The sequence below is a fragment of the Sphingomonas sp. PP-CE-3A-406 genome (assembly GCF_003688625.1).
Lineage (GTDB): Bacteria > Pseudomonadota > Alphaproteobacteria > Sphingomonadales > Sphingomonadaceae > Sphingomonas.
On sequence record NZ_RCWY01000003.1, the window covers coordinates 274,995 to 332,665 of the forward strand.

Annotated in this window: 50 protein-coding genes, 1 tRNA gene and 1 riboswitch (2 of these 52 cut by a window edge); of the genes, 15 read left to right on the forward strand and 36 right to left on the reverse strand. The window is 65.5% G+C overall.

What is annotated here, in order from left to right; genetic code table 11:
* Positions 1-84, forward strand: partial view of an HAD family phosphatase gene (locus tag C8J44_RS13300; RefSeq protein WP_121904916.1) — the end only. It extends 591 nt beyond the left edge of the window; only the last 84 of its 675 coding nucleotides appear in the window; its start codon lies off the left edge, out of view; it ends in the stop codon at positions 82-84.
* A gap of 210 nt (positions 85-294) precedes the next feature.
* On the opposite strand, the gene C8J44_RS13305 is transcribed toward C8J44_RS13300, so the two are convergent.
* The 6 genes from C8J44_RS13305 to C8J44_RS13330 form a co-directional block, all read right to left on the reverse strand.
* On the reverse strand, positions 295-774 hold the full coding sequence (locus C8J44_RS13305; RefSeq protein WP_259466921.1) for a YdcF family protein: 480 nt from the start codon (positions 772-774) through the stop codon (positions 295-297).
* Between the two features lie 29 nt (positions 775-803).
* Positions 804-1,850 (reverse strand): GTP cyclohydrolase II, encoded by a 1,047-nt coding sequence (ribA, locus tag C8J44_RS13310; protein WP_121904918.1) that lies wholly within the window; start codon positions 1,848-1,850, stop codon positions 804-806.
* Positions 1,847-2,629 carry an exodeoxyribonuclease III gene (locus C8J44_RS13315; protein ID WP_121904919.1) on the reverse strand — a complete coding sequence of 261 codons (783 nt, stop codon included), beginning with the start codon at positions 2,627-2,629 and terminating at the stop codon, positions 1,847-1,849. The genes ribA and C8J44_RS13315 overlap by 4 nt, the downstream gene beginning before the upstream one ends.
* 337 nt (positions 2,630-2,966) lie before the next feature.
* The gene (locus C8J44_RS13320) at positions 2,967-3,596 is read right to left on the reverse strand and encodes an outer membrane lipoprotein carrier protein LolA (protein WP_056053857.1); all 630 of its coding nucleotides are present in this window, start codon (positions 3,594-3,596) and stop codon (positions 2,967-2,969) included.
* A 219-nt stretch (positions 3,597-3,815) separates the two neighbouring features.
* Positions 3,816-5,201 (reverse strand): carbohydrate porin, encoded by a 1,386-nt coding sequence (locus C8J44_RS13325; RefSeq protein WP_121904920.1) that lies wholly within the window; start codon positions 5,199-5,201, stop codon positions 3,816-3,818.
* Positions 5,202-5,413: 212 nt separating this feature from the next.
* A complete protein-coding gene (locus tag C8J44_RS13330; protein WP_121904921.1) occupies positions 5,414-7,726 on the reverse strand; it encodes a DNA translocase FtsK in 2,313 nt (770 codons plus the stop codon).
* 143 nt (positions 7,727-7,869) lie between these two features.
* Here C8J44_RS13330 and C8J44_RS13335 point away from each other — a divergent pair, with 143 nt between their 5' ends.
* Positions 7,870-9,084: a UbiH/UbiF/VisC/COQ6 family ubiquinone biosynthesis hydroxylase gene (locus tag C8J44_RS13335; protein ID WP_121904922.1), complete on the forward strand. Its 1,215-nt coding sequence runs from the start codon at positions 7,870-7,872 to the stop codon at positions 9,082-9,084.
* On the opposite strand, the gene C8J44_RS13340 is transcribed toward C8J44_RS13335, so the two are convergent.
* From C8J44_RS13340 to C8J44_RS13370, 7 genes are all read right to left on the reverse strand, one after another.
* Positions 9,074-9,688 (reverse strand): DUF2238 domain-containing protein, encoded by a 615-nt coding sequence (locus C8J44_RS13340; RefSeq protein WP_056053866.1) that lies wholly within the window; start codon positions 9,686-9,688, stop codon positions 9,074-9,076. The two genes, C8J44_RS13335 and C8J44_RS13340, sit on opposite strands and share 11 nt — an antisense overlap.
* Positions 9,685-9,876 (reverse strand): Trm112 family protein, encoded by a 192-nt coding sequence (locus tag C8J44_RS13345; protein WP_121904923.1) that lies wholly within the window; start codon positions 9,874-9,876, stop codon positions 9,685-9,687. The genes C8J44_RS13340 and C8J44_RS13345 overlap by 4 nt, the downstream gene beginning before the upstream one ends.
* Positions 9,873-10,514, reverse strand: a complete 642-nt coding sequence (locus tag C8J44_RS13350; RefSeq protein ID WP_056064511.1) for an LON peptidase substrate-binding domain-containing protein — start codon at positions 10,512-10,514, stop codon at positions 9,873-9,875. The genes C8J44_RS13345 and C8J44_RS13350 overlap by 4 nt, the downstream gene beginning before the upstream one ends.
* A complete protein-coding gene (locus C8J44_RS13355) occupies positions 10,511-11,407 on the reverse strand; it encodes a tetratricopeptide repeat protein (protein ID WP_121904924.1) in 897 nt (298 codons plus the stop codon). Before C8J44_RS13355 ends, C8J44_RS13350 begins: the two co-directional genes overlap by 4 nt.
* A 324-nt stretch (positions 11,408-11,731) precedes the next feature.
* Positions 11,732-15,256, reverse strand: a complete 3,525-nt coding sequence (locus C8J44_RS13360; protein WP_121904925.1) for an error-prone DNA polymerase — start codon at positions 15,254-15,256, stop codon at positions 11,732-11,734.
* Between the two features lie 7 nt (positions 15,257-15,263).
* On the reverse strand, positions 15,264-16,733 hold the full coding sequence (locus C8J44_RS13365; RefSeq protein WP_259466922.1) for a DNA polymerase Y family protein: 1,470 nt from the start codon (positions 16,731-16,733) through the stop codon (positions 15,264-15,266).
* Complete coding sequence (locus tag C8J44_RS13370; RefSeq protein ID WP_121904926.1) at positions 16,702-17,499, reverse strand: ImuA family protein; 798 nt, start codon at positions 17,497-17,499, stop codon at positions 16,702-16,704. The genes C8J44_RS13365 and C8J44_RS13370 overlap by 32 nt, the downstream gene beginning before the upstream one ends.
* 358 nt (positions 17,500-17,857) lie before the next feature.
* On the opposite strand from C8J44_RS13370, the gene C8J44_RS13375 reads away from it, so the two are divergent.
* From C8J44_RS13375 to C8J44_RS13385, 3 genes are all read left to right on the forward strand, one after another.
* Positions 17,858-20,824, forward strand: coding sequence for a TonB-dependent siderophore receptor (locus C8J44_RS13375; protein WP_121904927.1), 2,967 nt, complete (start codon positions 17,858-17,860; stop codon positions 20,822-20,824).
* 202 nt (positions 20,825-21,026) lie between these two features.
* Positions 21,027-21,101 (forward strand) — tRNA-Gly (locus tag C8J44_RS13380).
* A 121-nt stretch (positions 21,102-21,222) separates the two neighbouring features.
* On the forward strand, positions 21,223-22,017 hold the full coding sequence (locus C8J44_RS13385; protein ID WP_121904928.1) for a DUF72 domain-containing protein: 795 nt from the start codon (positions 21,223-21,225) through the stop codon (positions 22,015-22,017).
* A gap of 91 nt (positions 22,018-22,108) precedes the next feature.
* Here the strand turns inward: C8J44_RS13385 and C8J44_RS13390 are convergent, their stop codons facing one another.
* Both C8J44_RS13390 and C8J44_RS13395 read right to left on the reverse strand, forming a co-directional pair.
* Complete coding sequence (locus C8J44_RS13390) at positions 22,109-22,399, reverse strand: hypothetical protein (protein ID WP_060526145.1); 291 nt, start codon at positions 22,397-22,399, stop codon at positions 22,109-22,111.
* A 169-nt stretch (positions 22,400-22,568) separates the two neighbouring features.
* Positions 22,569-24,842 carry a CDC48 family AAA ATPase gene (locus C8J44_RS13395; RefSeq protein WP_060526146.1) on the reverse strand — a complete coding sequence of 758 codons (2,274 nt, stop codon included), beginning with the start codon at positions 24,840-24,842 and terminating at the stop codon, positions 22,569-22,571.
* A gap of 280 nt (positions 24,843-25,122) precedes the next feature.
* Here C8J44_RS13395 and C8J44_RS13400 point away from each other — a divergent pair, with 280 nt between their 5' ends.
* Entirely contained in the window at positions 25,123-26,007 is an 885-nt protein-coding gene (locus C8J44_RS13400) for a LysR substrate-binding domain-containing protein (protein WP_121904929.1), read from the forward strand.
* A 315-nt stretch (positions 26,008-26,322) separates the two neighbouring features.
* Here C8J44_RS13400 and C8J44_RS13405 read toward each other — a convergent pair whose 3' ends face one another.
* Positions 26,323-26,781, reverse strand: coding sequence for a peptidylprolyl isomerase (locus C8J44_RS13405; RefSeq protein WP_060526148.1), 459 nt, complete (start codon positions 26,779-26,781; stop codon positions 26,323-26,325).
* A gap of 108 nt (positions 26,782-26,889) precedes the next feature.
* On the opposite strand from C8J44_RS13405, the gene mgtE reads away from it, so the two are divergent.
* Both mgtE and C8J44_RS13415 read left to right on the forward strand, forming a co-directional pair.
* Positions 26,890-28,299, forward strand: a complete 1,410-nt coding sequence (mgtE, locus tag C8J44_RS13410) for a magnesium transporter (RefSeq protein ID WP_121904930.1) — start codon at positions 26,890-26,892, stop codon at positions 28,297-28,299.
* A 31-nt stretch (positions 28,300-28,330) separates the two neighbouring features.
* Positions 28,331-28,735, forward strand: a complete 405-nt coding sequence (locus tag C8J44_RS13415) for a DUF1489 family protein (RefSeq protein WP_056053914.1) — start codon at positions 28,331-28,333, stop codon at positions 28,733-28,735.
* Between the two features lie 264 nt (positions 28,736-28,999).
* Here C8J44_RS13415 and C8J44_RS13420 read toward each other — a convergent pair whose 3' ends face one another.
* The 6 genes from C8J44_RS13420 to C8J44_RS13445 form a co-directional block, all read right to left on the reverse strand.
* A complete protein-coding gene (locus C8J44_RS13420) occupies positions 29,000-29,725 on the reverse strand; it encodes a GIN domain-containing protein (RefSeq protein WP_183128781.1) in 726 nt (241 codons plus the stop codon).
* Between the two features lie 37 nt (positions 29,726-29,762).
* Complete coding sequence (locus tag C8J44_RS13425) at positions 29,763-30,494, reverse strand: head GIN domain-containing protein (RefSeq protein WP_121904932.1); 732 nt, start codon at positions 30,492-30,494, stop codon at positions 29,763-29,765.
* A 175-nt stretch (positions 30,495-30,669) separates the two neighbouring features.
* Entirely contained in the window at positions 30,670-31,203 is a 534-nt protein-coding gene (locus tag C8J44_RS13430; RefSeq protein WP_121904933.1) for a CarD family transcriptional regulator, read from the reverse strand.
* Positions 31,204-31,405: 202 nt separating this feature from the next.
* Positions 31,406-31,747 carry a ferredoxin FdxA gene (fdxA, locus tag C8J44_RS13435; protein WP_031393648.1) on the reverse strand — a complete coding sequence of 114 codons (342 nt, stop codon included), beginning with the start codon at positions 31,745-31,747 and terminating at the stop codon, positions 31,406-31,408.
* 253 nt (positions 31,748-32,000) lie between these two features.
* On the reverse strand, positions 32,001-32,309 hold the full coding sequence (locus C8J44_RS13440; RefSeq protein ID WP_259466862.1) for an RNA-binding S4 domain-containing protein: 309 nt from the start codon (positions 32,307-32,309) through the stop codon (positions 32,001-32,003).
* A complete protein-coding gene (locus tag C8J44_RS13445) occupies positions 32,302-34,794 on the reverse strand; it encodes a helicase-related protein (protein ID WP_121904934.1) in 2,493 nt (830 codons plus the stop codon). Before C8J44_RS13445 ends, C8J44_RS13440 begins: the two co-directional genes overlap by 8 nt.
* Positions 34,795-34,992: 198 nt before the next feature.
* Here C8J44_RS13445 and C8J44_RS13450 point away from each other — a divergent pair, with 198 nt between their 5' ends.
* Positions 34,993-36,498 (forward strand): M23 family metallopeptidase, encoded by a 1,506-nt coding sequence (locus tag C8J44_RS13450; RefSeq protein WP_259466863.1) that lies wholly within the window; start codon positions 34,993-34,995, stop codon positions 36,496-36,498.
* A gap of 523 nt (positions 36,499-37,021) precedes the next feature.
* On the opposite strand, the gene C8J44_RS13455 is transcribed toward C8J44_RS13450, so the two are convergent.
* The 5 genes from C8J44_RS13455 to C8J44_RS13475 form a co-directional block, all read right to left on the reverse strand.
* Positions 37,022-38,716, reverse strand: a complete 1,695-nt coding sequence (locus tag C8J44_RS13455; RefSeq protein ID WP_121904936.1) for an ATP-binding protein — start codon at positions 38,714-38,716, stop codon at positions 37,022-37,024.
* A 76-nt stretch (positions 38,717-38,792) separates the two neighbouring features.
* The gene (locus tag C8J44_RS13460) at positions 38,793-39,512 is read right to left on the reverse strand and encodes a TIGR02186 family protein (RefSeq protein ID WP_056054789.1); all 720 of its coding nucleotides are present in this window, start codon (positions 39,510-39,512) and stop codon (positions 38,793-38,795) included.
* Between the two features lie 56 nt (positions 39,513-39,568).
* Positions 39,569-40,483: a sulfite exporter TauE/SafE family protein gene (locus C8J44_RS13465; RefSeq protein WP_056053938.1), complete on the reverse strand. Its 915-nt coding sequence runs from the start codon at positions 40,481-40,483 to the stop codon at positions 39,569-39,571.
* A 43-nt stretch (positions 40,484-40,526) separates the two neighbouring features.
* Positions 40,527-41,384 (reverse strand): hypothetical protein, encoded by an 858-nt coding sequence (locus C8J44_RS13470; RefSeq protein ID WP_121904937.1) that lies wholly within the window; start codon positions 41,382-41,384, stop codon positions 40,527-40,529.
* 653 nt (positions 41,385-42,037) lie between these two features.
* Complete coding sequence (locus C8J44_RS13475; RefSeq protein WP_121904938.1) at positions 42,038-43,084, reverse strand: LysR family transcriptional regulator; 1,047 nt, start codon at positions 43,082-43,084, stop codon at positions 42,038-42,040.
* 155 nt (positions 43,085-43,239) lie between these two features.
* On the opposite strand from C8J44_RS13475, the gene C8J44_RS13480 reads away from it, so the two are divergent.
* Both C8J44_RS13480 and C8J44_RS13485 read left to right on the forward strand, forming a co-directional pair.
* On the forward strand, positions 43,240-44,298 hold the full coding sequence (locus C8J44_RS13480; RefSeq protein WP_259466864.1) for a sulfite oxidase: 1,059 nt from the start codon (positions 43,240-43,242) through the stop codon (positions 44,296-44,298).
* Positions 44,295-44,807, forward strand: a complete 513-nt coding sequence (locus tag C8J44_RS13485; protein ID WP_055998757.1) for an MgtC/SapB family protein — start codon at positions 44,295-44,297, stop codon at positions 44,805-44,807. The genes C8J44_RS13480 and C8J44_RS13485 overlap by 4 nt, the downstream gene beginning before the upstream one ends.
* Before the next feature lie 51 nt (positions 44,808-44,858).
* Here the strand turns inward: C8J44_RS13485 and C8J44_RS13490 are convergent, their stop codons facing one another.
* From C8J44_RS13490 to C8J44_RS13505, 4 genes are read right to left on the reverse strand one after another with little or no spacing between them, the layout of a single operon-like run.
* Entirely contained in the window at positions 44,859-45,629 is a 771-nt protein-coding gene (locus C8J44_RS13490; RefSeq protein WP_055998755.1) for an anti-sigma factor, read from the reverse strand.
* On the reverse strand, positions 45,626-46,135 hold the full coding sequence (locus tag C8J44_RS13495) for an RNA polymerase sigma factor (protein WP_055998753.1): 510 nt from the start codon (positions 46,133-46,135) through the stop codon (positions 45,626-45,628). Before C8J44_RS13495 ends, C8J44_RS13490 begins: the two co-directional genes overlap by 4 nt.
* Position 46,136: 1 nt before the next feature.
* Positions 46,137-47,576 (reverse strand): beta-propeller fold lactonase family protein, encoded by a 1,440-nt coding sequence (locus C8J44_RS13500; protein WP_056399353.1) that lies wholly within the window; start codon positions 47,574-47,576, stop codon positions 46,137-46,139.
* A gap of 1 nt (position 47,577) precedes the next feature.
* Positions 47,578-47,943, reverse strand: a complete 366-nt coding sequence (locus C8J44_RS13505) for a DUF305 domain-containing protein (RefSeq protein ID WP_200909505.1) — start codon at positions 47,941-47,943, stop codon at positions 47,578-47,580.
* A gap of 164 nt (positions 47,944-48,107) precedes the next feature.
* A riboswitch (Fluoride riboswitch) is annotated at positions 48,108-48,184 on the forward strand.
* A 23-nt stretch (positions 48,185-48,207) separates the two neighbouring features.
* Between C8J44_RS13505 and C8J44_RS13510 the strand changes: the two genes are divergently transcribed.
* The 3 genes from C8J44_RS13510 to C8J44_RS18300 are packed head-to-tail and all read left to right on the forward strand — an operon-like array spanning position 48,208 to position 50,120.
* Complete coding sequence (locus tag C8J44_RS13510) at positions 48,208-49,566, forward strand: voltage-gated chloride channel family protein (protein ID WP_055998749.1); 1,359 nt, start codon at positions 48,208-48,210, stop codon at positions 49,564-49,566.
* Between the two features lie 26 nt (positions 49,567-49,592).
* Complete coding sequence (locus tag C8J44_RS13515; protein ID WP_235512280.1) at positions 49,593-49,823, forward strand: DUF190 domain-containing protein; 231 nt, start codon at positions 49,593-49,595, stop codon at positions 49,821-49,823.
* 18 nt (positions 49,824-49,841) lie between these two features.
* Positions 49,842-50,120 (forward strand): hypothetical protein, encoded by a 279-nt coding sequence (locus C8J44_RS18300; RefSeq protein WP_147453200.1) that lies wholly within the window; start codon positions 49,842-49,844, stop codon positions 50,118-50,120.
* A gap of 163 nt (positions 50,121-50,283) precedes the next feature.
* Here C8J44_RS18300 and C8J44_RS13520 read toward each other — a convergent pair whose 3' ends face one another.
* From C8J44_RS13520 to C8J44_RS13540, 5 genes are all read right to left on the reverse strand, one after another.
* Positions 50,284-52,698 carry an AAA family ATPase gene (locus C8J44_RS13520; RefSeq protein ID WP_055998747.1) on the reverse strand — a complete coding sequence of 805 codons (2,415 nt, stop codon included), beginning with the start codon at positions 52,696-52,698 and terminating at the stop codon, positions 50,284-50,286.
* Positions 52,695-53,282, reverse strand: a complete 588-nt coding sequence (locus tag C8J44_RS13525) for a hypothetical protein (RefSeq protein WP_055998745.1) — start codon at positions 53,280-53,282, stop codon at positions 52,695-52,697. Before C8J44_RS13525 ends, C8J44_RS13520 begins: the two co-directional genes overlap by 4 nt.
* 11 nt (positions 53,283-53,293) lie before the next feature.
* Complete coding sequence (locus C8J44_RS13530; protein ID WP_055998743.1) at positions 53,294-55,027, reverse strand: hypothetical protein; 1,734 nt, start codon at positions 55,025-55,027, stop codon at positions 53,294-53,296.
* A 224-nt stretch (positions 55,028-55,251) separates the two neighbouring features.
* The gene (locus C8J44_RS13535) at positions 55,252-56,613 is read right to left on the reverse strand and encodes a hypothetical protein (RefSeq protein WP_055998741.1); all 1,362 of its coding nucleotides are present in this window, start codon (positions 56,611-56,613) and stop codon (positions 55,252-55,254) included.
* Between the two features lie 673 nt (positions 56,614-57,286).
* Positions 57,287-57,520, reverse strand: a complete 234-nt coding sequence (locus C8J44_RS13540) for a hypothetical protein (RefSeq protein ID WP_183128840.1) — start codon at positions 57,518-57,520, stop codon at positions 57,287-57,289.
* A 109-nt stretch (positions 57,521-57,629) separates the two neighbouring features.
* Here C8J44_RS13540 and C8J44_RS13545 point away from each other — a divergent pair, with 109 nt between their 5' ends.
* Positions 57,630-57,671, forward strand: partial view of a hypothetical protein gene (locus C8J44_RS13545; RefSeq protein WP_056054658.1) — the 5' end (the start) only. It continues 231 nt past the right edge of the window; 42 of the gene's 273 nt are visible here — the first part of the coding sequence; the start codon lies at positions 57,630-57,632; its stop codon lies beyond the right edge, outside the window.

Sequence of the window (57,671 nt, forward strand, 5' to 3'; positions counted from 1 at the left end):
GCCGAGCATGGCGCGCGGCTGAAGGCGATCGGTGTGGACGCGCTGGCGGAGAGTTTCGACGACGTGGCGCGGTTGATCGGGTAAGCTAGACCCCGGTTCTGAAAGTCAGGGACAAGCCAGCCAGTATTCCGCTCCGATAGCCACACCCCCCCGGCGAAGGCCGGGGTCCAGTTGGGGAACGGCAATGACGGCGGACGGACCTTCGTTACATCGTCCTTCCCGACTGGACCCCGGCCTTCGCCGGGGGGGGCCTCGTTCGAGGAATGCGCAAACTCAACGCGTCCACGGCGACCGCTACCCCCGCTTCCGTCGCCAGACCGCGCCGATCCCCGCGACCAGATCATACGGGATCGCCGCCACCTCCCGCGTGCGCATCTTGAGCTGATACCGCCGGCTCCCGCCATGCGGCACGTGGATAGCGCTCGCGGGCATGCCGAGCATCGCGAACAACATGCGGATACGCGGCTGGTGATAGCCGTCGGTGCAGATCATGCACTGCGCATACTGGCCCGCGCGCGCGAACGCGGTCGCCGCAACGACGCTTTGCAGCGTATCGATGCTCGTCTCGTCGAGGTGGATCCGCGACCGGTCGACTGTCTCGGCCAGCACATCGGCCATCACCGACGCTTCCGAAGGCCCATGCGTGCCCTGCGCGCCGGAGCAGAACAGGTCCGCATCGACGTAGCGCGCCGCCGCCGCCGCCGCGAACGCGATGCGACGGGAGAGGGTAGGACTCGGGCTGCCATCGGGACGAACAGCCGCGCCGAACACCACGATCAAGCGTCTTGAGGGTGGGATATCGGTCAGAACTGATGGCCCGTGCGGTCACGCTTGGTCGCAAGATACTGCGCGTTGTGCGGATTCGACGGCAGGAAATGCGGTACGCGCTCGATCACCGTCACGCCCGCGGCCTCGAGCCCGGCGACCTTGGCGGGGTTGTTGGTCAGCAACCGCACTTCGCGCTGGCCGAGCAGCGTCAGCATCCGCGCCGCCACCCCGAAATCGCGCGCATCGACCGCAAAGCCAAGCCGCGTGTTCGCGTCGACCGTATCGAAGCCCTGGTCCTGCAACGCGTAGGCACGCAGCTTGTTGACCAGGCCGATTCCGCGGCCTTCCTGGCGCAAATAGAGCAGGATACCCCAGCCGCCATGCTGGATTGCGTGGATCGCGGCGTGCAACTGTGGCCCGCAGTCGCATTTGAGGCTGCCCAGCACGTCGCCCGTCAGGCACTCGCTGTGGAGGCGGACCAGCGGCGGCTGGCCGTTGGGCTGGCCGATCAGCAGCGCGATGTGCTCGTCTGCGCTTTCGGGGCTACGGAACGCGACGATCTCCGCATCCTCCGCGCCCTCGACCGGAAGCCGCGCGCGTGCCGCGAGCGTCAGGCGGTTCGCGTCTTCGTGTGAGTCGATGTCCGCGGTGGTTATGCGGACTTCGGGTTCGCCGGTGCCAAGGAAGAAGGCGGGGAGCAGTCCGGCGATCCTCGCGAGACGTAACGCCGCGGCGGCTGCTTCGGGGTCGGTCACCGGGAGCGTGCGGAACGGACCCTTCAACGGAGTCGCCAGGTCGAACTGCGGATCGGCCAGCGCGGTCGCGGCGGCGAAGTCGATCCAGGGTGCGCGATCGACGAGCACGGGTTCGGTCGGGTCCGCCGCGGCGAGCTGGTTCGCGAGCTTCAGCGTTGCCGCGCGGCCCGACGAGATCAGGACGCCACCATTCGCTTCGGGATCGAACGCGGCCAACCGCTCTGCATCCGCCGTCTCCACCGCGAGCAGCACCAGCCCGTCGATCGCGATCGGCCAGCCACGTCGCAACGCGTCGACCGCGCGGGCGGCGGCACGGGGATTACTCAAAACGCGAACTCGGTCATGATCGGGACGTGGTCGGACGGCTTGAGCCAGCTTCGGCACCGTTCGTAGACGTGGTGCGACACCGCCGCTTCGGCCGCGGCACCGGTCGCCCACATGTGATCGAGCCGGCGGCCACGATCCGCCGCCGCCCAATCCTTGGCGCGGTAGCTCCACCAGGTGAACAGGCGCGCGGGAGCGGGGTGGAAGCGGCGGCCGAGATCGACCCAGTCGCCCGCCGCCTGCAACTTGCCGAGCGCCTCGACCTCGATGGGAGTGTGGCTGACGACATCGAGCAACTGCTTATGGCTCCATACGTCGGATTCGAGCGGGGCGATGTTGAAGTCGCCGACCAAGATGGTGGGGCCTGGCAGCGTTTCGGACCAGGTCGTCATACGTTCGATGAAGTCGAGCTTCTGACCGAATTTGGGGTTCACATCGCGGTTCGGGAGGTCGCCGCCGGCGGGGACGTAGACGTTCTCGAGCCGGACGCCGTTCTCAAGCCGGACGCCGATGTGACGCGCTTCGCTGTTCGCCTGCCAGTCGAAGCGGTCGTCCTCGACGATCGGTATGCGGCTGAGGATTGCGACGCCGTGGTGCATGCGCTGGCCGTGCAGGACGATGTGCTCGTAGCCGAGCGCGCGGAACGCCTCCAGCGGGAAGTCGCCGTCGACGACCTTCGTCTCCTGCAGGCACAGGATGTCGGGCTGCTCGTCGCGCAGAAACTGTTCGACGATGGCGATCCGGAAACGGACCGAGTTGATGTTCCAGGAGACGATCTTCACGAGCGCGATGTAGCGTTGCGGGGGAGTGGGGACAAGGAAGCGGTGCGGGCTTCAAAAGAAGGGAGAAGGCGCCATCGGCAAAGCCGCTGTCGTCGACCGAGCTATCGCTCGTCGGCCGCGCTTGAGCAAGTCATGAAGACGCGGTCTTCCTGCCGCTCTACGCGAAAGACCCCCGCTCCGGGGGCATGGAGCGAGGGCCAACTCAGCGTTCGTCACGCAGGCAAGAAATGGGGAAACCATCCGGGCAACAGGGGGAAAAATCCCGAATGCCCCACATCCGCAGGCCACTCTCTAGGAGGCCGAACCTGTCGCTTGCATGAATGACACCGATTTTATGCTACTTTCTTACACCCGTGCGGCGCGGATCGTTCCAGCGGAAGGTATTGTCGCTGACCGGAACGCCGAATTTCTGGTTGGTCAGCCTGACGGTCGTGCGGTTGTTCTGGCTGTCGAGCGCAACCCAACCCTGCAACATCAGTCCACCGGGGGCGCTCGCGCTCCGCACGAATACCAGTGTGATCTTGCCGGTCTCGGGATGCTTGGGATCGTTCACCTCGACCGATATGATCCGTGGATCATAGCCGGGTACGAGCTTGGCATAACGCGTGATATCGCGCGACGGATCGAGGAATACGACCAGCGGCGAGTTCTTGATCGGCCAACGTTGCACCTGCTTCACCGAGTAATCGATGAAGGTCAGCGCGCCGCCCTCCGCGACGATCAGGATCGGTACGCCTTTCTGGTACTGAAAACGGATCTTGCCGGGCTTCTTCAGCGTCAGCACGCCGGTCAGCACCTTGCCGTTGCGATCCGCCTGCGAGAAATCGGCAGTCATCGTCTCCATTGCCTGGAGGGATTTCTGCACGGCGGCCAGATCACCGGTCGCCTGCGCGGCGATCGGCGAGGGCACGGCGGCGACGGACAAAGCGGCGATCGTCGCGATTACCGCGGGGCGGGTATTGAACATCGAATTCTCCTTGGCGCGGACCGTTGCCCGCGCGCGCTTGAACCGCCACTGAATTCGTCGAGCGCTCCGCATCGAACCCTGTCCGTCATCTCTACCCTCCGTCCGTCATCCTGACGAAAGTCAGGATCCAGGGTGGTGAGGGATCGTCCTGCTTTGCTCTGGATCCTGACTTTTGTCAGGATGACGGGGCTGGGACCGGCAACACAGAGTGTCAGCGCTTTACAGCGTAATAGCGGCCTTCATACCCAACACGCCGACGTCGTTCGCGTCATGCACGCCACCGGGATTGTGGATGAACTGCACATTGGGCCGCAATTCGAGCCACCGGGTCGGATGCACGCTGTAATAGATCTCCGACGCATATTCCGCATCCTGCACCGCAGGCCGCGTCGGATCGAGCGCCTCGCCCTTCGCGACGCGCCCGTTCACGTTGGTCCGCGCCACGCCGAAGCCGAGGATGTCGCCCGGCCGCCACGGCACCAGCCCCTTGTAGAACAGCCCGGCGGCGATCTGGTTATCGGTGGTCGAGGTCGCGCGGTCGGCCTGCGTCGCGTTGAGGAAGACGCTGAGCCCGGTGACCGACTTGCCGTCCTTCGACGTGCCGGTGACCTGTTGCTGGAGATTCAAATACACCCCGTAGCGCGCGCTGCGGCGAAGGGGTTCGAGCCCGGTGATCGCGATCGGCTGGCGGTTCACATCGTAGAACACGTCGTCGCCGTTGGACGTGTTGACCCAGCCGCCGAGCTTGTATGCGCCGACCCGGCCATCGTTATCGCCGCGATGCCATTCCGCCTCGACCGGGATCAGCGCGCCGGTCGCGCCGTGGAACCGGCCGATCACGAAGGCCTTTTCGAGATTGCGCGGGTTCACCTCGTAGGCGGCGGTCTTCAGCGTCAGATGATCGTTGACGTCGTAGCGCAGGCGCGCGCCCCATTGCCCGACCGGCCAGTTCTGCCAGTAATCGCCGACCAGATTACCAGGCTGCGCGCCGCAGAAGCTGAGGTTCTGGAAATAGCAGGAGAAGACCGCGAAATCCTCGCCAGGGTTGGTCCGGCCCGCCTTGATCTCGAATTTCTCACCGATCTTCTGCTCGTACCAGAATTGCGTGAGGCGGACGGTCTGGCCGCGGCCGTATACTTCCTGGACCTGCTGCAGCACGCCGAGATTGGCGTCCGCGCCGAGATCGCGGCCACGGCGATAGGTGACGGTCGCCTGGAACGCACCGCCCTTGAGGCCCACGACCTTGTCGAGATCGAGCAGTACGCCGACATCGAACTGGCCTGTCTCGCGCAACAGCTTCCGGTCGCCGCCCGAGAAATTATAACCGCTTTCCGAGGCATAGCGAGCGCTGACACCGACACCGCGATCCGCGAGGCGCTTGCGGATGTCGAACCAGTCTGCGAACAAACCGGGGGGCGGGGTGCGCCGCGTATCGGCGGTCAGCGCTGACGGGGAGAGATCGCTGTCGCGGCGGACGCCGGCGCGCGGGCGATGCTGCGTGTCGGTGGCGGTGCTGCCGGGGGTCTGCTTGGCGATGTCCTGCGCGGAGACCTGACCGGGTAGGGCGAGCGCCACCGCTGCCGCAAACAACCGCCGATACTGCATTACGCCCACCTGTTTTTTGTAACTTGTATCAACCCCGTATACCGGGCGTCGGCTGATCGAAACCCCGGTCTGCGCGCGTCACTTGGTGAAGGGCGCCCCTCCCAGTTCTCCCGCGAAGGCAGGACCCCAGGGTTCCAGGCGATATCGTTCTTGGTTCCTGGACCCCCGCGTTCGCGAGTGAACAGCGAGAGCGAACGACTGCGCGGGCAGCGCTAGATCGCATGCCCCTCGGTATCGCGTAGCACTTCGCGGCGGCCGACATGATCCGGCCGACCGACGATGCCGTCCTTCTCCATCCGCTCGATCAACCGCGCGGCGGAATTATACCCGATCCGCAACTGGCGCTGGAGCCACGAGGTCGAGGCCTTCTGCGACTCGCAGACCAGCTGGATCGCCTGGCGATACTGCTGGTCCTCGGCCGAATCCTCACCGGTCGGCGATCCTTCCAGCGCGAAGCTCTCCTCGGGCTCTTCGGTGACGGAGGAGATATAATCCGGCAGCCCCTGCGAGCGCCAGTGATCCGCCACCAGCCGCACTTCGTCGTCGGTCACGAACGGCCCGTGGACACGAACGATGCCCTTGCCGCCGGGCATGTAGAGCATGTCGCCCTTGCCCAACAGCTGCTCTGCGCCCTGCTCGCCGAGAATGGTGCGCGAATCGATCTTCGACGTCACATGGAAGCTGATCCGAGTCGGCAGATTGGCCTTGATGACGCCGGTGATGACGTCGACCGACGGCCGCTGCGTCGCCATGATCAGATGGATGCCCGCCGCGCGCGCCTTCTGCGCGAGCCGCTGGATGAGGAACTCGACCTCCTTGCCCGCAGTCATCATCAGATCGGCGAGCTCGTCGACGATCACCACGATCTGCGGCAACACGTCGTATTCGAGCTTCTCCTCCTCGTACATCGGCGCGCCGGTATCCGGGTGATACCCCGTCTGCACCTTCCGCCCGAGCGGCTGCCCCTTGGCCTTCGCGCCGCGCACCTTGTCGTTGAAGCCGGCGAGGCTGCGCACGCCGACGGAGGACATCTGTCGATAGCGATCCTCCATCGTCTCGACCGCCCATTTCAGCGCGCGCACTGCCTTGGCAGGGTCGGTTACGACCGGCGACAACAGGTGCGGGATGTCGTCGTACATGCTCAGTTCGAGCATCTTCGGATCGATCATGATCATCCGGCACTGGTTCGGCGTCAGCTTGTAGAGCAGCGACAGGATCATGCTGTTCAGGCCGACCGACTTGCCCGAGCCGGTCGTGCCCGCGACCAGCAGATGCGGCATCGGCGCGAGATCGGCGATCACCGAATCGCCCGCGATGTTCTTGCCGAGGATGATCGGCAACTGCGCCGACTGGTCCTCGAACGTCTGGCTGCCGACGAGTTCGTGCAGGCTCACCGCCTCGCGCCGCGCATTCGGCAGCTCGATACCGATCACGTTGCGCCCTGGGATCACTGCGACGCGCGCCGAGATCGCCGACATGTTGCGCGCGATATCGTCGGCGAGCGCGATCACGCGGCTAGCCTTGATGCCGGGCGCGGGCTCCAACTCGTACATCGTCACGACCGGACCTGGCCGGACCTCGATGATCGATCCCTTCACGTGGAAGTCGTCGAGCACGTTCTCGAGCAAACGCGCGTTGCGCTCCAGCCCGGCCTTGTCGATCACATTGCCCTGGCTCGGCGGCGACGGCGTCAGCAGGTCGAGGCTCGGCAGCGTGAAATTATCGCGCAGGTCGAGCGACGATTGGCGCTCCTTGGGTTTCGCCTGCGACGGCGCGTTCTGGCGGTCCGCGATGACGGGAGCGGGGCGCGGGTCCGGCTCAGCCACTGCACGCGGCTCGACCGGTTTGCGAGTCAAAGTCAGCGGTTCGTCGTCGTCCTCGTCGATCTCCGCAAAGCCGTCATAGCCGAGCGCCTCGGTGCGATTGCGGCGGGGAAGGCGCCATTTGCGCTCGCCGAGATCGATCTCGATGCTCTTGCCCCAGACGATCGCGCCCGCAATCGCGGCGACCAGCCCAATCGCGCGGGCGATCCAGAGTTCCGCAACCGGCTGACCGACGAAGCTCAGTCCCCAATGCACGGCGCTCGCGACGGACAAGCCAATGATCCCACCCCATCCGGCAGGCAGTGCCAATACCGAGGTGCCCGACACGAACGCCAGCGCGCTTGCCATCAGCGCGACGCCGATCGCCGCGCCGCGCACCATTCGCAGCCAGTGGCCGAGCGGCAGATCGCGCCACAGCCGCATGCCGAGGATCGGTCCGATCGGCAGCAACAGCGCGACCGCCGGCCCGAACAGGGTGAGCGCGATATCGGCGAACCACGCGCCCGGCGGGCCGACCAGATTGTCCGGATAGGCGCCCGACGCAGTGTTGAGCGCCGCGTCGCTCGGGTGATAGCTCGCCAGCGCCAGCGCCATCAGCAGCGTCCCGACGAACAACGCGATCGCCGCGATCAGCGCGCCGCTGCGGACGGCGCCCGCCTTCACCGTCTCACGCCACAAGGCTGGCTGCGCGCGGCTGGCCATGACCCGTATTCTCCAGTTGCAGTGTAATGCGGAAATGCATCGCGCCGGGCGGCCTCAACGTCAAGGTAACCACGCGACAACACGGGTTAAGCTGCGCCCGGATCGTCGTTGGCAGCGACCGGCTACCGGGATAAAGCGCGACCATGGACACAGATGTAATCATCCTCGGTGGCGGGCTGGTCGGCGCGACGCTCGCCGTGGCGCTCGACGTGCACGGCATCTCGACGATCGTGATCGACCCCGCCGACCCCGCGGTAACGTTGGCGCCCGGCTTCGACGGCCGCGCGTCCGCGGTCGCGAGCGCAAGCCACCGCATGCTCGACGCGATCGGCATCGGTGCGACACTGGCGGGGCAGGGCTGTGCGATCCGCCAGATCCGGGTCAGCGACGGGCTGGAGCCGGGCGCGCTCGATTTTGTCCCCGCCGCAGACGATGGCGCGCTCGGCACGATGTACGAGAACAAGCTGCTCCGCCGCACGCTGTTCGACGCCGCGACCGCCGCGCCGCATGTCGACCTCCGCATGCAGACGCGCGCGACTTCGGTCGACCGTGTCGAATCGGGCGTCACCGCCACGCTGGACTCGGGCGACGTCATTCGCGCGCCGCTGTTGATCGCCGCGGAGGGCCGCAACTCGCCGACGCGCGAGGCCGCGGGGATCACGATCGCGCGCTGGTCGTACGAGCACACCGCGATCATCGCCGCGTTCCACCACGAACGCTCGCACGAGGATGTCGCGTACGAGATCTTCTACGCGAGCGGCCCGTTCGCGCTGCTTCCGCTGCCGGATGATGCCGATGGCCATCGCTCGGCGATCGTCTGGACGGTCGACGCGAAGAACGCGCCCGGCATGCTGAAGCTCGGCGACCGCGCGTTCCTGGCGGAAGTGGAGAAGAGCATGGGCGGTTTTCTCGGCGCGCTGTCGATGGCGACGCCGCGCGCGTCCTATCCGCTCGGTTTCCACCACGCCGCGCGTATCACCGACACGCGGCTCGCGCTGGTCGGCGACGCCGGTCACGGCATCCATCCGATCGCCGGGCAGGGCCTCAACCTGGGCTTCCGCGATGTCGCGACGCTCGCCGAGGTACTGGTCGAGGGCAAGCGCCTCGGCCTCGACCTCGGCGATGCGGCGCTGCTCGCGCGCTACCAGCGCTGGCGCGGGCTCGACACGTTCATGACCGCGGCGGCCACCGACACGCTCACTCGCCTGTTCGGCCTCCCCGGCAAGACCGCCAGCGCGGTCCGCCGCTTCGGCATCAGCGCGGTCAACGTGATCCCGCCGCTGAAGGACCGCTTCATGGCCGAAGCACGCGGTGAAAGCGGCGATCTGCCCAAGCTGTTACAGGGCCTCAAGGTCTGAGGCGGGCGATCTGCCTGTCGTGAACGCGCGATAGCAGGACCAACGCGAATATAGCGCCGATTAGGCACATCAGCATGTCCCACTGCGTATCCCACGGATCGCCCTGCGTCCCAAGAAACGCGTCCGCGCCTTGGCCGAGCGCGACGGCGGCGCCGAACTCGATCAGTTCATACAAGGCGCTGACCGACAGGCAGTAGGCGAGGACGGTGACCGTCAGCAGTCGGCGCGACGCGATACTGCCGGTCCGGATGAGGATCTCGCGCAGGACGATCGCGGGCACGAACCCCTGCATCAGGTGCCCGAACCGATCATAGGGATTGCGCGCGAGATGCAACCAGTCCCGCACCGCGAAACCGATCGGGACGCGGGCGTAGGTGTAGGCACCGCCGAGCATCAGCACCAAGCCGTGCAGCATGATCAACGCCAGCGCGAGATGTGAGAAGCGAAACCGGTGGCGCAGGACGACCAGTACGGGAAATGCAAGCAGGACGGGCGCGACCTCCATCCACCATGTTGCGCGGTCCGCCGGCGACCAACCCGAGGCCAATAGCCCTACCGCCCAGACCGCGCCCAGTATTGGAAGGCGGCGGTCGGTCGACGTCATACGTTGGGCGCGGTTGCGTCGATTCGTCTGGCCGCCTCGACCAGCATGACCGGCACGCCCTCGCGGATCGGATACGCCAAGCCGGCCGCGTCGGAGATCAGTTCTCCTGCTGCTTGGTCATAGCGGAGCGGCGTTCGCGTCATCGGGCATACGAGGCGTTCGAGCAGCCAAGGATCGAGCGCGCTCATTGCAACGTCACCGATTCGTCGCCGTCATGCCGGCCGAAGAACTGCATCAGCTGGATGATCAGCTCGGCGCGCTGCTCGATGTCCGGCGCCTCGAGCAACGCCTGTTTCGCGGCTGCGTCGAACGGTGCGATCTGGGCGATGCCGTTGACCAGGCTCTCGTCGTCGAGCCGGCCGACCGCATCCCAGTCGACCGCATAGCCCTGCATGTCCGCGAACCGCCGCGACTCCAGTTCCAGCGACGAGCGCCGGCCGAGCGACAGCGCGTCGTCCTCGATCAACGGCAGCAATTCCGCCTCGACCTGGCGGAATGCGGTCGTCACGTCGAGCTCGCGGACGATACGGAACAGCGCAATGCCTTCCAGCACGACGTTGTAGCGGCCGTCATCCAGAGCCTCGACCTCAGCGATCTTGCCGACGCAGCCGATGTCGTACAGCGCATCCGCGTCGTCATGCGGTCCGCCCCGCGGCTGGATCATCCCGATCCGCCGGTCGCGCGCCATCGCATCGCTGATCATCGCCCGATAGCGCGGCTCGAACATGTGCAGCGGCAGGTGCATGCCGGGGAACAGCAGCGCGCCCGGCAGAGGGAAGATCGACAGCCGCGTGGTGGCGCGAGGAGGGGCGGACTCGGTGGTCATCCGAACAGGATCGCAGACAGGCGGCGTCGCTGTCCAGACACCCACGGGTCTTCGAGCCCGACGACCTCGAACAATTTCAGCAACTGCGTCCGCGCCGCGCCCTCGTTCCAGTCGCGCTCGGTGGCGATGATGCCGAGGAACGTGTCGGTTGCCGCATCGCGGTCGTTCGCGGCCATCTGGCCATTGGCGAGCGCGAACCGGGCCTGCAGATCGTCGGGGTTCGCCTCGACCGCGGCCAGCAGCGGCGACAGGTCCGCGACCGGGGGGGCCGACTGCGCGAGTGCAAGCGCCGCCTGCGCGCGGGTAATCGCCGGGTCCTTGGCGATCGCCGGATCGAGATTCGCCAACCAGTCCGTCGCCTCGTCGAGCTGCCCGGTCGCGACCAGCGCGCGAACGAAGCCGGCATGCACCTGCGGATGCTCGGGCGCGATCTCGGCGATCTCGCGGAAAATCCCTAGCGCGCGCTCGCCGTCATTGGCCGCGAGCGCCTCTTCGCCGATCGCGATCAACGGCTCGACGTCGGGCGCCGCGTCGGTTGCGCTGGCTTCGATCGGCAGCTGCTTGAGCAACTGGTCGAGGATCACGCGCAACTGCGATTCGGTGCGCGCGCTGGTCATGTCGGCGACCAGCTGGCCCTGGAACATAGCATAGACGGTGGGGATCGACTTGATCTGGAATTGCGCCGCGATGAACTGGTTCTTGTCGGTATCGACCTTCGCCAGCACGACGCCCTTGTCGGCGTAATCGGCGGCGACCTTCTCCAGCGTCGGCGTCAGCGCCTTGCACGGCCCGCACCATTCGGCCCAGAAATCGATGATCACGAGGCTGGTCATCGACGGTTCGACGACGTCGCGACGGAACGCCTCGACGGCGTCCTTCTCCGCGGGGGACATTCCAAGCGTGGCCAAGTTCAACTCCCGTGTAATTCTCGCGTGCTATCTGGGGCGCCCCCGCGGCGAATGCCACCTCTAGGATGGATCAGTATTCACGACAAACGTGCGCTTTCCCCTACATCGCTCGCAGCCTTGAGCTCGACCCGGAATTTCAGCGTCGGATCAAGGCGTCCAATTCTATCCGTCATGCCGGACTGGTTCCGGCATCCACGGTTCCGCGAGATCGATAGAACTGGATGTGCGGAACGGTGGACCCCGGAACCAGCCCCGGGTGACGGAGCTTTTGGCGATATGTCTAATCAGGCCATAGAGCCCGGGTCTGCGTCAATGGAAGTCGCGCGATTTGGGCAGGACGCGGACGTCCCGGGGATGCTGGGCACGCGGATGCTGGGCACGGGGTGTCCGTCCGTCAGGGCCGCGTGGGAGGATGGGACGGATCACCTCGTCGACGCGCGCGAGCGGCGGCTCCAGCGCTTGATCTTCCGACAACAGCCGCAGCATGTCGCTGCGATCCTGCACGCGCGACGTCATCAGGTGCGTGACGCCTTCCTCGCTGCGCTGGATCACGCCCTCCAGCACCATCAGCCGCGAGGCCATCACCGCGCGGCGGTTCGCCTCGAAGTCGCGCGCCCACATCAGCCCGTTGGTGATCCCGGTCTCGTCCTCGATCGTCACGAAGATCGCATTGCCCTTGCCGGGGCGCTGGCGGACTAGGACGACACCCGCCACCTTCGCGCTGCGCCCGTCCTTGGTCGCGTTGGCCTGTGCACTCGACAGGATACCCTCGGCGGCAAAGCGTTCGCGGAGGAACGACATCGGATGCGCCTTCAACGACAGCCGCGTCGTCTGGTAATCCGCCGCCACCTGTTCCGACAGCGGCATCGCCGGCAGGTGCGCGTCGGGCTCCGCACCAAGCTCGGGCACCTCTGCTGCGGCGAACAGCGCAAGCTGCTTGGGCGGCGTCCGGCGCACATCCCACAAAGCCTCGCGCCGTTCCTTCGCCACCGATCGAAACGCATCCGCATCGGCCAGCAGATTCATCGCCCGCTGCGGCAGGTTCGCGCGCCGCGCGAGGTCCTCGATGCTAGCGAACGGCGTGGTCCGAACGCGAACGATCTCGTCGGCCCAATCCTTCCGAAACCCGTCCACCTGCCGAAATCCGAGGCGCAAATCCTCCCCGGAACGGGGAGGGGAACCATCCGCAGGATGGTGGAGGGGGGCCGCCGCAGACGTCCCGCTTGGAAGAGTCGCAGCCTCATCCGCGCCGCCAGCAACAAGGGCATCCGCCAGCGATACGTCCGCGGAAGCCCCCCTCCACCCCGCTTCGCGCGGTCCCCCTCCCCGTGCCGGGGAGGATAGGCTGTTATCCCACCCGCTCGCATTCACGTCGACCGGCAGCACGGTCACCCCGTGCTCGACCGCATCGCGCACCAACTGCGCCGGCGCATAAAACCCCATCGGCTGCGAATTGAGCAGCGCGCAACAGAACACCGCCGGGTGAAAGCATTTGATCCACGACGACACATACACCAGTCGCGCAAACGACAGCGCATGGCTCTCCGGAAATCCGTACGATCCAAACCCCTCGATCTGCTTGAAACAGCGCTCCGCGAACTCTGCCTCATACCCCCGCGCGACCATCCCACCGATCAGCTTGGCCTGGAAATTGTTCATTCCTCCGACCTTGCGAAACGTCGCCATCGATTTCCGTAGTTCGTTCGCCTCGTCGGGTGTGAACTTTGCCGCGACGATCGCCAGCTTCATCGCCTGTTCCTGGAACAACGGCACGCCGTATGTCTCGCCAAGCAGCACTTCGAGTTCGTCGCTTCGGCCATGCTCGGGCGATGGCGAAGGATAGACCACCACCTCCTTCTTCGCCCGTCGCCGCAAATATGGATGCACCATGTCACCTTCGATCGGCCCGGGCCGAACGATCGCCACCTGAACCACCAGATCGTACAGTTTCCGCGGTCTCAGACGGGGCAGCATGTTGATCTGCGCCCGACTCTCGACTTGGAAAACGCCGATGCTGTCACCCTTGCACAGCATATTATAGACGTCCGGATTCTCGTCGTTGGCGATCGTCTTCAGTTCATGATCGCCGAGCCCGTGCTGTCGCATCAGGTCGAAGCTCTTGCGGATGCAGGTCAGCATGCCGAGCGCGAGAATGTCCACCTTCATCAGGCCGAGGCAATCGATATCGTCCTTGTCCCATTCGATGAACGTACGGTCCTCCATCGCGCCGTTGTGAATCGGCACGATCTCGTCGAGCCGTCCCTGAGTCAGCACGAAGCCGCCGACGTGCTGCGACAGATGACGTGGAAATTCGAGCAGCCGTTCGACCATGTCCCGCAACCGGGCGATTTCCGGATTGGCGACATCGAACCCCGTTTCGGCAAAGCGACGTTCCGGGAAACGGTTCGAAAAGCTGCCCCAAACCGTGCTGGTCAGGCGTTGCGTAACGTCTTCGGTAAAGCCGAGCGCCTTGCCGACCTCGCGCACGGTGCTGCGCGATCGGAAATGGATGACCGTCGCGGCGATCGCCGCGCGCTCCCGACCGTAGCGCGCATAGATATATTGCATCACCTCTTCACGCCGCTCATGCTCGAAATCGACGTCGATATCGGGCGGCTCGCTACGTTCGGCCGAGACGAAGCGCGAAAACAGCAGATCGTGCTTCATCGGATCCACCGACGTGACGCCGAGCACGTAGCAGACCACCGAGTTGGCGGCCGATCCGCGTCCCTGGCATAGAATTGGCGGATCGGCGCTGCGCGCGAACCGGACGACGTCGTGGACGGTCAGGAAGTAATAGGCATAGTTCTGGTGCCGGATCAGCGCAAACTCGTCGCGTAACGACGCCACCAGCTTGTCCGGCACATAGCCTTCATAATGGTCGATCGCCGATTGCCAGGCGAGATGCTCCAGCCAGTCCTGCGGATCCCAGCCTGCCGGGACGGGCTCATGCGGATACTCGTATTTGAGCTCGTCGAGCGTGAAGTCGATCCGCGCGAGCAGCTTTGCCGTCTCGACGATCGCGTGCGGCCGGTCGCGATACAAATGCGCGATATCGTCCGCATCCTTGAGATGGCGTTCGCCATTGGCACCGAGCCGTTTGCCGGCGCGCTGGATCGTCGTGCCCTCACGGATGCAGGTGACGATGTCGTGAAGCGAGCGATCGTCCGCCACCGCATAACGCACGTCGTTGGTCGCCAGGATCGGCACGCGCGCCTTGGCGGCAATCCTGGCAAGCCGGGTTTGGCGTCGCCGATCGCGACCGCCATGCGGCATGGTCACCCCAAGCCACATCGATCGCCGCGCCAGCGGACGAAGCGCAGTGAGCGTGGTTTCAAGACTGGCATCGTTACGCTTGGGAAGTACGAAATCCTCATGTGCGACCACCGGCCGCGCGGTGCACTCCGGCATGACGATCAACAGGATTTCACCCAGATGCGCGACCAGATCCTCGAAACCAAGGATGCAGCCGCCTTTCTCTGCCCGCCGGTTGCCCAGCGTCAGCAACCGCGTCAGCCGTCCCCATCCGGCCCGGGTTGCGGGATAGGCGATGATGTCCGGCGTACCGTCGGCGAATACGAGACGCGCGCCGACCACCAGCTTGAAATCGAACGGCGGCAGCTTCGCACCGAGCTGGCCTCGTTTTGCGCGTTCCAGGGCATCATAGGCGCGGACCACGCCGGCAACCGTATTGCGATCGGCGATGCCGATACCGGCCAGCTTCAATTCGATCGCGCGGCCGACGATGTCGCTGGGGTGGCTCGCGCCATCGAGGAACGAGTAGTTGGTCGCGGCGACCAGTTCCGCGAACGCTAACGCGGCCCGCCCGTTCATGCGTTCCTCACGCGAAGACGCCGTGGAGGTACCAGCGAGGCGTCTCCATCTCGGAATACAGGCCGTGCCGGAAGATCCAGAAGCGGCGGCCGCGGCGGTCTTCGATGCGGTAGTAATCGCGCGTCGGAATGTCCTGGCGTCGCCACCATTCGCCGGCGATCCGTTCCGGGCCTTCGCTATGCGCCACGTCGTGGACGGTACGGCGCCAGCGGAACCGGTGCGGCGGGCCGTCGGGGACCTCCGCCATCATCGATTCGATCGGTTGTGGCGGGTCGAACAGGTAGATTGGGCGCAGCGGTGGCTCGCCGGTGTCGGGCGCGACCCACGGTGTCGGGGCAAGGGCCTCGGCGGCGGGCAGCATCAGCTCGGCCTGTTCGGGAATATGATTGTCGCGTGCGGAGAACCGGCGGACGCGCGTCCGGCCCAGTCGCGTACCGAGCTGGTCGACGAGCTGCGCGACCTCCCCCTTCTGCGCCTCGCCGCCCTCCAGCTTCAACTGCGACGCGTCGAGCTTCTCCGCGAGCGCCACGTCGAGCCGGACCAGATCATAGCCGAACCCCGGATCGAGCGGATCGGCGAGGCTGTCGATCCGCTCGCGGAAGAGGCGCATCAGCAGTGTCACGTCACGTGTCGGCTGACCGGTCTCTATTCGCAGCCGCTGGACGAGGCCGTCGGCGCGGAACAGGCGCGCTTCCCAGCGGCGGCCGCCTTCGTGACGGTCGGCAAGCTGAGCCGCGGCTTCGGTGGCGAGTTCGGCGAGCATTTCCAGCGCGTATTCGGTGCGCGCGATGGGTTCGGCGAAGCGGCGCTCGACGCCGATCTTCGGCACCGTCCGCCGCGCGACGATCGGCCCCTTTATCGATCCGTCGAGCCGACGGATCATCATCGCCGCCTGCTCGCCGAACCGTGCCGCGATCGTCGCGAGCGGTCGTGCCATCACGTCGCCGACCGTCTTCAGCCCCGCGCGCGACAGTGCCGTCGTCGCATCCTCGTCGAGACCTAACGCGGCCACCGGCAACCGCTTGACCGCGCGCTTTTCATCCGGCGCCGGCGCCCCCGCATACCGCGCCAGCGCGCGAGCCGTGTCGGGCGTGTCGCCGAACGCATGGCGCACCAGCAGCCCGCGCCGCGCGAGGCGTTCTTCCAGATCGGCAGCCAGACGCCGTTCGCCCTCGAACTCGTGCACGCACCCGGCGATGTCGAGGATCAGGCCATCGGGCTCGTCGAGCGCGACCGAGGGCGTGTAGCGCTGACACCCGTCCGCAAGCCGCTCGAGCCATTCGTGATCGGCATGCGCGTCATGCTCGTAGACCTCGAGTTCCGGTACTTGCGCCCGCGCATCCGCCAACGTCAGGCCGGGCCGGAGACCCGCTCGCATGGCTTCACGGTCGAGCGCCTTGAGCCGGATCCCGCCCGACACCGTCTCGACGAACGCGATCGGTGTCTCAGCCCGTCCGACGAACAGATGCGGCCGCATCGTCTGCAGTCGCTCGATCGGCAGCCACGGAAACACCAGCGCTAGGTAGCGTCGCGGAATCACCAGAGGCGAAGGCGATCTGGTCGAAGGCGGTATTGTCGAAAATGTACGCGTCACGGTCCCACTCCACACGCCAGCGAAGCCCGGCCTGGCCTCCGCGTCGACGCAGCAATTCGATGTCGAAGGCAGGTTTGCCCGGTGCGTCGGCCTCCAGCGGCCGCGATCGACACGCGGCGACCTGCCAGCGCGATGCAGCCGCGCTCGGCACCGGTTCGGCGCCGATACGCAGGCTGAGAATGGTGACGCCCGACGCCTCGGCCGCCAGCATCAGCCGCCGCGTCGCGGTCAGGTCGAGTCCTGGCGCGCGTCCCCAGGATTCGATCAGCAACGTGCCGAGCCCATGGCACCGCGCGGCATCGGCGGCGGCGCGCAACAAGTCCGCCTCGTCCTCGACCAGCCCCAGCACCAGCGACGTCACGTCGAGCCCCATCTCGACCAGCCCGGTCGCATGCAGTCGCCCGCCCTGCCGCTCGCTCGCCTCGGTGCGCAACCACATCACCGGCGCCGCACGCGCTGCCAGAACCGAGGCGACCGCGAACCCCGCGCCGCTCGCCGAATCGTCGATGGCGGTGAAAATCTCGTGCAGTTGCGCCCTGGCCATGCCCTGCGTCAGCCACGCATCATCCGCGCGGCCATCCCCCTGGGTCGGCATCCCGGTCGTGGCGATCCGCTTCAGGCGGGCAATCAGGGCGGACGACTCGTTCACAACTGTTCTTGTAATGTTCCGGAGGGTGAGTCGCCAAGCGGAATCTTTTTTCGAGCGCGTCCAGATGCCGGAAACTGCGTCTTTCAGTCTTAATGACACGCTCATTCACTTGCTCGCGGGGCGGGCACGCTTCGTCGCTCGGCCACGCTCCCACATGAAAAATGCGTCAGGAACAGTGTCTATTTCGTGACAGCGCCGTACCGAAGATTCCCCCGATCTTCGCGGTTATTTACAGTTTTACGACAGCGTTGCAGCCTTGCGCCGTGCCGTATTCCTCCCCGGATAACGCGGCCGTTCCGGAACGCGCTCGCTGTCCTCCCAAGGGGGAGGGAGGAGCCTTGCAAGAGATCGCTTCATCATGACCAAAATCGCTTTCCGGCCGACTTTGCTGCGGAGCTCTGCGCTTTCGGCGCTCGCCCTGGTCGGGCTGATCGGCACCGCGCCGGCGTTCGCGCAGGATGCGCAGGTCCAGCCGGGCACGTCGGTATCGACCCCGCCGCAGGGTGACGTCTCGCCCGCACCGGCAGCGCAGGCCACTGCCGCCCAGTCCAGCACCGCCCAGCCCGGCACCGATGCCGGCCAGCCGCAGGACATCGTCGTCACCGGCACGCTGTTCCGTCGCACCGATACCGAGACGCCGTCGCCGGTCACCGTGCTGACCTCGGATTCGCTCGCCAAGGCCGGCATCAACAACGTGTCGGACGCGGTGCGGTCGATCTCCGCTGACAGCAGCGGTTCGGTCCCGACCGCGTTTACCGGCGGCTTCGGCGCGGGCTCGTCGGGGGTGTCGTTGCGCGGTCTATCGGTGAACTCGACGCTGACGCTGATCGACGGTGTCCGCACCGCCAACTATCCGCTTTCGGATGACGGCCAGCGCTCGTTCGTCGATCTGAACACCATCCCGAACGCGATCGTCGACCGCGTCGAAGTGCTCAAGGACGGCGCCTCGTCGAGCTATGGCGCGGACGCGATCGGCGGCGTCGTCAACATCATCATGAAGAAGGAGATCGTCGGCGCGTACGGCACGGTCGAGGGCGGCGTGTCCCAGCGCGGCGACGGCGGCGAACAGCGCGCGACGCTGACGCTCGGCACCGGTCGTCTGAAGGAGAAGGGCTTCAACTTTTACGTCAGCGGCGAATACCAGCATGACGACCCGATCTACAATCGCGACCGCGGCTTCCCGTACAACACGAAGGATCTGACCTCGATCGGTGGCGACAACAATAACGCCGGCTCGGTCGCGCCGAGCAGCACGACCAGCGCAGTCGTCGCCCCCACCACACAGACCATTCCGGGTAACATCCTGTCGGGCACCGGGCTCGCCACCGGTCCGTTCCAAGTGCTCAACCCCAATGGCTGCGCGGCCGGCCAGACGCTCGTTACCACGCCACGATCGGGCACCGCGTTCATCGACCAGGGCTGCGAACAAAATGCCACCTCTCAATATGGCCAGATCCAGCCCGAACAGACGCGATTCGGCGTCACTGTCCACGGCACCGTACAGGTCAACGACAAGACTCAAGCCTATCTGATCGCGTCGTATTTCCAGAACGACGTGAAGTCGCAGGGCTCGCCGACGGTTAACGCGCAAATTCGTTCGGCAAACCCGATCAACACGCAGAACATCGTCCTGCCCGCGCAGCTGGCGGACGGTACGGACAATCCGAACAACCCGTTCACAACGCCGGCGGCGATCCGCTACGCGTTCGGCGACATCCCCGCCTCGTCCGAGTACAAGAACCACGTGATCCGCGCTGCCGCGGGCATCGACGGTCAGTTCGGCGAGGGCTGGGGCTATTCGGCCTCGATCACCGCGGCGCATTCGTGGCTCGACATCACGCAGAACGGCTATCTCAACCTCGCCGGATTGCAGACCGCGATCACCACCGGCAGTTATAACTTCGTCAATCCCGATCAGAACACCGCCGCCGTCCGCGCCGCGATCTCGCCGATGGTTCGTTCGCAGGCGACCAGCGACCTCGACATGATCCAGGGCGTCATCACCAAGGACCTGTTCCAGCTTCCTGGCGGTCCGCTCCAGGTCGGCGTCGGCGGCTCGGTCCGCTACGAGGCGCAGAACGATCCGAGCCAGAACCCGGACTTCACCACGATCGGCCTCAACCAGTTCTCGGCGGTCGGCAACCGCACCGTTGAGTCGGCCTATTTCGAAGTCAACGCACCGATCCTGACCAGCCTGGAGATCGACGGCTCGGGTCGCTTCGATCATTATTCGGAAGGGTTCAGCCACTTCTCGCCGAAGATCGGGGTGAAGTTCACGCCGATCCGCCAGATCGCCCTGCGCGGTACCTTCTCGAAGGGGTTCCGTGCGCCAAGTTTTGCCGAGACGTCGGGCTCGGTGGTCGGCTTCACTGCAGCCACGCCACCATGCTCGCTCCAAGCCCAGCATGGCGCCACGATCACCGGCACGACCTGCTCGGGTGGCAGTGCGTACAACCAGTCCTATTCGATCGGCTTCAACACCGCCGGCAACCCGGACATCAAGCCCGAACTGTCGCGCAGCTTCACCGGCGGCGTGGTCGTCCAGCCGACCACCTGGCTGAGCTTCACCGCGGATTACTACAACATCAAGAAGACCCGCGTGATTACGGGTGGCCCGCTCTCGAACCAGGCGCTCGCCGCCTATTACGCGGGCACCGCGCTGCCGACCGGCTACAGCGTGACGCCCGACGCGATCGATCCGTCGTTCCCGAACGCACCGGCGCGCGCGCTGTTCGTCAACTCGCCCTATGCCAATGCGGCGGCGCTGAAGACCTCGGGGCTCGATTTCTCGGCGCTGGTCCAACTCAAGCCGAGCGACGACTTCCACTTCACCAGCCGGGCAGAGGCGACCTACATCCTCCATTACGACTTCAAGCAGAGCGATGCCGATCCGTTCGTCGATTTCGTCGGTACGCAGGCGCCCTACATCACCTCGTCGGGCGCGGGCACGCCGGCATGGCGCGGCAACTGGCAGAACAGCGTCGATTACAAGGCGTACACGCTGACCGCGACTGCGTATTACACGTCGGGCTACAAGGCGGTCGCCTATGACCAGTTCGGCACCACCGACTGCAACGGCGGCAGCACGTACGGCGGTACGGATCCCGAGTTCAATTGCCACGTGAAGCACTTCGTCGATGTCGACCTGACCGGCAGCGTGAAGGTGAACGACAAGTTCAAGCTGTACTTCAATGTCGTCAACCTGCTCGACCAGAAGGCGCCGTTGAACGCGGGCAACTATGCCGCGGTCAACTACAACCCGACCTACACGCAGATCGGTGCGGTCGGCCGGACGATGCGCGTGGGGGCGAACTTCCAGTTCTGATCGCCACGTCCCTCAGGATAGAGGCACGCGCGGAGGAGGGGCGGACGGCAACGTCCGCCCCTTTTTTGTGCGCTGCACACAGCCGTTCGACGAAATATCACGACGATAGTGCGAAAGGCGCTTGCCGTTCCGCAAACACCGGGCTAACAGCGCGCCTCACCCAGTCACCGTGTCGCTTCAGACCGGAGACTACGGCGCCAGAGCGGGCGTAGCTCAGGGGTAGAGCACAACCTTGCCAAGGTTGGGGTCGAGGGTTCGAATCCCTTCGCCCGCTCCAGTCGCTGCCATGACGGCAGCGACTTTGCCGATGCGGTCTGCACAGTCCCTTCGCCATCTCGCGATATATCCGTCCGAATGGCCCATCGCCAAAACGGCTTCGCGCGCGCTACACTTCGGCGATGAGCGATATGAGAATCGGTATTGGCGGCTGGACCTACGAGCCGTGGCGCGGGACGTTCTATCCTGAGAAATGGCCGCAGAAGCGCGAGCTCGACTATGCGGCCGCGCACGTCACCGCGATCGAGATCAACGGCACCTATTATGGCAGCCAGAAGCCCGCCACCTTCGCATCCTGGGCCAAGGCGGTCCCCGACGGCTTCGTGTTCAGCCTGAAGGCGTCGCGCTACTGCACCAACCGCAAGGTCCTGGCCGAGGCAGGGGAGTCGATCGCCAAGTTCACCGGGCAGGGCATCGTCGAGCTCGGCGACCGGCTCGGGCCGATCCTGTGGCAGTTCATGGCGACCAAGCAGTTCGACGCGGACGATTTCGCCGCGTTCCTGAAGCTGTTGCCCGCGAAGCAGGATGGCGTCGCGCTCCGTCACGCGGTCCAGGTCCGGCACGCAAGCTTCGCGGTGCCCGGGTTCGTCGCGATGTGCCGTACGGCGGGGGTGGCGATCGTCTATGCGCAATCCGCCGAATATCCTGCGATCGCCGACCTGACCGGCGACTTCGTCTACGTGCGGCTGGAGGATGCCGAGGAGCGCTTCGTCGCTGGCTATGCGCCGGCCGCGCTAAACGACTGGGCGGACAAGGCGAGGCTCTGGGCGGCGGGTGGTCGACCCGAGGGGCTTCCCTATGTCGAAGAGGCACTACCGCCCAAGCATGCGCGCGAGACGTTCGTATTCTTCATTAACGGCGCCAAGGTCAGGGCGCCCCACGCAGCGATGGCGCTGATCGAACGGGTATCGGGGTAGCAATCGTCCGTCTGCCGGCGGCCAAGCCCGAGCCTGCGTCCGCTTCTGCTTGCCGGGCACTGGCGCGATCGGCGCCAGTGCCCATGTCCGATCAATGCGAGGTCTTGACCTTCACGCTGCGGTCGCCGTCCGAGCTCACCGAACTTTCGCGTACCGTCTTGTGCTCGACGGTCTTGTGACCGACCTTCACGCCGAGGATCTTCTTCGGCCGGTGCGTCTTGCGCTTGCTGGTCGTGGTGACTTTCGTCGTGGCGGTGGCGACGCCGTCATGGACTTTGGTGTCGTGATCCACCTTGGTTTCCCGCGTCGTCTGGGCGAGCGCCGGCGTGCCGCACATCATCGTCAGAGCGGCCGCGATAGCCGTAGCATGCTGAATCTTCATGATATGTCCTTCTTCGTGGTCCGTTCGCCAAACGCCCGTCGCGACGAAGGGTTCACTTTCGGTCGTGCCGAGGCGGCCACTGCGAGGCGGAGCAAGCGCCCAACCACCCCGGAGCCTCTCCCGTCTCACGATAGGGGCAGGCCCGGGGTGGCGATGGGTGACGCCCGATTCAGTCGTCTTTTCTCGGCGGGAAGGCGAAGCCCAACGGTTGGATCGCCGTCGCATCCTGCTTGAGGCGCGCGGCCATCTGTTCGTACTCGCGCTCGGTTTCCGGGGTGATGCTGGCGCGCGACTCCTTCAGGGCGCCTTCGAAGTCGGCCATCGTCACGTCGGTCGAGTCGATCGAGCGGCGCAACGCCACCAGGCCGGCGCGGCGGACGACGTCCTCGAGATCCGCACCCGAGAAACGGTCGGTGCGGTCGGCGAGACGATCAAGGTCGACGTCGGACGCCAGCGGCATCTTCTCGGTCTGGATACCGAGGATGCGGCGGCGGCCGGCCTTGTCGGGGACGCCGACGTAGACGAGTTCGTCGAACCGGCCGGGGCGCAGCAACGCTGGGTCGATCAGGTTGGGGCGGTTGGTCGCGCCGATCACGACGACCGACTGCAACTCCTCCAGCCCGTCCATCTCGGCGAGGATTGTGTTGACGACGCGTTCGGTCACCTGCGGCTCGCCCGCGCCTGAACCGCGTGCAGGCACCAGCGAGTCGAGTTCGTCGATGAAGATCACGCACGGCGCGACCTGGCGTGCGCGCTGGAACAGGCGGGCGATCTGCTGTTCGCTTTCGCCGTACCATTTGCTCAGCAGGTCGGACGATTTGGTGGCGATGAAGTTCGCCTCCGCCTCGCGCGCGACCGCCTTCGCCAGCAACGTCTTGCCGGTGCCGGGTGGGCCGTAGAGCAGGAAGCCCTTGGCCGGGCGGATACCGAGGCGGCGGAACGCGTCGGGGTTCTTGAGCGGGAGTTCGACGCCCTCCTTCAGCCGCATCTGCGCATCGTCGAGACCGCCGACATCCGCCCAGCGCACGGTCGGCGCCTGCACCATGACTTCGCGCATCGCCGAGGGCTGGACGCGCTTGAGCGCCCCCAGGAAATCCTCGCGCGTGACCGACAGTTCGTCGAGCACTTCGGGCGGGATCGTCCGCTCCTCCAGGTTGAGCTTGGGCATGATCCGGCGGACCGCCTCGATCGCTGCCTCGCGGGTCAGCGCGGCAAGATCGGCACCGACGAAGCCGTAGGTGGTGCGCGATAGTTCATCGAGGTCGACACGGTCGCCGAGTGGCATGCCGCGCGTGTGGATGCCGAGGATCTCGCGACGGCCACGCTCGTCCGGCACGCCGACCACGATCTCGCGGTCGAACCGGCCCGGACGGCGAAGCGCTTCGTCGATCGCCTCGGGGCGATTGGTGGCGGCAATCACGACAAGGTTCGCACGCGATTCGATGCCGTCCATCAACGTCAGCAACTGCGCGACAAGACGCTTTTCCGCCTCGCCCGACACCTGGCCACGCTTGGGCGCGATCGAATCGATCTCGTCGATGAACACGATAGACGGCGCTGCCTTAGCCGCTTCCTCGAACACTTCGCGGAGGCGTGACTCGGACTCACCATAGGCGGAGCCCATGATCTCCGGACCGTTGATCAGGAAGAACTGCGCATCCGATTCGTTGGCGACGGCGCGCGCGAGCCGCGTCTTGCCGGTGCCGGGAGGGCCATGCAGCAAAACGCCCTTGGGTGGATCGACGCCAAGCCGCTGGAACAGTTCGGGATAGCGAAGCGGCAGCTCGACCATCTCGCGCAACTGGTCGATCGTCTGCGCCATGCCGCCGATATCGTCATAGGTGACGTCGGCGCGGCGTGCGGCCTGCGGCTCCTCATATTCGGAGCGGAGTTCGATCTCGGTATTCTCGTCGATGTGCACCACGCCCTTGGGGCTGGCGGCGATCACCGCGAGTCGGATCTCCTGCAATGCATACGCCGGCGCGTTCATGAACTGCTGGACGTTGGGTGGCATGTTGCCGACGCGCTGGTGCCCCGCGGTCGCGACGATATCGCCCTGGCAGATCGGACGGCCGAGGAAGGTGCGCTTGAGCGCGTTGGTCGAGCCCTGGAGGCGGAGATTCTGCTGTGCGGGGGCAAAGACGACGCGCGTCGCCGGTTTCGACTCGGCCTTGCGCACCTCGACGAAATCGCCAGAGCCGACGCCGGCATTGGCACGCTGGAGACCGTCGATGCGAAGGATGTCGAGGCCTTCGTCCTCCGGATACGGGCCAACGGCCCGCGCGGGCGTGTTCTGCTTGCCGAGAATCTCGATCACGTCGCCCTCGCCGATGCCGAGCGTCGCCATCAACGCGCGCGGCAAATGCGCCAGGCCGCGGCCGCTGTCCTCGGGACGCGCATTGGCGACCTGGATTTTCCGCGTGGGGATTTCGCTATCGGGCATCTCGACTCCTTCGGACTCGAAGGATCAAATGGGGGGTGCATCACGCGGTTTCGAGGACCGGCCCTGTTCGCGCGTCCGAAACGCACAAAAAAAGGGCCGGCCAATGAAGGCCAGCCCGTGAAAGTTTTTAGGAGAGGATGCCTGAAAGGCGAGGTCTTTTTGCGGCGAGACGGTTCGTGTTGCAAGTGCGAAGGGATCAGCTACGATTGCGCTAACTGCAATCGTATGGCTGAATGCGTCCAGCGGTCATTGTCACACTCGTCGAGTCGAAAGAGGGATCATGCGCAGGCTGCCGCCATTGGGGGCTATCGAGGCGTTCGTGCAGGTCGCGCGGCTGGGGTCGATCAAGGCCGCGGCCGAGGATCTTGCGCTGTCGGCGCCTGCGCTCAGCCGGCGCGTGCAGAGCCTCGAGCGCTTCATCGCCAAGCCGCTGTTCGCGCGCCGTCATCAGGCAATGGTGCTGAACGCGGACGGTGAGCGGCTGCTCGCGCAGATCGCGCCGGTGCTCGACTCGCTTTCGGACGCGGTCGAATCGTTGACCAGCACGACCGAGGTGCTGCGGCTGCGTCTCGGGATCCTGCCCCTATACGCGTCGCAGAAGCTGTTCCCCAAGCTGGGTGAGTTGCGCACGTCGCACCCCGAGCTGCACCTAGATATCGATACCGCGGCGCATCTGGTGTCGCGGCTTGGCGATGGGCTCGATGCGGTGATCGCGCTGTCACGCGAGATCGACCCGGCGTTTTACGCGCGGCGGCTCGATCGCAACTCGGTGTATGTGATCGGGGCAAGGAGCCTGTTGGAGCGCGCGGATCCGGTCACGCGGCCCGAACAGCTCTCGAGTCTGACGGCGCTGGTGCACCGCGACATGACTGACACGTTCACGGCGTGGCGGACGGCGGCGGGGCTCGACGATATCGAGCCGCTGGCGATCGACCATTTCGATTCGGGGGCTTTGATGCTGGAGGCGGCCGCGCAGGGGCTCGGCGTCGCGTTCATGCATGCGAGCCACTTCGAGGATGCGAACGATCCGCGCCTCGTTCGGCTGTTCGATATCGAGGTGGAGAGCCCGTACAGCTACTGGTTCGTCTGCCGCCCAAGGGCGCTGCAGACCAAGCCGGTGAAGCTGTTTCACGACTGGCTGATACGGACGGTAGCCGAGGTTTAGCGACGTCCGTCGTGCCGGTTCCTACTCCGACCCGACATCTACCCAATCGTCATCCCCGCGTAGGCGGGGACCCATATGCTCAGGCGTTGGCGATTTTCACCGGGAGGCCTGCCAGTATGGCGTCCCGCCTTCGCGGGAATGACGGGTGGATATCTGAAAGGGATTCGCACCGAGCGCATTAGGGCGACGGAGTATTTGCACCCCCGTCACCCCAACTCAAGCGCGTCGCGGCTAAGCCGCGCCGTCGGACGGAGCTTTGCTCCGCCGGCCGGCCTTGCCTGTCTCCGGCGCAGCTGGGCTGCACCGGTGCAGTCTTCAGGCAGCGCGAGCCTTGACGATCTTGCCTGGCGTCTTTGGCGGCTCGCCCTTGGGCAGTGCGTCGATCAGGTCCATGCCGTCGGTGACTTCGCCCCAGACGGTGTACTGCTTGTCGAGGAAGCGTGCGTCGTCGAACACGATGAAGAACTGCGAGTTCGCCGTGTCGGGCTGGTTGGTGCGTGCCATCGAGCAGACGCCGCGGACGTGCGGCTCGGCCGAGAATTCCGCCTTGAGGTTGGGCTTGGTCGAGCCGCCGGTGCCGTCGCCGTTACCCCCGTCACCGCCCTGCGCCATGAAGCCCGGGATCACGCGGTGGAACGGCACGCCGTCGTAAAAGCCTTCGTTCGCCAGCTCGGCGATCCGCTCGACATGCTTGGGCGCCAGATCGGGGCGGAACTTGATCGTGACGTCGCCGCCGTCGAGGGTCAGCGTCAGCGTTTCGGGGGTATCGGACATTCATCGTCTCCTGAATTGATGCGCGGCAGATAGGGAGCCGCACTCCGACTGGCAAATGCATGCGCGTCGCGTTAGGGCCCAACCGACCATCTTTTAAGGGAGGCAGCCATGAGCGAACTCGAGCTTCCCGAGCCCGAAACCGAAACCGCGCCCGAGACGCAACTCGATCGCGACGACCATCTGCGGCCCGAATTCGTCCGGGCCGTGCTCGATGCGGTCGAGGACGGCAACGACGAGGCGGCGCGCGCGCTGGTCGAGCCGCTGCACCCGGCCGACATCGCCGATCTGTTCGAGCTGACCCCGCAAGAGGATCGTGCGGCACTCGCGCGGGCGGTCACCGACCTGCTCGACGGCGACGTGTTCGCGGAGATGAACGATTACGTCCGCGAGGATCTGATCGATGCGCTCGAGCCGCACCAGGTCGCCGATCTCGCGTCCGAACTCGATACCGACGATGCGGTCGCGATCATCGAGGACATGGACGAGGACGAGCAGCGCGCGGTGTTGCGTGCGCTCGATCCCGACGATCGCGCGGCGATCGAGGAGGCGCTGAGCTACGCCGAGGAATCCGCCGGTCGCCTGATGCAGCGCGAGCTGATCGCGGTGCCCGAGCATTGGACGGTCGGCGACGCGATCGATTACCTGCGCGGCCACGAGGAGCTGACGACCGATTTCTGGGAGATCTTCGTCGTCGATCCCGCGCACAAGCCGATCGGCACCTGTCAGCTCTCGTGGATGCTGCGCACGCCGCGCGGAATCGCGATCGCCGACGTGATGAAGCGCGAGCAGACGCTGATCCCGGTCGACATGGACCAGGAGGAAGTCGCGCTGCGCTTCCAGAAATACGCGCTGATCTCGGCGGCGGTGGTCGATCATGGCGGTCGGCTGGTCGGCATGATCACGGTCGACGACATCGTCCACATCATTTCGGAAGAGGCGGGCGAGGATACGCTGCGCCTGGCGGGTGCTGGCGACGGCGACATCAACGAGCCGATCCGGCTGACGGTCCGCACGCGGTTCACGTGGCTGGTGGTCAATCTGGGCACGGCGATGGTCGCATCGTCGGTCGTCGGACTGTTCCAGGGGACGATCGCGAGCTTTGCGCTGCTCGCGGTGCTGATGCCGATCGTTTCGGGGATGGGCGGCAATGCCGGCACGCAGACGCTGGCGGTGGTGGTGCGCGCGCTGGCGACCAACCAGCTGACGAGTTCCAACACCGCGCGGATGATCGGGCGGGAGTTCCGCATCGCCGCGGCGAACGGCGTGATGCTGGGCGCGCTGATCGGACTCGGGACGTACGTGATCTTCCGCAACACCGACCTGTCGCTGGTGATCGCCGCGGCGATGCTGGTGAATAATATCACGGCGGGGCTTGGCGGCGTGCTCGTGCCGGTGACGCTCGACAAGTTCCGGATCGATCCGGCGGTGTCGTCGGCGGTGTTCGTGACGACGATGACCGACACGATGGGGTTCTTCTCGTTCCTCGGGCTGGCGAGTCTTTGGGGTCTGCACGGTTGATCGGCAGCGTTTAGCGCCCATTTCCAACGCCATGCCGCTCCACCTCACCAAAGTCGCGTTCGGCGCGGAAAGCGTCGACCATCTTGCCGAGCGGCTCCGGCTGCGCGGCGAGGAGGGGCCGGTGTTCCTCACCACGCGGTATCTGCCCAAGCGGCACGAGGAGGTCGCGGGTCAGGGTTCGATGTTCTGGATCCTCAAGCACCAGCTGATCGCCCGCTCGCCGATCCTCGGGTTCGGCGAGGCCGAGGAAGGGCGCGTCGCGATCCATATCGATCCAAAGCTCGTCCTAGTGCAGGCGCGACCCAAGCGCGCGCATCAAGGGTGGCGGTATCTGGAGGGGGCCGATGCACCGCTCGATCTGGGCGGGGATGCGACCGGGCTCGACGTGATGCCGCCAGCGCTGATGACCAAGCTGGCGGAACTGGCGCTTATTTAAGGCGTGGGGCCTAGAACTTGTCGAGGTTCATCCCACCCGACGATAAATTCCATCGTCATTCCCGCGCAGGCGGGGATCCATATCCTCAGAGGATAGCGATCTCAGCGTGAGGTCAGCCAGTATGGGTTCCCGCCTCCGCGGGAATGATGATACCTGTTCGGAAGGTATGAGGGCCGATACCGATAGGGTGACTGGCTCGATCCAGATGCCAATTTCGGTCGGGAGGGGCCGGTGTGGATCGGGCCACAAACGCGCCATCCTCTCTCACGGAGCAGATACTCCTGCCGCCGGCTTACCGCATACCACCGGCCCGCCAGCCGCCGCATCCACCCGGCATTTCGCGTTGCCGGTGATCGTCACCGTTCCCAGCCCGCTGTTCGTCACCTGTGCCGTATAGCGCGCCGCCGCCTTGACCTCGCCGACCCCGTCGAGATGCACGGTCAGGTCGTTGACCGCCAGCCCGGTGGCATCGATCGCGCCCGGGCCGCTGGCGATGAGGCGCGCGCGGGCGGCGCGGCCGGCGAGCGTCATCACGCCGGTGCCGATCAGCGTCGCGTTCAGCTGGTCGGTGTCCGCCGCCGCCAGCGCGAGGCTGCCATTGCCGCTGACCGTCACGTCGAGCTTCATCCCGCGCATCTTCGCGATCGTCAGCCGCCCGCCCGCCGCGACGCTCGCCGAGACCAGCCCAGGCGTCGAGAGCGTGACGACGATCGGCCCGCCGCCGCCGCTCGCGCCACGCGGTTGCTCGCCCCAGCCGCCGGTGCCCTTGCGGACCGACAAGGTCGTGCCGTCGACGCGCACCGCCACCCCCTCGTTCACGTTGCCCGCGATCGTCGCGCGCGGCGAACCGATCGTTATGCGCACTTCGAACGGGCCCTCCACGCGGATCCGGTCGAAGCTGCCGACCGAGACCGTCCGACGTGCTGCGGGTGCAGGCGCCGCCAACCCCGGTGAGGACAGAAGCAGCAGCGGCGCGAGCAGATATCTCATGCCCGCAACCGTCGCCGCTTCCGTGCCCGTCGGCAAGTCAGTTCCCGCAGCGCACCGACCCCGACCCCGTCTTCGAAATGGTGCACCGCGCCTTCGGGCCAAGATCGACATCGCCCGACCCCGATATGTCGACGATCGCAGGTCCGTCGACGACCGCGCGTACGCTGCCCGAGCCGGGAATATCGATCTTGGCTGACTGGGCCCGGAGCTTCGACGCATCGACATCCCCCGACCCGGCGATCTCGGCGTTCAGGGCGCGGGCGGTGCCGCTGGCGCGCAGCGCGCCCGAGCCGGTGACGGAGAATCTTGCCTCGTCGACTTGGATCGTCGCAAGGGTCATGTCGCCCGATCCGGCGATAGTCCCCGTGAACGCTTTTCCCTCGACGCGGTTGACGGCGATGTAGCCCGAACCCGAGATGGTTGCCGCGGTCAGCCGCGGCAGCGTGACGTACACCTTTACCTTTGCGCCCTTGTTCCAGCCGAAGCTTGCCCCGTTCTTGCGGCCGATGTCGAGCGTCTCGCCGTCGCGGTCGATTTTCAAACGGTCGAGCTGGTCGGAGGGACCTTCGGCGCGGATCGAGAAGCCGGTGCCGACTCGCACGTCGACATCGTCCGAGCCTTGCAGGTCGATCTGGTCGAACCCCGTGACCTGGTACGTCCGCGTCGTGCCCGAGCCGGACGCCGCGACACCCGATCCCTCCTTGTCGCCGTCCCAGCTGAACGAGCAGGCCGCGAGAGGAATGATCAGTCCGAGCGCTAGAAAGTTCATCGCATCCTCCTGTGTATTATTAGAATAATACACCCGATGCGGCACGGTGCAATGGGAAACTTGCCTGGCGGGGGTTCGCGGTACTGCCTGCCGTCATTGGAAGAGGGGAGCGGCAGAACGAAAAAGGGCGGCCCCGCAGGACCGCCCTTTCGCGTTCGGATCGAGTGCGAAGGCGTTATGCCGACACCTTGTCCTTGTTGTAGATCGCCGCGGCGGCGCGGAGGATGTCGAGGATCTTCTCCTGCGCCTTGGGCTCGTCGAGCTCTTCCATCGCCGCCAGTTCGCGCGCGAGGCGGCTGGTCGCGCCTTCGAAGATCTGACGCTCGGAATAGCTCTGCTCGGGCTGGTCGTCGGCACGGAACAGATCGCGGACCACTTCGGCGATCGACACGAGGTCGCCCGAATTAATCTTCGCCTCATATTCCTGCGCGCGACGCGACCACATGGTGCGCTTGACCTTGGGCTTGCCCTTGAGCGTGTCCATCGCCTCGCGCATGGTCTTGTCGGACGACAGCTTGCGCATGCCGACGCTTTCGGCCTTGTTGGTCGGTACGCGGAGCGTCATGCGCTCCTTCTCGAACCGGAGGACGTAGAGTTCCAGTGTCATGCCGGCGATTTCCGAGCGCTGGAGCTCGATCACACGGCCGACCCCGTGCTTGGGATAAACGACGAAATCACCGACATCGAAGGACAGTGCCTTGGCAGCCATTTGGGGCCTTTCCGGATCAAGCCTCGCCGCGACGCCTCGACGAAGGACTCGTCGCTGCTGCATCGGGGGAGGGATAGGTCTACACGTCAAGCGGATGACGTGAATCATCGCGCCCGTCGCGGACTCTTCTAGCAGCTTTGCAACAAAATTACCAGCCGAACGTGGCAGGCGGCTTGCCCTTTTCGGGATTCGCCGCCTCTTATCAGTCGCCTGCGCCGGGCTCGGGCGAGAAATACTTGTCGAACTTGCCCTCGACGCCCTTCATCGCGTCGGCATCCGGCGGCGTCTGGTTGTCGTTGCGCGTGACGTTGGGCCATTGCGCCGAGAACGTCGTGTTCAACTCGAGCCACTGCTCCAGCCCGCTTTCCGTGTCGGGCAGGATCGCCTCGGCGGGGCATTCGGGCTCGCACACGCCGCAGTCGATGCACTCGCTGGGATTGATCACCAGCATGTTCTCGCCTTCGTAGAAGCAGTCGACCGGGCACACTTCCACGCAGTCCATGTACTTGCAGCGGATGCAGGCATCGGTGACGACGTAGGTCATTGCAGAACTCCTGGGCCGGATTCCTTTCCGGCGACGAACGCGCCAGCGACTATGCGCGCAGGTCGGTCGCGTCAATCATAGCAAGCCTTCTGCGAGACGTTATCACGCTTTGTCGTTCCGATCCCACACTGTTCAACACCCCTCCGTCATCCTGACGAAAGTCAGGACCCAGGATACCAAGGGCAGCGTCTCGTGGCTCTGGGTCCTGACTTTCGTCAGGATGACGGCGGTCGCTTATGTCGAGCCTCGTCGGTCACTCGGAAGCCGGGTCGCGGACGGTACCGGCCGGCGTCTTCCCCGCAATCAGATCCTGATAGCATCCTTGCGCCTCGGGCGCCGGCCCCCGTCGCGCCGGCAGCGCCTCGACCCGGATCACCCGAACCCGGTCCTCCATCGCAAACGTCAGCACATTCCCGATCCGCACCGGGCAATGCGCGCGATCGATCGGCCGGCCGTCGATGCGCAGATGCCCCTTCTCGGCGATCGCCTGCGCGGCGCTGCGCGTTTTCGCGAGCCGCACGAACCACAGGAACCGATCGATCCGCATCGCGCCTTCAACCATGGCGGACCAGTGCGGCAAGCCCGGCAAACGCGTTCTGCCGCGAAGGATCGATCGGCGTCGGAGCCACAGCCCGCGCCGGGGGCCGCCCACGCCAGACCCAGCGCGGCGTGTCCCCCGCCAACGCCTTGAACCCGAGTTCGGCCATCAACCGCTCCAGCGACGCCGCATCGACGCCGATCGAGGTGGCCAGCGCCGGATCGGGTGCGAATGGCGTGCGGCCCTGCCGCGAGTCGTGCGCCACCCGCGCAATGCGCTCGATCAGGTCGATCCGGACCGCCTGGAGTCCGAGCGGGCGGAACCCCGCCTCCAGAACAGCCCCCTCGCTGCCACGCGCCAGTACCGTCGCGCCATCGCGCGGGGCGGTGATCGTCACACCGCGAGCCGCCGCGAGGATACGCCGCCAGCGCGCCGATTCGGGCTTGAGCAACCGCGCGTCGAACAGGTCGAGCGCGCCAACCGTAATCCCGATCTTGCGCAACCGCTTGCGCTCCTCGGGATCGATTGCGTCGAGCGCCAGCCGCATCGGCAACCGCGGCAAGATCCCGCCGGCCTCTTCGATCGCACTCGCGACCGCGCGCAACGCCGGCGTGGCGTTCGGATCCCGGCTCAATTCGGCGAGGTGGACCAGCACCGCGATCCGCCGCTTCAGCATCCCCGCGAGCCACAGCGCCAGCCGCGCCTCGATCCGCTCCCGCGCCGACTTGTCGAGGCAATCGAGCGACCGATCGAGGATCAGCTTCGGCCGCGCGAACGAAGGCCCAGCACCAAGCTTGGCGACCGGATGTCCCGCCCAGATCACCTGCGCCACATCGTCGAGCGCGATATCGGCGTCCGGCGCATCGACCAGCGACTGCCCGCGCCGCGACCGCTCGCCGGTAAGCCGCTTTTCCGCCGCCGCCAGCAGCAACCGCTTGTCGCTGGCGCGTGCATCCGCCGCGACGGTGAAGCGAAACCCGTCGAGCCGACCGATCGGATGATCCTCGACCATCACCTCGCCCTCGGGCCCGATCACCACCGGCAGGGCGCCCGCATCCGCGCCGATCTGGCGCATCAGCGCGGTCGTGCGCTTGTCGACGAACCGTTGCGTCAGGCTGGCGTGGAGCGCATCCGACAGGCGTTCTTCGAGCGCGGCGGTACGCGCTGCCCAGAGCGTCGGCTCGGCCAGCCAGTCGGCGCGCTGCGCGATATACGCCCAGATCCGCGTCGCCGCGATACGCCCGGCGATCACCGGCACGTCGCCCGCCACCGTATCGAGCCGCGCGATCTCGTCGGCGAACCACTGGTGCGGGATATGCCCGCGGCCTTCGCTCAGATGCCCGAACAGCCGCGATACGAAACGCGCATGCGGATCGAGGCCGACTTTGCGGAAATCCGGAACGCCGCATGCTGCCCATAATCGCGCGACCATCGCCGGGTGCCGTGCGCGTTCGCGGACCCAGCCCTCCTCCGCAAGCCGCTTCAAAACCCCCAGATCGAGGGCTTGCGGCGCGGCGCGCAAAACGCCGGCGGGCGGACGCGCTTCCAGGCTCGCGACCAGCGCATCGATGCTGGAGAAATCGGGCTCGCCCTGCCGCCAATAGAGGTTCTCGAGTCGCGGAAACCGGTGCTCCTCGATCGCCAGCACTTCCTCGGGGAGGAACGCGCCCGGCCCATCGTCGGACAGCGCGCCGAACGTGCCGTCGCGCTGGTGTCGCCCCGCACGCCCCGCGATCTGCGCCATCTCCGCCACCGTCAGGCGCCGCTGGCGCTTGCCGTCGAATTTGTTGAGGCTGGCGAACGCGACATGCGCGACGTCCATGTTGAGCCCCATCCCGATCGCGTCGGTCGCGACCAGATAATCGACCTCGCCCGCCTGGAACATTGCGACCTGCGCGTTGCGAGTCCGAGGGCTGAGCGCACCCATCACGACGGCTGCGCCACCGCGCAGACGCCGCAGCATCTCGGCAACCGCGTACACCTCCTCCGCAGAGAACGCGACGATCGCCGAACGCTTGGGCAACCGGCTGATCTTTTTCGCGCCCGCATAGGTCAGCGTCGAAAAGCGCGGCCGATTGACGATCTCAGCGCCGGGAACGAGCTTCTTGATCATCGGCCGCAGCGCTTCGGAGCCGAGGATCATCGTCTCCTCGCGCCCCCGCGCGCGCATCAGGCGATCGGTAAAGACATGGCCGCGCTCGGGATCAGCGCCCAGTTGCGCCTCGTCCAGCCCGACGAACGCGACGTCGCGATCGGGCATCGACTCGGCGGTGCACAGGAACCAGCGTGCGTCGGGCGGCACGATCTTCTCTTCGCCCGTCACCAGCGCAACGCGGTTCGCGCCCTTGATCGCCACCACGCGGTCATAAACCTCGCGGGCGAGCAAGCGCAGAGGAAAGCCGATCATGCCGCTGGAATGCGCGCACATCCGCTCGATCGCGAGGTGCGTCTTGCCGGTGTTGGTCGGGCCGAGAACCGCCGTGATCCCGTCGTTCGCGCCGTCGTTCATTGCAGCAACATCGGGGGTAAAGTCTGCGTGCGCAATGACCTGCGCAGAGTTTCCTCGGTATTAACGATCCGGCGCCAAGACCGCACATCTCGCCGCGATCCTGGCGATGCGCACACACCGGTTAATTTGACTTTAGCAGGTTGCGACCACAACGACCGCCTGACGCCGGGGGGACCGGCACCATCGGGGCGGGCCTGCGTGTATCTTCGTAACGATCAGGGCTTCGAATTGGCGGGCACGGCACCGGGCCAGGTGTTCGGTCGCGCCCTCGCGTCGCCTCTGCCCCAGCCGACAACGCGGGCGTTGTTGCGCGACCGCGCGACGCGGATCGACTGGGTGCCCGATCTGGGTGCGCGAGTCGGCAGTGTCGACTGGTGGCGCGGGTTCGCGACCTGCACCGCGCTGTGTGTCGCGACCTGGATGCTGTCGCCGGGGTTCAAGCCGCTCGTCGGTGCCGTGCCGTCGCCGCTCGCCGGTGCGGAGTGGGAGGAGACGCGCGCTCAGGGCATCGCGTCCTTGGCGCAGGGCGCGACGACCGGGCGGCGGATGGCGGCGAACGATCTCGTCGCGCCGCTCGCCGACGTGCCCGAGCGCCCCAGCATCGACCTCTCCGCGACACTCGGCGACGGGGACAGCTTCGACCGGGCGCTGATCCGCGCGGGCGTCGGTCGCAACGATGCCGAGGCCGCCGCGGCGCTAGTCGCGCAATCCGTCGATCCGAAGGCGATCCCGGCGGGCACGCGGATCGCACTGACGCTCGGACGGCGGCCGGACCGGACCGTCGCGCGGCCGCTGGAAAAGCTCGATTTCCGCGCGCGGTTCGATCTGGCGCTGTCGCTCGTGCGCGGTGCGGGCGGGCTGACCGTGGACCGCAAACCGATCGCGATCGACTCCACCCCGTTGCGGATCCAGGGGCTGGTCGGCTCAAGCCTGTACCGCTCCGCGCGCGCGGCCGGCGTCCCGGCCAAGGCCGTCGAGTCGTATATCAAGGCGATCTCGACGCGATTGTCGATCGGTCGCGACGTCACCGCCGCCGACCGTTTCGACCTGATCGTCGAGCGACAGCGCGCTGCGACCGGCGAGACCCGGGTCGGCGACCTCCTGTTCGCCGGGATCGACCAGGGGCGCCATAAAGTGCAGCTCGTCCGCTTCGCCCCCGATGCGGGCAATGGCGACCTCGACGACGAAAGCAGCCGCGGCGGCTGGTTCGACGCAGCCGGACAGACCGAGCGACGCGCCGTGTCTGCCATGCCGGTCATCGGGCGCATCACCTCGAATTTCGGTCTGCGCGTGCACCCGCTGCTGGGATTCACGCGGATGCACAAGGGCCTTGATATCGGCGCGCCCTACGGTTCGCCGATCCACGCGATGACCGACGGCATCGTCACGTTCGCAGGGCGCACCGGCGGCTACGGCAATTTCGTCAAGCTGGTCCACGGCGGCGGGATGGCGAGCGGCTATGGTCACATGAGTCGGATCGCGGTGACGTCGGGGACGCGCGTCCGCGCGGGCCGGGTGATCGGCTATGTCGGCTCGACGGGCATGTCGACCGGCCCGCATCTGCACTGGGAAGTGTGGAAAAACGGCGCGGCGATCAACCCGCGCACGGTCTCGTTCGCCAGCGTCGCGCAACTGTCCGGTGGCAAGTTGCGTGCGTTCAGCGCCAAGGTGGCTCGGTTGTTGGCGGTGCGGGTCGGCGGGTAGCGTACGTTCATGATGCACTTGATGCGAAAGTCACAAGTTTTGCATCAGCGCCGCGGCAAAAGCAGTGCGGTCGGCAAATGTCCCACTTGCAGCCTTTCATGCCTCGTGAGACGATCCCGGCATGGCGCTTTGTTAGGGGTTTTGCAGTGAGGAACGCTGGAACCATGTTGCAAGCGACAGCGCCGCGTTGGACGTGGATGCGCCGGTTGGCTCCGTTGATCGTGCCTCTCGCGGTAATGCCTCTTTTTTGGCATTCGGACAGGATGCATTGGGTGATTTGGAGCTTGGGCGCCGCAGGCGGTGCTTTGCTATTGATTGCGTCCTTCATTGGAGAACGACGTTCTCGTAAAGGACGTTCGTCTCCGAGTTGAAGCGAACCTTCTGCAAACCAGTCGGTCCAGCCGTTAGCAATGCAAAACGCACAAGTTCTGCATCCCACGCGAATTAATCGGTCGTGTTCGACCTTCATACCCGAAGCCGCCCTGTCCGGTTTTCAACGCCATACGTCCCTAACGAGACGTCGCTATTTCCCCTGCGCACGCCAGCGCTGGATCGTGCGGGCGATGATCTGCTCCTCGCCGCCGACGTCGCGCCACAGTTCGGAGAACAGCGGGTCGCCCGAGGCGGGGCGCTTGGCGTCCTCGAGATCGTCGAACGAGACGCGGATCGGGATCGTCACGCCTTCGCCGCAGATGATACATTCGCGGTTGCGCAGCGCGGGGATCGAATCGAGGAACCCGCGCGCGCCTTCGGGCATCGCGGCGCGGACGAACGCCTGATCGCGGTCGTTGTTGAGACGCATGGCGATGATCGTGCCGCACTGCGACAACACCCCCTCCGCGAGATCGGACGGGCGCTGCGTGATGAGGCCGAGCGACACGCCGTATTTGCGGCCTTCTTTGGCGATCCGGCCGAGAATCCGGCCGACCGCGGTGTCGGTGTCCTGGCCGGCGGGGATGTAGCGATGCGCCTCCTCGCACACCAGCAGGACCGGGCGCTGTGGTTCGTTGCGCGACCAGATCGCGAAATCGAACGTCATCCGCGCCAGCACCGCGACCACCACCGCGGTGATGTCGGACGGCACCCCCGAGACGTCGATGATCGAGATCGGCTTGCCGTCGCCCGGCAGTCGGAAGATACGCCCGAGGAACGCAGCCATCGTATCGGCGACCAGCATCCCCGAGAACATGAAGCCATAGCGCGGATCGGCCTTGATCTCGTCGATCTTGGTCTTGAGGCGGAGATAGGGGGCAGTGTCGCCGGCACGGTCCATCTTGCCCATTTCCAGGCTGATGATGTTGGTCAGGTCGCTGAGCAGATACGGGATCGGCGCATCGACCGTCAGCTTGGCGATTTCCTGGCCGAGCCGGCTTTTCGCCTTCGCCATCAGCAGGCATTTGGCGAGGATGTCGGCGTCGAACTGCCGTGCGGAGCCGCTGCTGGTCAGGAAGACCTCGCAATGCTCCTCGAAGTTCATCAGCCAATACGGCATCTGCAGGTTCGTGACGTCGTAGATCGCGCCGTTGGTCTTGAACGCCGCGGCATATTCGCCGTGCGGATCGATCATCACGACGTGGCCTTGTGGCGCCAGTTCGCAGATCCGGTGCAGGATCAGCGCGGCGCCGGTCGACTTGCCGGTGCCGGTCGAGCCGACGAGCGCGAAATGCTTGCCGAGCATCGCATCGACGTACAGCGCGGCACGGATGTCCTTGGTCGGATAGACCATGCCGACCTCGATATTGGCGCGGTCGCCGGCGGCGTAGATCTGCTTGAGGTCGGCACTGGTGACCGGAAACACCTCGCACCCCGGCATCGGATAGCGGGTGACGCCGCGACGGAAGGTGTAGAGCTTGCCGGTCAGGCGTTCCTCGTCGCCCTCGCCGAGATAGTCGATCTCCGCGGCGATGCAGGTGCCGGCGCTATCCTCCAGCTTGAGCGAACGGATGTTGGCGACCAGCCACGACGTCCCGATCCGCATCTTGATCTGGCTGCCGACCTGGCCCGCGGCGGCGACGACGGGATCGGAGTCGTTGGACAACGCGACGATCGATGCGCGATCCAGGAGTACCCGGCTACTCGATCCGGCGATCGCGTAGACCACGCCGATCGGGGTGGTCGCCTGCACGCCGGCCAACAGGTCGTTCAGCTGCGTACCGGCAAAAGGCCCGGCCAAAGGTGAGGCATCGTGAAACGCGTTCGAGCCCGGCATTTCCGTCATTGTTCGTGGACCCCGCTCATCGGACCGACGCTATGTCGTCAAAGGCGTAAATATCCGGTGAGGATGGAGAAATTCCTTACAGTTTGCGCGCGATCCAGCCTGCGGCCCAGCCCAGGAACACCGACAGCGCGACCGCGACCAGTCCGTAGACGACCGACGAACGCTCCGCGGCGCGCGCGACGAATCGTTCGAACCCGGATTTGCGGATGTCGATATCGCGCACCGCCGCCGCCAGCACGCGGCCGTCGCGGATCAGGAACGTCTCCGCGGTGAAACGGCCGACGGGCACGCGGGCGGGGATCGTGACGCGCGCGCGGTACAGCACGTCGTCGGTGATCTCGACCGCGCGCGGCGCCTCGTAATACAGGCCGGCACGGCGCTTCAGGTCGACCAGGCCCTTCTGAAACCGGTCCTGTGTATCGGTCGGTGCACTGGAGGCGGGGGACAGTTGCAGGCTGTCGAGCCCGAGTTCGTAGATCGCCCGCGTGCGATCGTCGACCAGTCGCCCGATCGGCTTGGACGAGGCGATCGCGTAGAAGCTCGGGGCGGAGCGATAGCGCAGCCGCGACGCGTTGACCCAGATGCCCGCGACCTTCTCCTTTTCGCGCATCAGGATCGACTGGGTCGGGCCCTTCACGACGACGACGATATCGGTCGGATGCTCGCCGCTCGGCAGGCGGCCGCCGGGATACAGGATCGCGCCGAACAACAGCAGCTCGGCGCCGGTGAAGCTGTAGGCAATCTCGATATTGCGCTGCGACACGTCGGGGACGAGCACGGGCTTGGCCTGCGCCATCATCAGCGGCGCGAGCAGGACGAGCCAGGCGGGCTTCAGCGCTCGGGTCCCAACCCTCACGAAAGCGTGACCGAGAAGATCTCCTCGGGCCGCCAGACCAGGCCGAGCAGGATGCGGGCGCCGACCAGCAGCACCATCACCGCGAGCGCGAGGCGGAGATATTCCGGTTTGAACTTGGTGGCGAACCGCGCGCCGATCTGCGCACCGACGACCGAGCCCAGCAGCAACAGCCCGGCGAGCACGATGTCGACCGCCTTGGTGGTGGTCGCGTGGACCATCGTCGCGACCGCGGTCACGAACAGCGTCTGGAACAAGGACGTGCCGACCACTACCGATGTGGCCATGCCAAGCAGGTAGATCATCGCCGGGATCAGGATGAAGCCGCCGCCGATCCCGAGCAGGATCGTCAGGATGCCGGTGCAGAAGCCGAGCAGCAGCGGTGCGAGCGGCGAGATATAGAGGCCGGACGCATAAAAGCGCGTGCGCAGCGGCAGTGCGGCGACCAGCGGGTGATGACGCCGCTTTCGGGCTTTCGGCGGGCGGCCGGTCCGCGCGCGACCGATCGTGCCAATCGATTCCTTCGCCATGAGGCCACCGATCGAGCCGAGCATGACGACGTAGACGATCGCGATCACCGTATCGATCTGGCCGCTCTGCTGGAGCAGGCGGAACAGCCACGCGCCGAAGAACGAGCCGAGGATACCGCCCGCGACGAGGACGCCGCCCATCTTGGTATCGACGCCCTTGCGGCGGAAATGCGCGAACACGCCCGAGACGCTGGCGCCGGTGACCTGGCTGGCGGACGAGGCCGCAGCGACGGTCGGCGGGATGCCGTAGACGATCAGCAGCGGGGTGGTCAGGAAACCGCCGCCGATCCCGAACATGCCCGACAGCAGCCCGACTCCCCCGCCGAGCAGGATGATCACGAGCGCGTTGACCGACAGGTTGGCGACGGGGAGATACAGGTCCACGCACACGCGTTACACCGGAACCCGGCGGCGCGGCTAGGCTGTCTTAAAAGTCGCTGCCGATCGACAGGGCAGGGCCGGAACCGGGACGCGCGGCGCCGGCCACCCTTTCGCGCCAGTCGAGTGTGAGACGCAAGGATTTGCCCGCGATCGGCACGCCGACGACCAGTGACGGGCCGATATCGAGGCGTTCGGTGCCGCGTTGCGCGCTGCCCCAGATCCCGACCCCGATATCGATGCGCGCACCCGCGACATGGCCGAGTGGATGCGTGATCCGCGCTGACGCGTCGACGAACTTTTCGACGCCGTCGCGAGCTATGACGCCGGCTTGGCCGTAAGCCTCGATGCGGACGCCGGGCGCGATATCGGCGGGACCGTAGCCGGCAATGATCCCCAGGGTCGGGCCGCCGCGACCGCCGTCGAGCACGAACCGCTGCTCGGCGATCAGGCGGATAGGCAGCGTGGTGGGTTGCCATTCGACGCCGAGCGCGGCTTCGCGGCCTTTGCCCCGCAATGGCGCCGCAAGACGCGCGGCCAGCGCGAACTGGCGGCGTCCTCCCAGCGCGTAGGTCAACCGCACCCCGCCTTGCGAGGCGCCGAGCTGACCGCCCGACACCGTGCCTGCGGGGCCACCGCGTACGAGCAGCCACGCGCTGCCGTTCAATCGCTTTGCGTCGCGCACGCGCGCTGGCGGTGCGAACGGGGACGGTAGCGGGACGATTTGCCGCTTCCACTTAGGGGGAGGCGGGGGCGGAGGCGCCAGAAACCGGAGATCGGTCCGTTCGGGAATGTCGGATGTCCGCGCACGGGCGAGGACGGGCAAGCTCGTCGTGAAGATCGGTGCGTTATTCGGCGCGGCGATGCGGCTGATCGTCCCCGGGAAATACGCACGGACCGCGACCACGCCGCCCGCCTCGTCGGTCGCAACCCGCGCGAAAATGCCGCGTGCGCCGAGTTCGGCGAGGCGCAGGCCAAGCTCGTATTATCCCGCGCAACCAGTTATCTTGAGTCGCAATAATTCTGGGCCGGTGTCACCCCGTTTTTCGCGACATCGACGCATATAACTTTGAACCTGCACAGTCTGGCGTTGCCGTCGGAATAACATTCTGCGAATTGGCCTGAGCGATACGGTAAATCCCGTTCGTGGGGCGTCGTAACCCACTGTTTCGTCGATCTGGTCGAGTTTCTCGGCCGGGTGGCCGACGCACATGTCCAGGGTTCTGCCTAAAAGCGGCGGCGCCTTGTGCGACGTGCAGGGTTACGAACGCCCGGCTTTGGCCGGGCATCGCCTCCAAATTACAACGGAGGCGGCGATGCATTCTAGACAAGCTTTACAGGCAACCGAGCGGCGGGAGGAAGCCGTTGACCTGCTAGTGGCAGTTTTGACCGCCTTTGGACGCGAGGCGTTATCCTCCCAAACTTCGCCGATCACGCCAACTGGCCGCTCTGTTTTCGGCGTACTTGCGGAACGAAAAGGAGCATTTTTCCGTCCTGTACCGTTTGCGCGAGCTGATCTCGCTACGCTTACCTGCTCTTCTCCAGGCGCAGTGAGTGCGGCTAGCCCCACCAGCCCAGGTTGAACGGCACGCCGGCGCGCCAGTAGCGGATGGTGATGAGCGTCGCGAGCGCCAGCCACCACAGGCCGAAACCCCACAGGCAGAGCCCGGCGACGACGCCGATCCCTTGCGCGACGGTACCGACACCGACCAGCCCGTGCGCCGCGAGGATCGCCGGCGCATCCGCACCAAGCACCAGCATACCCAGCGCCCCGGTGCCGATCGGCCCCAGCGCGAGCCAGGAGGATGCCGCCATGCTCTCGTGCGGGAGCTTATGAAGCGCCATGCGTAGGATCAGAATGGCGAGGATGCCAAACGCGACCGGCACCGAATAGGCCCACAGCACATACGAGGTCGCGAGCGTCACGATCTGCGCGTGGGGATCGGTCAGATGCGGCGCGAGCAGCCCGCCGCTGGCACCCGCCACTTCCGCTGCGACGACCGGCAGCAGCCATACCGCGGTCATGCCGTCCAGGCTGTGCTCGTGGCGGGTGAACATCAGGTACGGGATCAGCACGCCGCAGGCGAGCGACATGGCGACGTCGATCCACCATAGGACCTGCGCGACGCCAACAATGCCGTCCCCGAACCGCACGATGCCGAAGGCTAGACAGCCGTTGATGATCGTTGCGAGGCCCATAGGGATGGTCCCGATGAACATCGATACGGTGTTGTGCCCGAAGATGCGCCGCGCCTCGTGCCCGAACATCGCCCAGCGCGCGCCATAGAGTCCGGTAAACAGCGCGAAGAGGGCGATGTTGAAGATCCGCAACGAACCACGGGCAAGCCCGGCATAGTCCGCCAGCATCGTCTCGGCATGCGCTGCCCGCCCCAGCACCGCGCGCGCTTCCTCCAGAAAGCCGCGGCCTGCTTCGGTAAGCTGGATGCCACGCCCGACACGGTGAAACAGAGGAACCCCGTAGCGCGCTTCGAGGGCCGCGACCGCGCCGGAGGCAGCGGACTGCGTCACGTTCAGCACCTCCGCTGCCTTGGTGACGTGTTCGCGCTCGGCGACACCGACGAATATTCTGAGCTGCTCCAGGGTCATGCAGCTTATATCGCGCAATCTTATCGATACGACCAACCGTTTGATCTGTTTATTTCAATCTGGATATCGGAACGATCGGTAATCCTTCGTCTGCGATAGTCTTGAAGACTTGAAGCGATCCGCGCGCTTGCGGCGTTGGTTCGTCCATGACTGATATGATCGAGCGCAAATCCGAGCCCTACAACGCCGAGCCGACGCCCGGCGCGCTGATCGAGCGGTTCCTGACGCCGCAGGCGCTGTTCTACGTGCGCAGCCATGGTGCGGTGCCTGATCTGCCTGCCGATCACCGGATCGAGGTCAGCGGGATGAGCATGGAAAGACGCTCCTTCTCGGTGGAGGAATTGAAGAGCGCGTTGGCCACGCGGACGGTGACGGCAGTTCTCCAGTGCGCCGGCAACCGGCGCACGGATCTTCAGCAGGTCGCAAAAACGTCCGGCGACCCGTGGGACGTGGGCGCGATCGGCAATGCGGAGTGGACCGGCGTACGACTGTCCGACGTACTGGATGCCGTCGGTGCGCCGGATGCGTCCGACCTGTTTGTGGCGTTCACCGGCGCGGACGAGGTGGACGTCGAAGGCGAGGAAGCATCGTTCGGGGTCTCGATCGCCATGGACAAGGCGCGGCAACCCGACGTCCTCATTGCCTGGGCGATGAACGGCGAGCCGCTGACGCCCGAACACGGCGCACCGCTCCGCATGGTGGTGCCGGGCTATGCCGGGGTGCGGAGCGCCAAATGGCTGACACGGATCGAGGTGCGTGACACGCCATCCGACGCACCGATCCAGGCGCACGACTACAAGCTCTTTCCTGCCGATGTGACGAGCGACACCGCCGACTGGAGCCAGGGTCTGACCATCAATGCCATGCCGCTCAACGCCGCGATCTGCGCGCCCGGCTCTGGCGAAGCCCTGCCGGCCGGGGAGGTGCGGATCGAGGGCTATGCCATCGCCTATGATCGCCGCGTCTCTCGGGTCGAAGTGTCGGTGACCGGTGGTCGCGACTGGCAACAGGCGACGTTCGCCGATGATCCGGAGACGCACTGGGGTTGGCGGCGCTGGACCCTTGACGCCACGCTCGCCAAAGGTCGCCAGCACCTTGTCGTGCGCGCCTTTGACGGGGCTGGACAGGGACAGCCCGAACGGCCGGACACGATGTGGAACTTCGCCGGCTATCTGTGCACCGCCTGGCATCACGTCCACGTGCTGGTCGAATGATCGAAGCGTTAGCGGCATCGGACATCGGCTTCTGGATCGATGCGATCGGCCGGCTGGTGATTGCGACCGCGGCCGGGATGGTGCTCGGCTGGGAACGCTCGCGCGAGAACCGGCAGATCATGGGCTTGCGGACGCTGGGTCTGGTCGGCCTGGCGAGCTGCATCGCCGTGCAGGCGATCGTGCACAGTGGCTTGCCGAATGTGAACGCCGATGCCGCAGGACGGGCGATGCAGGGCATTCTGTCCGGCGTCGGCTTCATCGGTGCCGGCGCTGTGCTGCGGGTCGGCCAGGGTCAGGAAGTGCATGGGCTGGCGACCGCCGCGTGCATCTGGGTGACAGCCACGATCGGCGCGGCAGCAGGGTTGGCGGTGTGGCCGCTCATCATCGGCGGGTTGAGCCTTGCGATGCTCGTACTGTTCGTCGGCGCTCCGCTCGAACGTCGCATTCGCGAGCGGGCCAGGCTGACTCCGGCAGAGGCCGACCGGAAGGATGCCGAGCGCAAGCCGTGATCCCGCTGGTCCGCCCAGTGCCTGTCGGCGCTGAGAACCGGCCAGGCGCTATCAGGACACAAGCGCCGCATCGGCCTGGCGCCGGACCTCGTTGGCGATCGGATGCAGCTCGGCAGCGGGGCGCTCCCCCACCACACTATAGCCGATCCCGTCGACCGCCCATGTGACCCGGCCCATGGTCCCGCTGGACGTGCTGGTCATGCTTGCGCTCTTGTCGATTTGCATGGGCCTCGTCAGCACCGCGAGCTTCGACGCTTGCGGTCCATCATAAAGGAGCAGCGCCGCAGGGCCGTGGGGCGTCGCGACCAATCGCCCCCCGCCATAGCGGTAACCCGCTGTGCTGAGGTCCGGGATGGTCACGCGCTCACCCAATCGAGCGGAGGTCCATCGGATCAGCATGGCGCGCTGGTCGGGGCCGATCTCCGCTGGTCGTATCCGGTCGGCGGCATAGACACGGAAATTGTCACTCGCCTCGTTGGCCAGCGCCGCGATACCCGCGCGGGGTTCGCCACTCCAACGCGCGCTCGACCAGCCCCCGCCAAACCCGACCGTCAACAGAAGCGACGCGGCGATGGCGAGTTGCCAACGCGGTTGGCGTTGCCGTCCCCTGATGGCTGCAACGCGCATCGTCGCCGGGATAGGTTCATCCGCGATCGGGGCGAACAGGGATGCAAGGGCTCGCGCCTGCTCCGCCTGCTCCCGCAAACGGGCATGCATGTCCGGCTGGCCTTCAAGGTAGGCGTCGACCAGACGCTGCCGCTCGGGCGACAGCCTTCCATCGATCCACGCGGCCAGATCGTCTTCTCCGATCGGGCTGGTCATCGCACACTCCTCAATCGCGGCCGTTCACCCTCTCGGATGAGTGTCGCCAGACGGTCGCGCCCCCGCGATATTCGCGACATCACCGTTCCCAGCGGCACTCCGACGACGGCAGCGACTTCCCCATATGACAGACCTTCGACCGAGATGAGCAGCAGCACCGTCCGCTGCTCCTCGGGCAACGCATCAAGGGCGCGCAACAGGTCGCGGTGGTGCAGACCCGTGTCCTGATCGGCCGGGCGGCCGAGCGCAGCGTCGTCTACGAGGTGGAGCGGAACCGCCGTACCTCGCCGGATATGCTGCCGCCTTTGATCGATCAACAGGTTGTGCAGGATCGCATAAAGCCAGGGGCGAACCTCCGTGCCACGCCGCTGCCGCCAGCGCCCGACCGCGCGCTCAAGGCAATCCTGCACCACGTCATCCGCCATCGCCTGATCGCGCAACCACGACCGGGCATAGCGACGCAGACCAGGGATCAGTGATTCGATCGCGGCGGCAAGCGGGTCCATTTCAGTCGCGCTGCACCTGCACGATGCGGCCCGGCGCACCATTTACCACCTCAGCTACCGCCAGAAAACGCCGGGGTGCCGCGGTGCTGCCTTGAACGATCTGCCGGATCGGTCCCGACGCATTGACGATCGCCGCACCTGCCGGGTTGCTCATGAAGTTCGCAAGCGGCTCTACCGCACCGCTGCCGTCCGCATTGGCGGTCAGCACGAGCATGTAAGGCTTTTTGGGCTGTAAACCGGTAACGGCACTCTGCACCACCTGAATGATACCCTGGTCGAAGAGGGTAATGCTGCTTGCCGCGCGGCTGCCGCCAACCGGCCCCATATTCAGATGCAACGCCTTGCCGGCCGTGCCGAGCGGTTGAAGATTGTCGGTGCCGGGGCCTGTCGGAACAGCGTTGGGGACATAGGCGATCGCCTGCGGTGCCTGTCCGACCGGCACGGTGGCAACGACCTTGTTGCCGGCGGTGTCGATCGCGGCAAGTTCATCGGCATTCTCCAGCCCGATATAGATGCGCCGGCCGTCGCCCGATGGCCAGACGCCGTGCGGCATCTTGCCGACCGGGATGGTGGCGACAAGCGCGAAGTCGGACGTGCGGAACACCTTCACCGCGTTTTCCCCGCCCACCGTGACATAGGCGAACTGTCCCCTGACCGTGCGGGCGAAGTTGACGTGATTGGTGATCGGTCCGGTATCCAGCACCTTGAGGATCGCGAAAGGCGGCCTGGCATCGAATGCGACCGTCTTGCCGATGTCCTTCAGCGTGAACCACACCTGCTTGCCGTCCGGCGTCGCGGCGATGTTGGGACAGAACGGACTCGGCTGCGCCACCTGTCCGACCTGCGCGTGGGTTGCAACATCGAACACGGCCAGCACCGGATTGAACGAGGAACAGACATAGCCGTATCGGCCATCGGGAGAGAAGATCGTCATGCCCGGACCACCGGGCGTCTTGATGCGCCCCGTCTCCTTGTACGTCGTGGGGTCGAGCACGGCGATGTAATCCTCGCCGCGTACCGTAACCCACACCTCCTTGCCGTCCGGTGTGAAGAACGCCTCATGCGGACTGCGCCCGACATACGTCGTGTGCTTGACGGTGTTGGTGGCGGTGTCGATCCACGACACGGCGTTGGATCCGATCGACACGACCGCCAGTGTTTTCCCGTCCGGCGAGAAGCCGAGGCCGTGAACCAGCACCTGCCCCTTGTAGAGCGGGGAAAAATTCATCGGCTGCGGATCGCCGAGCTTGATGACGCCGAGCAACCTGTTGTCGGCCGGGTCCGTCACCGACACCGTGTTGGAGAATTGTTCGGATGCATAGACGCGGTCGCGGTGGCTGACAGGCACGTCCTTGGCGTTCCACGGCGCCTGCTGGGCCATGGCAATGCCCGGTGCGGCGCTCATCAGCAAGGCGGCCGAGCGCAGGAAGGTCCGGATCATGTCAGTGCTCCATATGGCTGTGGTGGTCGCCGCCCTGCGTCGGGGCTGGCGTCGAACGGGGTAGCGGCTGACCGATCGCCAACTTCATGGCGGCGATCTCCTGCTGCTGATCGATGATGATCTCCTGCGCAATGCGCTTGAGCTGCTCGTTATGGCCGTAGCGCAGCTCTGCCACCGCCATATCAATGGCGCCCTGGTGATGCGGAAGCATCATCGCGACGAAGTCGCGGTCGACGTCGCCGGACGGCTTGACCATCATGCCCGCCATCATCCGGTCCATCGCGGCAGATATCATGCTGGCGTATCCATCGGCGGGGGCGGCCGCGACTGCGCCGGTGAGCAGAACCGAAGCGGTCAGACCCAGCATCCAATTTCGTCTACGCATAAGCCTCCGGCGCATCAGTCTCGAAAGCGTAGACGACGCCCGTCGGGGTTTATTCCATGGGTGAGCCAATTATTGATCCTCAGCAAAACAATGGTCTCATCGTGACCCTGCCGTTGGTTGACCAGGTCGCCGTCGGACAGCATATGCTCAGGCAAGGCGATGGATTTCCGCCGGGCCATTCGGCCGAACCGCCCTCGCAAGGGCCGATGATTCCTACCAGGCGCCGCAAGGCAGCAAGGAGGAATCGTGCGCGCGACATTTCGCAATCTCTACGACCAGTTCAACATGGCAGCGTTCATTCGCGATCGCCGCACCCATGCCATGTCGGTGCTGCGGTGGGCTTTGATCCTGATCCCGATGGCCGCAACGGTGGGAACGCTCTGCGCAGCCTTCCTGTGGAGCCTCGATGCCGTGACCCGGCTTCGCTTTGCCTTTCCCTGGCTGCTCTACCTGCTGCCGATCGGCGGGTTCATGGTCGGACTGCTCTACCATCTGACAGGGCGCTCGGTCGAAGGCGGTAACAACCTCATCGTCGAGCAAATCCATGAACCAGGGGGCGGTGTGCCGCTGCGCATGGCCCCGCTCATCTTCTTCGGCACGGTCGTGACGCACCTGTTCGGGGGATCGGCGGGGCGTGAAGGCACCGCCGTGCAATTGGGCGGCAGCCTTTCCAGCGGCTTCGGCCGCGCACTCAAGCTGGATGCGGAAGCGACACGCATCCTGCTGATGACCGGAATCGCGGCGGGCTTCGGCGCGGTCTTCGGGACGCCGATCGCGGGCGCGGTCTTCGCGCTGGAGGTCCTGGCGATCGGCCGGGTCGAGTATCGTGCGCTAGTGCCATGCCTGGTCGCGGCACTGGTGGGTGACTGGACCTGTCTTTCCTGGGGCATTCATCACGGCGCCTACCTTGTCGATGCGACAGTGCCGGTCGACGCTCTAATTGTCATCAAGGCTGGCGTCGCGGGCGTCGTATTCGGGTTGGTCGGACTAGCTTTTGCGGAGGCCAATCATGCGCTTGGCGGATGGCTGAAGCGCATGGTGCCTTATGGCCCACTACGACCCGTCATCGGGGGCGTGGCCGTGATCGCACTGGTCGGGCTGTTCGGCACGCGGGACTATCTCGGTCTGGGCACGCTGGCGGCGACGCCGGACGGCCTGACCATCGCCAGCTTCTTTGGTCCCGACACCCATCCATGGAGCGGGGCGTTGAAGCTGCTCTTCACCGTCGTCACCCTGAGCACTGGCTTCAAGGGCGGAGAGGTGACACCGCTGTTCTTCATCGGCGCGGCGCTCGGCAATGCACTCGCGCCCATGTTCGGAGTCCCGACGGGGGTCTTCGCGGCGATCGGCTTCGTTGCGCTGTTCGCGGGTGCTGCCAACACGCCGCTTGCCTGCACGTTCATGGGGATCGAGTTGTTCGGGGCGGCCTATGCTGTGCCGATCGCGGTCGCATGCTTCGTCGCCTACCTTTGCTCGGGTCATAACGGCATTTATCTGTCGCAGCGCGTCGCAGTCCCCAAGGTGCCTGCTGCGCACCTCACACCCGATGCGACCCTGCGTGATGCCCGCACGCACGGTGCTTCCCGCCGACGCTCGCGCGTCTGATCCTGCTTCCTATCGAAAGGCCCGTTATGCCTGATCGTTTCAACGTCCAGCACCGCGAGGTTGGAATGCTGCGCATCTATTTGAAGCCGTCTGACAAGGTCGGCCCACGTCGCTTCTGGGGTGCGAAACCTTTTTATCGCGAGCTGATCCGCACCGCGAAGGCGGACGGCATCATCAACGCCGTCGCGCAGAACATGCATTACGGCTCCAGCAATCGCGGCCCAGCGGCTTTCAACCGTTCCGATCCTGAAAGCTGACTGGCAGGAAAGTCCCCAATGTCGGTCACCACGGTCCGCGCCGGAAGCGAGGTGAACAAATGGCCGCTTCCGGGAAAGCGCTCGGTCAAGCTGAACGTCGGGAACTGGGTCGGGAGCCGTCCGGCAGCTGTCGGTCAGGCAGACCCAGTTGGCGACCTTCGCGGCGCCTTTAGCGCGCCCCGAAAGCGGCCGCTGGTTCACGTGCTGCTGGGCAGCTGGAATTGGGCCGCAAGCAGACTGGCGGCTTGTGATCAATCGAAGTGGCAGAAGCAGACATTAGCAGTGGTGCGCGACTAGCTCTGACCGGATCGGCGGCCAGTATCTCGTTGCAATAAACTCGGACATCTTCGACCGACTGACGCTGCCGGCCGCGTCCGATAAGCAAGCGCGTGTGCTAATCCACGCGTCTATCGGACGATGGCGAGCAAGGCGGATTGTTCGGCTTCAGATTCGACTGACGTCAGGCTGCGACAGCGACGATCTTTGGACGTTCGCGATATCCGTGGCGGGCCGTATTGTAGCGCGTCTTGCCGCCCGAGGTCCGCTCCAGCTCGATCGTGATCAACTCGTCGGTCGGAAACGCCGGGCTCATTTCGAGCGCGAGATAGTCGAACAGCGCTCTGTCGTGGACCGCGACGATGATCTGCCGCCCATGCTCCTTTGACAGGGTCCGCAGCAGCGCCGCGAAATGCGCGATGTGGACGTCGTCCATCGACTGGACGGGATCGTCCAGGACCAGCCAAGGCAGTTTCGGCTGCACCGAGAGGTGGAGCGCCAGAAAAAGCGTCAGCGCGGCGGTATTGAGGTTGCCGGAGCTGAGCATCACGCCCGGAGAGCCGCCATCGTTCCCGGAACGGTGCATCGTGCGGAGGACAGGCCGGATCCGGCCACCCTTTCCGACGGGCACGTCAAACACCGGGACGAACTCCTCGTCAGGCGCCAGACGCACGAAGAGATCCCGCCAAAGCGTGTTCAGCTTGTCGTTGAACACCTCCGCGACCACCCTCGTGCGAGCTTCGGCGGCCGCGTCAGCGATCCTCCCGACGCTGCGGCGGATCGCCGTGGTCGCGCGGAAGGCGTCATCTGCACGCTTTTTAGCCGAGACCTGCGACCGCAGCTTCGCATCGAGCTCGACTCGCTCCGCAGTCATAGACGTGAGCTCCCGCTGCACAGTCGACGCTATGGTTTCCTGCTCGATCCAGGCCGTCAGGCGCGCGCGTCGTCCCCCCAATTCCCGGGTCATAAAGGCCAGCCGGTCAGTCGAGGAATTCGTCCGTGCGGACACGATTCCCAGCTGATCCTCAAGCGCCGCGACGTCTTTGGACAGCAGGTCGTCCTCGACGTCGGAACGCGACCAACCCACGGCCAGTCTGACAGCCTCCGCCTGCTGACGAAGCAAGGATCCGCCCTCCCTCGCGATTGAAAGCAGCTCAGACGCCTCCGCGACCAATCCGGTTAGCGCGGCTGCAGCTGCCTGATCCTCCAACCGCCGACTCTCGCTCGGCAGCTGTGCAACGAGCAGCTCACGTTCGCGACCGATCTCGGCGATCGTTGCTGTCAGCGAGGTCCGCCGACCCGTAGCCTCCGCCAAACGCGAGGCGGCGGACGTGATCAACTGGATTCGCTTACGCACAGCTTCGGCGAGCGGCGTCTCGGAGACCTCCCCGTAATCTCGCCCACACACAGGGCAGTCGTCGCCATGGATGTGCGGAATGACGGTCGACAGCGCAGCCGCCAGATCGGGAGCCTGGCGCCCGAGTTCGGATATCTCGCGGTCGAGATCATCCGTCGTGGTCTTCGCCGAAACCAATTCGTCATCCAGCTCCTTCAGCCGGCGCTCCGCATCCTTAGCCTTTGCGACTGCCGCAGCTGCCGCGTTCGAAAGCGTCTTGAGCTGGTTCGCCAGGCGGGCGATGTCGGCGCCGACATCTGCAGTGATGCCGGTCGGGACATCCGGGACGTGACTGACCACTGCAAGCAGAAGGCGCTGGATGCGGTCGGAATTGGCCGTAAGCCAGTCCGCTGCTTCGGCTTCCCTCCTTCGTGCCGTGGCAACGACCTCCTCGCGGCCGGCGCCAGCGCGATCGGCTCGGATCCGGGCGGATGAGCGCGTCAGCTCCTCGATGCGCCGGATTTGGTCGTCAAACACCGAGACGGCCAATCTCGTCGACTCCGCAGTCTGCCCCTCTTCACCGCCGATCTCGAGCATTCCGGCCCGGATTCGATCCAGCCGTTCCCGCACATCCGCGATCCGCGCGTCGAGCCGCTTAAGATCTAAAGTGGCCTCCGCGACGGACCGCGCCAAGGCCTCGCGCCGGTCCTCAAGCGTCCGATAGGTCGGCGCCAGCGGCCTGAGATTTCTGGCGTCTCGGGCGGGCTGTAAGCCGCGCTGCAGAGCGTCGAGCCGATCAAGGCCCAAGAGTTCCGCCGCGAACTGGGACAGCGGCGTGTCGATGCTTGCGTCGTCGCCACCGTAGATCGCAAGGAGCTGGCTCAACGTGGTCTGCGCCAGATAGCACCGCTCACTGTAGAAGCGTGCCGCCTGCTCGCTCAGCCCACCCTGGGTCCGCGTCGTTCCGCGGGCCAGCCGGATGTCGGTGTCTCGGAACTCGTCACCCAGGCCATCCACGCGCAGGCTGATCAGACCTTCGCCGGTGGTGTAGTTGGCGAGCTCCTTGCGATAGCTCTTGTCGGCACGCTCGAGCGATGGGACCGAGCCCGTGAGCGCAAGCTCGAGTGCCGACAGCAAGCTCGTCTTGCCCGCGCCGTTGTGCCCGTGGATCAGGACCATCGGCGCATCGAGGCGCAGCGACAACGGCGCGTTGATGCTACGGAACCCGTCGATGGCGATCGATTTGAGGCGAGGCCCGGTCATGCGGATGCAAGCCCTGGCGCCGTCGCCGCCTCGATCGCGCGCGCAAGCACGCGCCGGACCTCGTCCTCCCCACGCAGCGACGCCGCGAGCAGCTGCTCTGCGAGGCGGGCATCCGGGGTGCCTTCCATTTGCCGCTCAAGCTGCCCGAGCGGATCAGCCACCAAAGCGTCCTCGCCAAGCCTGGCGTCCAGCGGCAGCAGGACCCGCAGGCGATCGTCAAGCGGCGGCGCGCCATCGGCGCCATCCAGTGTGGCCTTCGACACGGTGAGCACCCGGCACGACCGCGTCATCTCGTCCACGGTCTCCGACGGTATCGGGGGGCCGACGAGAATCGCCGTCACGACCACGCGCCAATTGGCGACGTCGAGCGCCATTGTCAGCGCCTCCAGCCTCTGGCGCGTCCGAACCCCGCGCTCACCGATCGCCTCCTTGTCGTCGGTATCAACGACGACGACGAGGTCGGAGCCGCGTTCCTTCCTGCCAGTGAAGACCGCCGGGAAGTCGAACGTAACGGACGCCACCTTGAACCGACCGCCGACGCGCTCGTAGTTAGCCTTCTCCAAACGTTCGCAGACGCGCGTCACAGGGCCGCTTGTCACAGCGCAGCCTCCTCGAGGAACCGTTGCTCAAGCATGCCCAAGTCTACGCTTTCGCCGATCAGCTGTCGAACGCTGACGTGCCGCGCACCGGTCGAAGCGATTCCGCTTGGCGACCGTCGCGAGCGCAACGCGGTGCGCATATAAACCTCGTTGCTGTGCACGATGATGGTGTCCTTGTCGTCGAGCGCGCCGTCGGCCGCGAGCTGCAGCACCGCATCGGAGCCGCCTACGAATGTTACCTTTTTCGCAGTGGCATTGTCGTATGCCGCCTTGACGACGAGCGCGCCGTCCGCAGCGCCTCCGTCGGTAGTCAACACTGAGGCTTGCCCGGATTTTACGAGACGACCGATCAGCGCCAACGCGGTGGCGGCCTCGTCGAGGCCCGACTGCGCTAGGTTCCCGTCACCCATCATGGCGGTCCTGCGAAGCGGACTGATGCCCGCGTAGGTCTGGGAGCCGACCGGCGGAACCTCGCCCTTACGGAAGAGTGCCACTGATCGGCTCCAGGCGGCGATGGCGGTGGTAAGGAAGACGCCCAGCTGCTTCCGGTCGGCCGGTGCCCCCATCGCCGAAAGGTCCCGCAGATGCTCGATTCCGAGGAGCAGGTCCCCCCGCTCCTGGGGCTGCAGACCCGCCGTGCACCGCTCGGCGAGCGCGCATAGCTTGTCGGCGACAACGTGGAATGCCAGCGCAGGTAAAGCGGTCCGTGGCCTCGCTCGCAACAACGCGGCGGCAAGAATCTCCTGCTCGTGCGCATCGAAGTCGTCGCCGTAGATCACCTCGAGCACGGTGCGTTGCGGACCACCGAGCTGATCTTCGCAGAAGACGTGCGGCTGGGCCGTCGGTGCTACCGGCCAATGCCAGGCATGCACGGCCTTCGCCCTCGAGAAGACGTCCTTCAGGTTGCCGTCTTGGAGTGACAACCCGACGACCAGTGCCCGGCGGTTTGTAGCCATCCGCACGACCTCGCGCCGAAGCGGATCGTCAACGTTCGGCCAGTCGATGATGTCGCGTTCCGCGCCCACGAGGAACGGCCTGAACGCATCGGGGTCCGCCATGCAGGCAACGGCGCAGCCATGAAACTTCAGTAGCGTGGCGGCCGCGACGGGCTCCCGGATATCGTCCGGGTTGACGACCTTGCGCAGGATGCCCTGGCGACCAGTAGCACTCAGGCGATCAACGGCTACCTCGATGAGACCGTCCCAGTTTCCGGACGCGATCTCGGTCACAGCCCCTTCGAGCACCAGCAGGGCGATGGAAAGGTGCTCAACGTCGGGATCGTTCAGCGAACCATATTTTTCACGGACGTCGACCGCTGCCCAGAGAAGGTAGTCTTTTTCCTTTCCCGGCACCCTAAGGTTCAGCATCTCCGAATATCGGTTGCGCAGGCCCTCCGCGATCGCCTGCGCATCGGGCCAGGCGTTGAATGCGACGTCCAGTGGCAGTGCTTGCACAGCTGCTTGGTCCATCCCGAGCAGTTCACGCATGATTCGCTCAAGGGTCGCGCGGTATGGGTCGCCAGCATCGGTGGGATCGAGTTCGGAGCGGAGATGCTCGATCAGGTCCGCTGCCAACACGGCTAGGTCGGGAGCCCTCTCCCGGGAAATCCCCGAACCCACCCATAGCGCGAACTCGCCTTCCGCAACCGCCTTGGCGACCGCGGCGAAATGCTCCTCGATCAATTCAAGCGTGCCGTGAAGGTCGACGGTATCCGCCGGTATTTGATTCAACGCTACTATGGTCGAGCCCCGATCGTTTAATTTCCGCAGTCAGACCTTCAGTTAGCCACAGAGAAGTTCGGCACTCAACATCTTCGTGCGCCAATTGTAACGGGTGAAAATCGCCACCGGAATGGACTGATCTTCGACGCGCCTGCCAAGTTCGCTCATCAGCACCACCAAACTGCGAAGCACCGTGCGAGACTCGCCGGCGAAAGCCGACGTTCCGCCCACCTTCAGCCGCCCTGCTCTGACCCCGATCCTGGCGATTTGAACATGCGCCTCGGCGTCTTGCGGTAGAAGTCGAACTGGTACGCCGAGGATCGCCGGGGCCGCAGCCTCACCCAGGGATCCTTCAACTCGTCGGCTGAGAACCTGTTGTCGATGTCGAGCCCGGTCTTGCTCTCGTCGACGAAGAAGTCACCCGGCCCGAGATCGTCGAGTTCGTAGCCATTCGCGAAGATCCTGATGCGGCGCACCTTCCTTGCGAACGAGCGGCTCACGAAAGGCAGTGTGTCCGCATCCTGCAGGTCGCGCAACTTGATCCCGCGCTCATGCGGGAAGCTGACGCCGTGCCGCTCCTTGCGGTAGCTGATCGTGATCCCGGCCACCTCGTCAATCCCGACCGAGCTCCCGCCGCCATGGGTCTCGAACGCGGGCAGCTCGGTCGTCGGCCCATCGACGTCACCTTCCCCATCGGTGGCTCCCTTATCGCCCTCGGCCCCCAGTTCCGCGCGTCGCAGCCGTTCCATGTCGAACCTCCTCTCCCACTGGGCGAATGCGATGCCGTGACGGATGCCTGCAACCTGAGGGGTGAACGGGGTGTCAGTGGCCTCCCGGAAACGGTTCGACAGGTCGGAGGAGCCGAACAGTATCGCCCAGATCCCGTTCGTGACCTCGGTCAGATAGACGAGCATGAAGGCTCGGTAGTGGCCGATCTCGTTGGCGGGGTAGGTCCGATCCAGGTCGAAGCGGACGTGCAGCCCGGTTAGCAGATCCCCGGCCTCTGCCAGGAAGGTGAGCCGCGCCAGCGCCTCGTCGACGCGCTGGAACCCCGTCGTCACCACGGCTTGGATGCCTTCGCTGTACTGCGCGAGGAAGCTCGCCTGCTCGGCCTCGGAAAGCGGTATCCGCAGGTGCTCGAAGCGGATGAAGAAGCCGGAAGGTTGATCCAGCGCGATGCGGAGCCGCTCGCGGTCGATAACGTCGCAGTCGCTGAACCCATTCGCCCGTGCGTGGCGCTCCATCTCATCGCGGTCGCCTGCGGTTAGGGCGACGTTGGTCATGAACACAAACATCGCGTCCGCCCGGTCCAGCGGCGCCGCAGCAACGTCGGCCTCGAACTTCTTCCTGATCTTACGGCGCTCAGGCGCGGAGTCGCTGGCGCGGTTGACGAAGCCTATCGCGCCGAACGCGCGGCCGCCAGCCGAGAGCTTCGCCTCCAGGTCGCGGCCGCCGTCGGGACCACCGGCCGGCTGGCGCGGCCTGACGTCAATGAACCGTCGGTCTGTCGCGAGGATGGCAAGGCACATGCGCTCGCGGGCGAGCTGATTGCCGTCGAGATAGCTTCGCAGGTGCTGGTCAGTCTCGAATGGCATAAAGTCACTCTGATCGCCTCATGCCTTGAAAGGCAACCTTTTGATCGAACGTCGCGACCGCTTTCGGCCTACAGAGCCAGCGATCCTAATGATCGGAATTGGGGCGCATAGCTGCCTACCGACCGACCCTGAATGAACGGCCGCTACCGCCTCCGCTTTCTCCAAAGCGGTTAGGCGGCTCTCCACCATTTCCAGCAAAAAGGATCAATATGCGGATGTAACAACCAAACTGTTTTGACGCCAAGGCGGCATAGCGAGTTATGCCCTTATCGCCGTTTGGCTGCAGCCTTGACGCTGCGCTGACGTGGCTTGTTGTGTGTCGTAGAAGAGTTGGCGTCAGCCTTCGTTTCTCCCACAGCCGTGGTCTTCGGGGCAGGGACCGGGGCTTTGATTTCTGGGCAAGCTGGACGCGGTAAGGGTTAGGACAACTGGCTTTTCGATCAACTCACGTCGGACTGCCTTGATAACCTCACCGATCCATTGGGCGGCATTGAGATACGTGCCGTCTCTGCTCGACCAGCCCTTCAGGTGGCATGCCATCCCTAGGTCTGGCCGCCAAAACTCATCAGTTGCGATTCGGGCTTTGACTGAAAGGCACCAACTTCACCGCCAAAGTGCCACTTCACACCCAGTTTTCGGTAAGGACCTGGGGTCCATGCAATAATTATGTTGATTATAATTGTTGATAACGCCCCGATTTCAAACCGATTTTATTCTCGATCGGCATAACACTTTTGACGCTATAATGGGGCTTATCTTGAGCTCGTGATAATTCGTAATCCTCGGTCAGGCTGGTCGCGTCGAACGGCTCTCCGCCGCGCGCCTGGGCGATCATCGCCAGGACCTCGGGCGCGATCGCGCAGCCCGTCCCCGCCAGCGGCATCCCGGCACCGAGTGCCGTGCGCACGATGATCTGCTTGGCATGCGATTCAGCGGGATGGGCGTTATCGCAACTGGAGGCGCGACGGCAATTTACGCCCATTAGCAGACATCGCCCTGTTCGGTTATGATGCCACATGGCAACACTTCTGCATGAATATTGGGAGGGCGACGACGGG

Excerpts from the sequence above, each read along its gene's own strand:
- C8J44_RS13445 (WP_121904934.1), bottom strand. The coding sequence starts at position 34,794 with ATGAACGACGGCGCGAACGACGGGATCACGGCGGTTCTCGGCCCGACC.
- C8J44_RS13480 (WP_259466864.1), top strand. The coding sequence starts at position 43,240 with ATGATCGAGCGCAAATCCGAGCCCTACAACGCCGAGCCGACGCCCGGC.
- C8J44_RS13495 (WP_055998753.1), bottom strand. The coding sequence starts at position 46,135 with ATGGACCCGCTTGCCGCCGCGATCGAATCACTGATCCCTGGTCTGCGT.
- C8J44_RS13475 (WP_121904938.1), bottom strand. The coding sequence starts at position 43,084 with ATGACCCTGGAGCAGCTCAGAATATTCGTCGGTGTCGCCGAGCGCGAA.
- C8J44_RS13375 (WP_121904927.1), top strand. The coding sequence starts at position 17,858 with ATGACCAAAATCGCTTTCCGGCCGACTTTGCTGCGGAGCTCTGCGCTT.
- C8J44_RS13415 (WP_056053914.1), top strand. The coding sequence starts at position 28,331 with ATGCCGCTCCACCTCACCAAAGTCGCGTTCGGCGCGGAAAGCGTCGAC.
- C8J44_RS13365 (WP_259466922.1), bottom strand. The coding sequence starts at position 16,733 with ATGCGGCCGCATCTGTTCGTCGGACGGGCTGAGACACCGATCGCGTTC.
- C8J44_RS13490 (WP_055998755.1), bottom strand. The coding sequence starts at position 45,629 with ATGACCAGCCCGATCGGAGAAGACGATCTGGCCGCGTGGATCGATGGA.
- C8J44_RS13455 (WP_121904936.1), bottom strand. The coding sequence starts at position 38,716 with ATGACGGAAATGCCGGGCTCGAACGCGTTTCACGATGCCTCACCTTTG.
- fdxA (WP_031393648.1), bottom strand. The coding sequence starts at position 31,747 with ATGACCTACGTCGTCACCGATGCCTGCATCCGCTGCAAGTACATGGAC.
- mgtE (WP_121904930.1), top strand. The coding sequence starts at position 26,890 with ATGAGCGAACTCGAGCTTCCCGAGCCCGAAACCGAAACCGCGCCCGAG.
- C8J44_RS13500 (WP_056399353.1), bottom strand. The coding sequence starts at position 47,576 with ATGATCCGGACCTTCCTGCGCTCGGCCGCCTTGCTGATGAGCGCCGCA.
- C8J44_RS13355 (WP_121904924.1), bottom strand. The coding sequence starts at position 11,407 with ATGTCCCCCGCGGAGAAGGACGCCGTCGAGGCGTTCCGTCGCGACGTC.
- C8J44_RS13360 (WP_121904925.1), bottom strand. The coding sequence starts at position 15,256 with ATGAACGGGCGGGCCGCGTTAGCGTTCGCGGAACTGGTCGCCGCGACC.
- C8J44_RS13335 (WP_121904922.1), top strand. The coding sequence starts at position 7,870 with ATGGACACAGATGTAATCATCCTCGGTGGCGGGCTGGTCGGCGCGACG.
- C8J44_RS13345 (WP_121904923.1), bottom strand. The coding sequence starts at position 9,876 with ATGAGCGCGCTCGATCCTTGGCTGCTCGAACGCCTCGTATGCCCGATG.
- C8J44_RS13340 (WP_056053866.1), bottom strand. The coding sequence starts at position 9,688 with ATGACGTCGACCGACCGCCGCCTTCCAATACTGGGCGCGGTCTGGGCG.
- C8J44_RS13395 (WP_060526146.1), bottom strand. The coding sequence starts at position 24,842 with ATGCCCGATAGCGAAATCCCCACGCGGAAAATCCAGGTCGCCAATGCG.
- C8J44_RS13505 (WP_200909505.1), bottom strand. The coding sequence starts at position 47,943 with ATGCTGGGTCTGACCGCTTCGGTTCTGCTCACCGGCGCAGTCGCGGCC.
- C8J44_RS13350 (WP_056064511.1), bottom strand. The coding sequence starts at position 10,514 with ATGACCACCGAGTCCGCCCCTCCTCGCGCCACCACGCGGCTGTCGATC.
- C8J44_RS13390 (WP_060526145.1), bottom strand. The coding sequence starts at position 22,399 with ATGAAGATTCAGCATGCTACGGCTATCGCGGCCGCTCTGACGATGATG.
- C8J44_RS13385 (WP_121904928.1), top strand. The coding sequence starts at position 21,223 with ATGAGCGATATGAGAATCGGTATTGGCGGCTGGACCTACGAGCCGTGG.
- C8J44_RS13520 (WP_055998747.1), bottom strand. The coding sequence starts at position 52,698 with ATGACCGGGCCTCGCCTCAAATCGATCGCCATCGACGGGTTCCGTAGC.
- C8J44_RS13430 (WP_121904933.1), bottom strand. The coding sequence starts at position 31,203 with ATGGCTGCCAAGGCACTGTCCTTCGATGTCGGTGATTTCGTCGTTTAT.
- C8J44_RS13325 (WP_121904920.1), bottom strand. The coding sequence starts at position 5,201 with ATGCAGTATCGGCGGTTGTTTGCGGCAGCGGTGGCGCTCGCCCTACCC.
- C8J44_RS13425 (WP_121904932.1), bottom strand. The coding sequence starts at position 30,494 with ATGAACTTTCTAGCGCTCGGACTGATCATTCCTCTCGCGGCCTGCTCG.
- C8J44_RS13420 (WP_183128781.1), bottom strand. The coding sequence starts at position 29,725 with ATGAGATATCTGCTCGCGCCGCTGCTGCTTCTGTCCTCACCGGGGTTG.
- C8J44_RS13460 (WP_056054789.1), bottom strand. The coding sequence starts at position 39,512 with ATGGCGCAGGCCAAGCCCGTGCTCGTCCCCGACGTGTCGCAGCGCAAT.
- C8J44_RS13485 (WP_055998757.1), top strand. The coding sequence starts at position 44,295 with ATGATCGAAGCGTTAGCGGCATCGGACATCGGCTTCTGGATCGATGCG.
- C8J44_RS13515 (WP_235512280.1), top strand. The coding sequence starts at position 49,593 with ATGCCTGATCGTTTCAACGTCCAGCACCGCGAGGTTGGAATGCTGCGC.
- C8J44_RS13400 (WP_121904929.1), top strand. The coding sequence starts at position 25,123 with ATGCGCAGGCTGCCGCCATTGGGGGCTATCGAGGCGTTCGTGCAGGTC.
- C8J44_RS13440 (WP_259466862.1), bottom strand. The coding sequence starts at position 32,309 with ATGGTTGAAGGCGCGATGCGGATCGATCGGTTCCTGTGGTTCGTGCGG.
- C8J44_RS13535 (WP_055998741.1), bottom strand. The coding sequence starts at position 56,613 with ATGCCATTCGAGACTGACCAGCACCTGCGAAGCTATCTCGACGGCAAT.
- C8J44_RS13405 (WP_060526148.1), bottom strand. The coding sequence starts at position 26,781 with ATGTCCGATACCCCCGAAACGCTGACGCTGACCCTCGACGGCGGCGAC.
- C8J44_RS18300 (WP_147453200.1), top strand. The coding sequence starts at position 49,842 with ATGTCGGTCACCACGGTCCGCGCCGGAAGCGAGGTGAACAAATGGCCG.
- C8J44_RS13320 (WP_056053857.1), bottom strand. The coding sequence starts at position 3,596 with ATGTTCAATACCCGCCCCGCGGTAATCGCGACGATCGCCGCTTTGTCC.
- C8J44_RS13330 (WP_121904921.1), bottom strand. The coding sequence starts at position 7,726 with ATGGCCAGCCGCGCGCAGCCAGCCTTGTGGCGTGAGACGGTGAAGGCG.